We start from the raw sequence: 57,671 nt of genomic DNA, 5'->3' as shown, positions 1-57,671 counted from the left end.
TCGCGCTGCGCAAGAATACGCGCACGCACGGCGTCAGGCAGCGGGTCGGTTGCAACAATCGCGCTATAGGCCGGGACCAGAGTACGACGCAGCCGGTTCCACAACCGACCAGTATAGCCATTGGTGGCAAATACGACCTGCCGCGCATGCACGTTGCCCGCCGGTGTCCTGACCTGCCATTTTCCCCGGTCCCGCCGTAGGGAGAGAACCGGGCTGTTCGCATGCACGACCGCACCGGCATCAATTGCTGCCCTGGCCAGTCCCCGGGTATAGGCCAGCGGATTAAGCTGGCCCCCGCGTGCGTCAATAAACCCGCCACAATAACGGTCCGTCCCGGTATGCCGTGCAATATCGGCCTGATCCAACCATGTGACAGGACCGCCACGTTCACGACATTCGTTGAACAGGCCCTGTTCATGCGCCAGTTGGCCCGATGCTGTCACCGCCCGGATCGTGCCACCACGCGCCGCATCACACACGATGCCATGCCGTTCAATCAGGTCAAAAACCAGGTCAGGGGCATTCCATGCGGCCTCGACCAGAGCACGGCCGCGCACGCCCATGTCACGCTCCACCTCGGCTGGGGTATATTTGAGACCGGGATTGACCTGCCCCCCATTCCGCCCCGATGCGCCCCAGCCAATGGCGTTTGCCTCCAGCACCATGGCTTTATGCCCATCCTGTGCAAGGTGCAGGGCAGCCGAAAGACCTGTAATACCGCCACCAATAATCACGGTATCGGTCATCTGCGTCGATGTCAGGGCAGACGCATCCGGGCCGGGCGGCGTAATGGCCGCATACAGGCTGGAAGGAAGGGTTTTGATGGAAGATGAAACCATGGGAAATGGGTACTCCAGCATAATCCGGGCAGGCAGGCATCAGGGCATCATGACAACCGGGCGGGATCTCCACGCGGCGTTGTGCGGGCTGCATCATTCCGTTCGGCCTGACATTGTGCCGTCCGACGACGGGTCCGATATCCCAAAGACAGATATTCCACAATGAGGATCAGGCCCAGACTGATCGTACTCAGCACAATTTCCTGACGTGTATGTTCCGTTGCAAAAAACATCGTGACAAGTGCACCAAACAGACAGGCCAGCATGCCATAGGACAGAAATGGAAACCCCCACATGGGCAGTGCCATCGTCTCACCATTACGCAGACAGACGCGCCGCAGGCGGATATGGGCCAGCACGATCAGCACATAGTCAAACAGGATGAAGGTACCACTTGCACTGACCAGAAAGCTGAATACCCGCCCAGGCGCCATCATGCCGATTATCGCGATAATAACAGCAACCGCACTGCCGCACAGGATGGCGCGCGCAGGCGTGCCCTGCCCGTCCCGCTGCAGGAACATGCGCGGAGCATCATGATTTTCCGCCAGGTCGCACAGAACCCGCGAAGTAATATAGATCCCGGAATTCAGTGCGGATAGTGTGGCGATCAGCATGACTGCCGTCATCAGGGTGCGCGCAAACGGAATGCCGATATAATCCAGCGTGGCCAGAAAAGGTGAAGAACCCGGCACCACGCGCGACAGCGGAAGCAGCAGCAGGATCAACCCGATGGACATCAGATAGAAAATCATGATCCGCAGCGCCACGGTCCGTGTGGAACGGGCGACATTACCTGCCGGGTCCGTCGTATCACATGCTGCGATACTGGTTATTTCCGCCCCGGCCATGGACATCATGATACCCGGTATCACCGCAAAAAGCGCGAAGGTGCCGTGCGGCACGATACCGGCAGCAGAAAACAGCCCGGACGCCACTTTCGTATGCGACCAGAACCCGAACAGACCCGACAGGGCAAGCAGGATGAAAACAATGATGGTGATGATCTTGAGGGCGGAAAACCAGTATTCGAATTCTCCATACCCGCGCACGGAAAACAGGTTGACCACCGTCATGATAACAACTGTAAGCAGTTCAATCGCCAGATAGGGCAAAGGCACATAGGGGGCGAGAAAGGTCGCGGCTGCAATGGCCTCAAACCCCAGGACAGTGGCCCACATGATCCAGTACAACCACCCGGCAACAAACGCCACGCGCGGACCAAGGCCTCGCCGTATCTGACCAACAAACGATCCCGTCCCGGGCGCGGCAACCGTCATTTCCCCCAGCATGCGGGTAATGAACATGACCATAATGCCACACAGGAAATAGGAAAACAGTGCGCCCGCACCTGCCGTTGCAATGGCAGTTGATGATCCGACAAACAGGCTGGCCCCGATCACACCGCCAATGGAAATCATTGACACATGCCGATCCTTAAGCCGCGCAGCCTGTGATAAAGCTTCGGCGTCCCTGTTCTGGAGTGAGATCCGGCTCATATGTTTTTCCTGCCCTGACACCCCGCATTCCTTGTGGCGCAGGGATCATGAATTACAATACATGCTCCATCCCCCAACAATCCACGCCCATGCACCACACGCAGGCAGAATGCGGGGGCTGTATCCGATTGTTTTGTCTTTTCGCGGCCAGATTTTATTTATTGTCTATTTCACGCTTATCAAGCGCAAGGTCATAGGCATGGATAACCGTTGCAGCCTGCGGGCAGGCATGGATGACATCACGCACCACATCCAGCCGGTAGGATTGCAGGCTGTAGTTACGGAATGGTGCCTCTCGCAACCGTGCCACCTCGGCCGCCGTATAGGGGCGTGCGCCTGCAGGCACGCTATGCCCCCCCAGACCGAACGCCACATAGTTCATGAGATCGGCAAGATCAGCTGAAGACAGTGGGGAAAACGCAACATTGGGTAGATGGATCATGTATTCGCGCCCTTTGGGCGAACACAGGAAATACCCAGCCTGTTCCTTCAGGTCAGGCACCACATCAGAAGCCGAGACCCCCGCTATACCGTGACAGCCACCACAACCGACCAGGTAATGCGCCCTGACCTGTGACAGGACAGGCCCGTCACCACCTGGCGAATGCTCCCCACCGGCATCGGCACGTGCGCCCGGCAGAAGCGCGGCAGTGAATATCAAGAGGGTAACAACAAGCTTCCCAACAGACAAAAGCCACGGACCAGGCTGTTCCCCACGCATCTGCATAACCGTTTTCTATCTTATTCCGCCTGCCCGACGATGGCGGCAGTAGAGCAATGATACGCGGCAGAGGTGGTCCCGAAACACCAGATGATGTCATTACTGGTCTGCGGTCGATAAATCGGCATTTCACGATCTGCCGTATTGCATTCGCAATCCGATGACGTGGTACACGTGGTGCGCCCACAGCAGTCACGATAGGCAATGACATAGGAACGCCCGTCATCCGGATTACGACAGGTACCGATCCATGATACCGGCGAAGGCTGCGTACCTGGCGGACAGGTATGGATACCACCGCCACAGCACCCGCACAGCACGCCATCAATGGCGCAATGCCGCCAGTAATTACACTTTGTAGGATCGGATGACTGGGCGCGACGTTCAAAATCGGACAATGTCGTGACATCCGCGGACCTGGGTACCGCATTTCCTGCCGCGGCCCTGGCGCGCTGCACCGGCAGAAGCGGAAAAACACCACCGGCGACCATAGCCGTTCCCACCCGTCCCAGCACACCACGACGCGAAGACGATGAAGCCAGCCTGCGGGTCAACTGTTCCCCTATCTGCTCCAGAAATGATGGTTTCATCCGATAGATCCCTTGAACTGTCTAGTCGCTTTGGAACATTCAAATAAAGAAGGCAGCCCTCGGGTCACGGCTGTGGCACGATGGAAATGCCACTGCTTTTTGCCTCCACCGTCTTTTCAACCTGACCGGTCGTGGCAGACAGGATGGCCATCTTCCTGGACGCTAGCATGGCATATATCTGCGGATTGGCTGTATCGGGACTGACGGTAATGCCCTTGGCCGGCGAAGGCAGGTCGATACGCTGCAACAGGTGCGGGGTCGTGACATCATAGACCCAGACTTCGGTCCCCTCCTGCTTGTGGGTCCAGTATCCCCCCACATGCATCAGGACATACAGTTTATTGTCCGCTTCATGCCAGGCAAAAGGCTGGTCACCACCGGGGCGCCATGCCTGTTCCTGCTGTCCCGTCCCGGCTGCGGGCTGACCTGCTGCGGCCTGTAACGACCAGCTTTTGCCCATGACTGGCGTGGCCCCCAGCGTTACGGGATAAACCTGCCCGGTATAGCTTACAAACAGAGCCTTGCCGGTCTTGCGATCGACCTGGCTCTGCTCAAATACGGGATCACGGTTGGCATCGAAAAATGGTTTGCTGTGGGTAACGTTCACGCTACTGCCCGCCAGCGCCACATTGGTCAGGGATCCGTCACCGCAGACGGTTGAAAAACCATCATGCGCCCACGGAAAAACCAGCGCGCAGCCGGGGATGTCAACCGTACGGGCGGCCTTGTGTTCATGCAGGTCGACCACGGTAACGCCGGTCGCGGGACTCATGTCGAATATGAATGCCCAATGGCCATCCTGACTGAGTTCCAGATTCTGCTGCTTGAATACCGCCAGCCCGCGTGGCGGCAGTTCGATTTCATGTGTCAGGTCAAGGGTATGTGCATCATAGTCCCGCAGGAAATCTTCCCGCGTGCCATGGTCTCCCCGGCTCCACATGGTTACGGCGACGTAAATATCCTTACGATCCGGGGATATGGCGATATTATCGACCATATCGGCAGGAAGCGTGCCCAGTATCCGTCCCCTGTCCCCGTCATACAGGCTGAAGGACTGTTCCCCGGTGGCCACCAGAACCGAATGGTCACCCATTGGGGGAAGGCTGGCCACGTCACTCTGTTCCGGCTGAAGAACGGGAGGGATGGCTTTCGCTACACCTCCCACCGATATTCCCATTCCAATAACGCTGGCCAGCAGCAGGTACCTGGGTCTGGAAAAACACGTCATCGCCCTAGCTATCCTTTCACGACAGCGAACAGGCAGCCGGGAAAGACCGACACATTCCGCATTCTTCCATTCCCCGGCCCCGCTGTAGCTTGTCAGGTCAAATATCAGTATTCAGCCTTGATCGTACCAAAGTATTCACGTACCGCACCACGTTCGATGGACTGCATATCCCCACTGGCCGGGAAACCGTTTTCGCCCATCATGGAGATGTACTTGGCGTTGAACAGGTTGTAGACCGTGAAGCTGGCGGTCACGTTATGCAGGAAGCCAACCTTGCCAAAATGATAGCTCGCCCCCAGATTTGCCAGCCAGTAAGCAGGCACATGGGTATCGTTCAGCAGCGAATACTGGCGTTTGGAATAGTAGTTGACATCCAGGTAAGCAGAAGCCTTGTGCCAGGTATAGGACAGGTTCGCCTTATACATGACCGACGGATAGCCATCCATTTTCTTGCCGCGCAGGTTATGGCAACCTGTTGTGGCAGACGTCAGGCAGATCGGCACATTGGCCGCATAGGCAAAGTGGTTGTAGCTGACCGAGTTGGTGATCGCCAGTCCCTTGACAGGGGTGATCGTCAGCACCGCATCCATGCCCCACTGGCTGGCATGCTTGGAATTGATGAAGGAAGCCGACTGGTCACTGCCACCGATACCACTCGCGGCGGAAATCAGGCGATTGTAGTTATCAGAGTGGTAGCCATCAATCCCGGCCGTCAGCAGACGTGACGAATAACGATAACCAAGCACATAGGTAAAATCGCGTTCCGGGGTCAGCGTCTTCTTCAGCTGGTTGAACTGCGACTGCGTCTGGACCATCCACGGCCCCGGTTCATTCGCGCTGGCATAGGGGGACGCACTGTAGGGACGCATGTTTTCTGCAAAATCGAAATACAGTTCATGCCCCGGCAGGAAACGCCAGTCCAGGTTTACCGCAGGCAGGAATGCCGCGGCGGATGTCATCGAACCCGTGGGACCCGGATTGGTCAGGCCGGAATAATTCCCGGTCGGATCATACGCATAATCCCCGCCCGCCGTGGTCTGCAGCATGGACTTGAAACCATAGGTCGCGGTGAAGTTGGGCAGGATGCGCCACGTATCCATGACATGATACTGGAACGTGTTGGTGCTCCACTTGTACGCCCAACCTGTTGCGAACGCCTGACCATAGGTGGTGTAGGGACCTGTCGTGCTCAGCGGCGCACCATGCCCCAGCGCAGGCTCATTGAAGTAATCAGTCAATGCAGAGCTGGAATTGTTTTCATACCATGCACCCGTATTGATGGTATGATTGCCGATCTTGTATTCGAAATAGGTATTGAAGCCCTCGCGCATTTCGCGATTCATCCACACCTGTTCGGACAGGGGCGCGCCCGTTCCCGGCGAATACGTGCCCGGCGCGCTGTATGTGGCGTTGGAAAGGTCACGATGCGCATAAAGCGTCGTCTTCCAACGCAGGTTCTTGGCCAGCTTCAGGTCGAAATTGATGCCACCGATATAATCCTGCGTGGACTGTCCGGCATCATAAAGCTGGGTATAGTTACCGCTTGTCAGTGAATTCCAGCCCGAAGGATAGTTCCCCTCGGCATAGCTGTAGGCCTGTGCATAGTTGGGATACAGCAGTTCCTGCCGCCAGCCGTACTTCTGCAACGATCCCAAAGATTTATCCAGATACCCGTAGACTTCGGCATTGTTCCAGTTAAAGAATGCGGTCATCTTGCTTTCCTCGCCAATCGGCTGGACAAGCTTCGCATTCACCTGCTGCATGAAATCAGGGCTGTCCGCGTCATATTTCTTTTCGAAATCACGCGAATAAGCCACGTAGAAACGGGTTCCGGTCTTGTTCAGCTTACCGCTATCCACCCGGACATAGGTGCGCTTCATCGCATAGCTACCAAAGCCCTGCGAAACGGTGGCACCGGCCTTTTCCTTGGGGTCTGCAGTAAAGAACTGCATCGTCCCGCCAAGATTGGTATTGGATGGCAGGTCAACAGCCCCCGCCCCCTGCGAAACGCTAACCCGGCTGATATCATCGGATATCCACGCATTCGCAATATTCAGACCGTTGGTCGTGGTATAGGTCTGATCATTCAGCGGCACGCCATCAAGCGTCACGCCCAGCTGGTTCATGAAGAAACCGCGCATGTAAACGCTGGCGCCCCATGTATCGATACCCAGCGGATCAGTGGAACTGTAGCTGACGCCGGGCAGCTGCCCAACGGCCTTCAGCACGTTCTGGCCCGGCACCTGCTGTGCCAGTTCCTTTTTCCCGATCACGTTTTCACTGTTATGCGAAATGGCGCGACGGGTATGGCTGACCGTCAGGACTTCCGGCTTACCTGCGGTCACGCGTGCATTGCTGTTGGTAATGACGTGGACCTGCTTCGCCCCGCGCATGGATCCCCGGATCGGGTGATGCGCCGGTGTTACCGTGGAAGAGCCCGTATCGGAAGAAGATGGCACGGACTGCGCCCGTGCATAATGGTCACCGCCGAAAATCAGCGCTGATGAGGTCAGGAGTAAAGATATGTACCTTGGTCTCAGCATCCACATCCGCTCAACTCTCCCACGCATCCCGAATTTAGGTTTCGATCAATACCCATTTTCTATTCGGAACAAACAACGCTGCATAGGAACAATCTTTCTTTCCCATTACAATTTCGAAAGTGTAGCGATATGTGTGACCATAACGACACACCCGATAGTGGCCATATGATCATCATGGCCATGCAGAACACATCAGTTCAGTCAAAAAACGGAATGGGAATCAAAATACTTTTAAAATCAATATTATATTATATAAATTCAGTCGCATTGCACCAAGTAGAAGATACAGAAACACCCTGCGGTATGCATGCGGAATTCCCGTCCGCATGATATGCACTACCAAGCGCGCCCTGTGTTAAACAGGCAACACACCCCCATAAAAAAAATTATTAATTTCTGGAGGCAATTGACCTACCCAATACAGCCCCACTTCCACCAAAGGATATGTTACATTATAGTAAATATATTACGATATATTTTGTATTTCATTAACCATCAATTAGTAAATTCAGAACAGAAAATACTAATTTACACTTCGATAAACCATTTATTTTTATTATGTTTATTTTTTACTTTAAATTTTAAAATAAATAATAAAAATTATATATGAATCTAATAATATCCATACTGATTGTCAGACAGGATATCAAAGAAAACAGCCGGGCTTCCTGAAACCCGGCTGTACCATGTCAGGCAGGTGCGCCTGGCAGCGGCAGTTCACCAGTCAGGAACTGCGCCCGGCCCAGACCGAAGCTCCAGTGTTCATCCTGATTTTCGATCACGGAAACCATCAGGTCGGATGGCGCCAGACCACAACGGGCCTGCAGCGTTTCCGCCAGCAGCTTGTAGAACGCGGCAATCTGCTCCTTGCCACGCGGGCGGGAAACGACCTGCAACAGCACAACTTTGGGGGTGCGGGGAATATCCAGTCCCGTATCCTCGATCACCATATGGGTCGGCTCATGTTCGGATACCAGCTGGTAGCGATCACGCACCGGAACCTTGAAAGATTCCAGCATGGCATCATGAGCCGCGTCCAGCAGGCCGCGCAGTTCGGCCGGATTCCGCTGGCCCTTCACAACGTGAAAATGCAATAAAGGCATGGTATTTCCTTTTTCTATCTGAAACCTGTTACTCAACCCACTTGGGTAATGAGCTTACGGAGTGTCGAAACCATATCGCGCAGCTCCTGCGCGGTAGAGATGAACGGCGGTCCGAACGACACCGTATCACCGGTGCAGCGCAGCAGCAGTCCATTACGCAGACCGGCTTCAAACAGCGCCAGTCCACGCGCACCGGGCTTGCCTTCCACCGGTTTGAAGTCAATGCCCGCCGTCAGCCCGATATTACGAATATCGGCAATGACATCCAGATCTTTCAGGCTGTGGATGGCATCCTCCAGCACGGGTTCAAGTTCACGCACGCGGGCAACCAGACCTTCCTCGCGCATGACATCCAGCACCACATGCCCGACAGCTGCCGCCATGGGATGACCGGAATAGGTGTAGCCATGACAGAATTCGATGGCATTTTCCGGGCCGGTCATGAAAGTGTTATAGATTTCGTCCGTGACGATCACGCCACCCATCGGCACGATGCCGTTGGTCACCGCCTTGGCGAAGGTGATGATATCCGGCGTCACGCCAAAACGCTGGGCACCGAAATTTTCGCCCATGCGGCCGAAACCGGTAATGACTTCATCAAAAATCAGCAGGATGCCATTGGCCGTGCAGATTTCACGCAGACGCTGCAGGTAGCCGACCGGCGGCACGATCACCCCTGTTGATCCCTGTACCGGCTCAACAATGACCGCCGCGATGGTGGACGCATCATGCAGGGTCACCAGCCGGACCAGATCTTCTGCCCGATGGGTACCCCATGTCGGCTGCCCGCGTGTAAAGGCCATGTGCTGGGGTTCATAGGTATGGCGCAGGTGATCGACACCCGGCATCATGCCAGCAGCGAACATCTTACGGTTGGACACGATGCCCCCCACCGACATGCCGCCAAAGCCCACACCGTGATACCCACGTTCACGGCCGATCATACGGAAACGGTTACCCGCCCCCTTGATCCGGTGGTAGCCCAGCGCGACCTTTAGCGCCGTATCCACGGCTTCTGATCCGGAATTGGCGAAAAAGACATGATTCATGCCCTGCGGCGCAAGATCGGCAATCCGTTCAGCCAGCGAAATGGCGCCGGGATGGGTCAGCTGGAAGCAGGGCGCAAAATCCAGCGTTTCAGCCTGCTTGCGCACCGCTTCGACAATACGCGGATGGGCATGTCCCAGCGGAGTGCACCACAGGCCCGACAGGGTATCAAATACCCTGTTGCCTTCGCTGGTGGTGTAATATGCCCCCTTGGCGCTGACCAGCGTGCGGGGTTCCATATTGGCGCGCAACAGACGGTTGGCGGTAAAAGGTTGCCAATAAACCCCTTCACGCTCATTCCGGAGAAGGTCCGCTTTTTCTGAATCCTGAGCCATGTTACAATCCTGTTACCGAAATGCGTCCCCAATCCCTGGTGCGGAGACGATTCATTCCATAAACGTAATACCCAACCGACATCCTGTATATGTACAATCAGCGCGCACGTCGTGATACTGTACTGATTGGAAACACATCCTCCATGACTTCCCCATCCCCTTTTCCCAATCCGGACCGGCGCAGCCATATGTCCCTAGTCGGCCAGATCGGGCAGGATATTGAAGAACGTATCCGTAATGGCGTGCTGCGCCGGGGGGAACGCCTGCCCTCGATCCGGCGCATGGCGCGACAGTGCGGTGTCAGCACCATTACGGTTGCCAATACCTACCTGCGTCTGGCATCTGCGGGTCTGCTGGAAAGCCGGGGCACACGGGGATATTTCGTAACAGGGCCAGCACCCGAGACGCCGCTGTTGCAGCGGTCGATTGATTCGATGTGGCTGCTCCAGCATGCGTATGAGGACGAAGCCCCGGTCATCAAGGCAGGATGTGGCTGGCTTCCCTCTGACATGCTGTTTACATCAGCGGCCCAGCGTGCACTGACGGGACTGTCCGCACAAAAACTGGCAGGCATGCTGGAATACGGCAACCCCTATGGCCATGCCGGGCTGCGGCACAACATCCGGCAGATGCTGGCGCGTCGGGATATCGGGTGTGAGGAAAGCAGCATCATCCTGACGCATGGGGCAAGCCAGGCGCTGGAACTGGCGGTACGCTGCCTTTCAACCCGGGGTGATGTGATTGTGGTGGAAGATCCGGGTTACTGTAATCTCTATCCAGCGCTACAGGCGCTGGGATTACAGATCGCCAGTATTCCACGCCTGCGTGATGGCCCCTGCACCGAACAGCTTGAACGCGTCGTACGCCGCTACCAGCCGCGCCTGTTCATCACCACATCCATCCTGCATAACCCCACCGGCACATGCAGCACGGCGCAAAACATGCGCGACGTCCTGCGCATTACCCAACAGAACAACGTGACAGTGATTGAAGATGACATATTCCTTGACCTTGCCCCCAATGGCCAGCAGACGCTCTCACAACTGGGCAGCCTTAAAACCGTTATCCATATCGGCAGCTTTTCCAAGACCATCGGGCCGGGACTGCGCGTGGGCTATGTCGCATGTGACCAGGACACCGCACAGCGTATCCTGCGCCAGAAAATGGCCAGCAACCTGACCACGGCCTCCCTGAACGAAGAAATTGTCCATAAAATTGTAAGCAGCGGACTGTACCATCCCCGTCTGGCACATCTGCGTGAAAGCCTGACACGGGCACAGGCACAGGTCTGCACCCGCCTGGAACGGGTGGGAATGCAGCTTTATTTCCATCCCGCAGGCGGCATGTTCGCATGGGCACGTTTTCGGGAGGACATGGATGTGCGCGCCCTGGCCGAACACGCGCGTTCCTGTGACATCATGCTTGCGCCCGGTCACCTGTTCCGCCCGGACGAACAGCCATCGCAATGGTTCCGGTTCAACGTGGCGCATGCGGACAATCCACGTGTTTTTGTCTTTCTGGAAAATGCCCGGCTAAAATACAAAAAGTGAATACAGACTGCTGAACCAGATCAGTTCATGCCATAACCGGATAAAAAACAGATCTTTCTTTCGGTAGGCCCGACATATCATGACCGCACCGCCTGATCTTCCGTTGCATGCCTGCCCGCTTCATATGATTTTCAGAAAATTCTTACTAAAAATAAAGATTAAGATTGTATTTTCCCGCCTGAGAAAGGGAGACGGGGTCTCCCATACCTGCCATCGGCACGAATATGGGAACTGCACAATGCCATGACGACGACAGATAAAAATTATTAATTATATATGCAATCATGTAATTTTTGGTAAGATACTGATATGGTAAAATACAATTTCTCTGTTGCTGTCTGTGCCAGATGGGAGAAATCATATATCCTAGAATGGTTAACCTATTATAAATCAATAGGGTACGATCATGTTTACCTGTACTGCAATGATGATAATCCGGACGAACTCTATAGGGAAATTCTTCCATTTGTAGTCGGAAACAATAAATTCGTAACTTTTATACATTTCAAGGGGCAGGGCCTGCAACAGCAGATGTATCTGCATTTCCTGTCCAACTATCATCAGGAAACAGAATGGGTGAGTTTCCTGGATGTTGACGAATTTCTGGATATCCCGGCATTTAAAAACATTTCTGATCTGGTGCATCATTATCCAGAAGCAGACTGCATTGTATTTTACTGGATTGTTTTTGGGCATAATGGATATGAAAAAAGCCCATCAGGATCCGTTCTGGAAAATTATAAAAAAAGAGCACGTCAAATAAACCAGTTCACAAAATATATCTGCAAAACCGAATATCTTCTTGATGATAAAATATTTTCTCCAGCAGGTTTTGGCTTCTGGCACAACCCTGCCGGACATAGTTATAAGGAAATCAGAGTTGTCGATGTCCTGCATCGCACCAATTTTGACCCAAATACACTATCACCAAAAGAAATACATGCAATCCAGAAAACAGCAACCGTCCATCATTATATGATCAAATCCCGTGAATATCTGAAACACAGGATAAATCGTGGAACGGGGGGCGCATTTTCAGGGCAGGTCATCTGGGATGAAACAGAAGCAAGCAAGAAAAATGCCCTTGAACGTTCGATGCATGAGTTCAATGAGGAAGAAGACGTATCGCTGTGTGCATACTGGGATAATTTAATAAGAAAATCTTCCGAAATTACCGTGCCCCCTATCGTGAATGGCAACATTATTTCTTCAAACAGGCCCTGTAACCAAAGCAGCGTAAGCGACTGGTCCATAGGGAATGATCCCCGAACAGACGCGGGCAATGCAGTCAATGGAAATGTCAACGGAACCGTAAAATTTCATACCGATCTGGAAAACAACCCATGGTGGCAGATAGATCTTATTGATAAATATTTTATAAACGACATCGTTATTTATAATATAATCGACGCAACATCAGAAAGATGCAAAAATATCAGGATATTATATTCAGACAATGGAAAAGATTTTCATGTTGCATTTGAAAAAATGGACAATATTCCAGTTGGTAGTTTGATCACGACCCCTCTACACATATCCACATCTTTTTTTGCACGATATATTCGTATAATACTAATGGAACGTAATTTTCTCCACCTTGATCAAGTCGAAATATACGGGAGTATCGTCCACGAACAAATGTAAATTTTCATATATACAAGTAATATAGATTGACCAGATGGCGTCATCTGGCACTCGGGCGGATAGCATTGCCATCCATCCAGAGGTAGCCGCACTTCAGCTTGCAGACTGCTGAAATGTGAACATAAGCCCTATGACAATCAGTGCATGCATGGGACTGCAGAAGCAGTCCCACACAAACATCCCATGCCGGTATCGGCTCAATTCGCCTCTGCCCGGTAGGTCAGGATGCCGTCCAATATCCAAGGATTGCCTTGATTTCCATAAAATCACGCAGTCCATATACGCTGCATTCCCGTCCGTTGCCGGATTGTCCATATCCGCCAAATGGTGCTGCAACAGTCCAGGGGGCGCCATTGATATTCACATTACCGGCCCGCAGGAAACGGGCTACATGCCGCGCATGTGACAGGTCGCCTGACTGGATATATGCTGCAAGACCATAGGGCGTGTCATTGGCGATCTGAATGGCGTGTTCTTCATTATCATAAGCCATTATGACAAGAACCGGCCCAAAGACTTCTTCCTGAGCAATGGCCATCTCAGACGTTACATGCCCGAATATGGTCGGACGCACGTAATATCCGCATGTCAGACCCTCGGGACGGCCTGGGCCGCCACATACCAGTGTGGCCCCTTCATCCATCCCTTTATGGATCAGCGTCTGGATACGATCGAACTGGAGATGGCTGACAACCGGGCCAAGATCGATTTCCGGGTCCATCGGGTCCCCCACGCGAATGGTGGCAGCCGTACGACGGGCAATGTCTAGCGCTTCCTTCATCCGGGCGGCGGGGACAAGCATGCGGGTTGGCGCATCGCAGGACTGCCCCGAATTGCTGAAGCATTTACGCACACCCTGCGCCACTGCCTGTTCCAGATTGGCATCAGGCAGGATGATATTGGGGGATTTTCCACCCAGTTCCTGATGGACGCGCTTGACCGTATCCGCTGCCAGACGCGCAACCGCCGCACCGGCGCGGGTGGATCCGGTAATCGACACCATATCGACCAGCGGAGAACAGGCCATTGCCTCCCCCACTTCCGGGCCTGTGCCGTTCAGCATGTTGTACACACCCGGTGGCAGACCGGCTTCATCCAGTATTTCGGTAAAAAGCAGGGCGCTGAGGGGGGCAACTTCGCTGGGTTTGAGGATAATGGTGCAGCCCGCCGCAAGTGCTGGTGCGACCTTGCAGGCGATCTGGTTCATTGGCCAGTTCCAAGGGGTAATCAGGCCGGTGACGCCTACTGCTTCATGGACAATCAGCATATCGTCGCGCCTTTCCTCAAACGGAAAATCGCGCAGTACCTTAACCATTTCTTCCAGATGCGCCATTCCAGCCCAGGCTTGGCTGTCATAGGCACGGGTCAGGGGACTGCCCATTTCCAGCGAAATGGCGCGGGCCATGTCCTTCATGCGTCTTTTGTATATCTCTACAATCCGTTCCAGCGCCGACAGGCGGGTGGCGCGATCCGTCATGGACCATGCGGGGAAAGCCGCGCGGGCCGCCTTGATCGCACGTTCCGTATCCCGGGCATCGCCCAGCGTGATCCGGGCGCAGGGCTTCTCGGTCGCAGGATTGATGACATCCATCTGCTCCTGTCCATCCGGCGTAACCCACTGCCCGTTACAATACATCTGATGAGCGTGTGCGGAAATCGCGTTATCACCTGTCATGACTTATATTTTTCCTTCATTACTATGTGTATCAGCCGTATTGCCGGAAACTGTCGGCACAAACGGATACTGGCCTGCATCCAGCAGTTCGGTTACGGCACGATGCGCTTCCAGAAAAGCGGCGTCGGTATGGGGGCTGGCTGATGCATCCGAATTGGCTATTGCAATGCGTCCAAATAGCTGCCTGCCCACCACGCAGGGGCGGGTATCCGTCTCGGTAAACACCCATTCAGCGGGATCATACAGGCTGTTATAGGTATAGGCATAACCATGCGGCCAGCGGTTGACGGTTATGGCGGCAATATCACGGGTGGCGTCAAAGCCACCTGCACCCAGCACGCGCTGCAGCTGGTTACGGATTTCGTGTTCAAACGTCTCGAATGAAATGCCCAGCAGCATACCACGCGCGGCGCGGTACTGCTCCCGCTTTGGCAGGCCCGGCACGCTGAACGTCTTGATCATGCGGATGACGACGGGACGGTCAGGATCGGATGGCAGGGCAAGACCGCCAAGGGCCGTGGGTTCTGCAAGCGAGACCTCATCAAAATACATTCCCGGACAACGGATTTCACTTACGCCCAGTTTTTCAAATGCCCGCCAGTTACGCAATGCCACATTCACATAAACAATCGGCCCCTTGACGCCATAAGCCAGCGCCTTCTTCTGGGTATCAGGCAGTGTTGGCACCAGATAGGGAATGAACATGTTCCAGCACGCCATGACTACCTGCCGGGCCTGTACCTGATGGTACTGCGTGGGGGAAGCCTCCCCCGCCGGGGCATACAGGACCGATACGTGCCGAGCCTGATCCGGGGCGCCGTCATGGGCAACATTCATCACCATGCTGCCCAGCCGTATCCGCACGGCAGACCCCGCGCGGTCCAGCGCGCCATAATCGAACGTGGCCGTCGCCATGTCTTCCTGCGTACGCCCCTTTGTCGCCGCAGGAATGAGGGAGGCAACCAGCAGGCGGGCAAGGGTTGCATTGCCATCGGGGAAGTGAACGCTATGCCCGCTTTCCTTCTGCCGCCCATGCTGGCCACCGGGCAGGTCGGCCAGAAGCCCCTCCGGCACGTCACCCAGCCCCAGCCCCGAAAATCCAGGCAGACCCATTGTCCAGGCGAACAGCGCGGGCAGCGCATCCGACCCGACACAGAAAACGCCACTGCCCGCCTTGCGGAAAAACCACAGAATGGACGGGTCCACCTTTGCCCAGTTCGTGAGGTAATCCGGGTATGAAATACTGGCGAGAAATTTCTTCTTTTCCGCAACCGAGCGGCCATGCAGGTAATCCGGCTGCCGTGGCGAAAGCAGGCGCATGAGGTCTGCGCGCGCCCTGTTGCTGAGCGGGGCATGTTGCAGGGCATGGGCATTGAGACAGTTTTCCGTGCCCACGGCGCTGCGCACCAGGGTATCGGCATGCCATGTTTCCTGATCGAAAAACAGGCCCGGTCCCATCCCATGGCGGGAATAGAGGGACTCGTTGGGCGCATTCTCCTTCAGGTAACGATCAAGGTCGACACCGATGTCATCCAGTATCATCCGTGCCCACTGGTTGTAGCGTTCGGGGGATTCGACTTCCAGCGTGCCACCATTGAGCACCATCCGGGCGCCATCAACATTGAATTCGTTCCGCTTGGCATGACCACCGAAATCATCATGATTGTCGATGATCAGGACCTTTTTGTCCGCTCCCGCATATTTACGAAAGAAATGGGCCGCGGAAAGACCACTCAGTCCCCCACCCACGACGACAAGGTCATAGACCTCATCCGTCTTTCGGATCTTATGGGCCGGAACGGTTCCGTCACGCAGGGCGTGTGCTGCCTCGAACGCTCCGGGGTGGCTGCCACGCATGCCGGTTCGTGCCGGCGGGGCAATGGCTGCCGCCCCTGCTGCCCGTGCCCGCCCTTCCATCGTGCCGATCGCGGTACTGACCAGCACACCATTGATAAAATCACGACGCGTAACCGCAGGCGTGGAAACCGTTGTTTTCCTTGACATCCGGAACAGGCCCCTTTGAAACAATAACGAAATAATTTCGCAAAATAATCTTAATTTACGATCATGACCATGCCTTTTCGTTCTGATTTGAAAACGGAACGTTCCGACCGGAAAACCCTCAACATGACTGGTGCAATTCCGGTTTGTTCCGGTAACGGAACGTGTTATGCGCATAAGACGCAACCCACACCCATGGACCCGGAATGAGCGACAAATCTCCAGCCGACACGCCCCGGATAACACGTCGTAACGTGATACAGGGCGTGATCCTGCCAATCATGGCGAACGCCATGCCATCCGCTGCACACGCAGCCCCGCCTGCCCCGGTTTCCCCGAATAACGGGACAGCAGCATCCTGCCCACCGCTACGGACTGGCCTGCGGGGGCAGTATCCCGGCTCTTTCGAAGTTGCCCACGCGGCACGCGACGGATTGTTCGCCGGGCAGGTTACGGCAACCGACACAGGCGAACATTATGATCTGGTTGTCGTGGGGGCCGGTATATCCGGACTATCGGCGGCATTGTTCTACCAGCGCGCGATGGGGCCGGATGCACGGATTCTGCTTCTGGACAACCATGACGATTTTGGCGGCCATGCCAAACGGAACGCATTACAGTACAAGGGCCAGACATATCTGGGCTACGGCGGGACGATGAGTATCGAAACCCCCTTCCCTTACAGCTATACTGCAACATCCCTGCTGATGGACCTTGGAATTCGTCCGGACACCTATTCCAGTTACCTGAAAACCAGCCGCCTGAAAGGACTGGAACCGGCTGTTTTTTATGATCGGGAAAATTTCGGCAAGGATCAACTGGTTCCCGGTTATCATGAGAAAAACTGGGACAGGTTTTTCCACGACTCACCGCTGGATAATGAAACCCGGGCCGACCTTCTGCGACTGCATACGCAAACCATCAATTACCTGCCTGACCTGACGCCAGATGCCCGCCAGGCCCTGCTGCGCACGATCAGTTACGAAACATTCCTGCGTCGTTATGCCAACATGTCGGACGGGGCCATCCGTTTCTTTGCAGGCAAGGCCTTTCGTAACAATATGCGTGTGGATACCTGCCCCGCCTATGATGCGATGAAAGCGGATGCGCCCGGTTTCAACGGGATGGAGGTCACGCATGACTCACCGCATGAATCAGCTATTTTCCACTTCCCTGATGGTAATGCCACTGTTGCCCGACTGCTGGTTGGCCGATTGGTCCCGTCATTTTTTGGCACCCCGCAAACAGCAGCCAGCGTTGTCATGGCACAGGGGAATTATTCCCGGCTGGATCTGCCGGGTCCGGTCCGTATCCGCCTGAACAGCATGGTCGTGCGCGTGGAACATACAGGTGATCCGACCAGACCGAATGATAACAAACCGGTAAGGGTAGTATACCAGAAACCGGATGGTACATCCGATACACGCCACGCAGTCATGGCTGACAATGTCATCATGGCATGCTTCAACAATATCATTCCGTTTATTGTACCATCCTTACCTGAAGCACAAAAGGATGCATTGAAATACCCATCCAAGGTTCCAATGCAATACAGCAGTGTCCTGCTGCGCAATGGACAGGCCCTGCGCCGTTGCGGCACCCAGTCCATCTATGCGCCCTGTTCCTACCATACCCGTCTTCTGGTGGATGAGCCGGTGGATATTGGCGGATATACGACCAATCCTTCCCCAGATCATCCGACGATGGTCCATCTGCTGCGTAATGCAAATGCCCCGGGCCACCCGCGCAAGGAACAGAACAGGCTGGGACGCCAGGAAATGCTGGCCATGACTTTCCCTGAAATCGAGGCCAAGACCCGCGACCAGCTTCAGCGCATGTTCGGCCCTCTTGGTTTCAACCATGAACAGGATATTGTCGGACTGACCGTAAACCGTTGGCCCCACGGCTATGCCTATACTTACGACACGCTGGGAGATCCGTATATGCCAGCAGCCCTGCGCCCCCATATTATCGGAAGGCAGCCTTATGGGCGGATCGCTATTGCCAACGCGGATTCCACTGCCGCAGCCTTTACCAATACCGCAATAGATGCAGCTGAACGCGCGGTTCAGGAATGTCTCGTCAGCCGTGGATATACCTGATATTAAATAGAAAACTGAGAGACAATTCAAAAAAATAAAATTTTTAGGACACCGTTTTTTTAAGCGGCATTCTTCGAATCTTCCTAAAAAAGCTCCACCAAAAACTTTTATAATAACCTGCATGATGCTTCGAAGGCAGGCTTGTAAATAATCCCAGACAGAACATGTTCTGTCTGGGCCCCTCCATCATGAATGAAGCACGTTATTATTTCAGGCTTTCGCAGTTTTCCATCGCCGGCTTGCCAGAAAACCTGTCCTTGATCCATGCAATCTGCATGGCGGTAGACTGGACCATCGTCGGGTCATGATCCAGACCCGGCAGTTCAGTGAAAAACAGCGGAATGTGATTGTGACAGGCCGCCCGCGCCGTCGCCTTGACACCTTCTGGTGGTACGGTCACATCGCCCCCACCGGTAATGACCAGAAGCGGTCCCTTCAGCGGCTGGCCAGCCACTGCATCCTCATGGAACATAGACTGCACGAACTTGTTATCCAGCCACCCTTTTTTTGTAATGCTATCAATGGACTGACCATCATACAGGGCATTGGCGACATACCAGCATCCCTGTCTGACCGCCCCATCGTAATGCACCATGCCCGTAGCATTCAGCATTGAATGCGGATCAAACTGTGGATAACGGGCCTGAAGGCCATACGCTACCATGGGGGTATAAAAACTTTCACCCCCTTCCCCCGGCAGCGGATGAACGAAATCAGGCATATTGATCGTGCCGGAAACCGATACCGTCCCCAGATAACCGGGATCGGCAATATCATGTTCCATTTCCCCGACACTCCATGACGCCATTCCCCCCTGGGAATGCCCATCGGCGACCCACCGGCTGCCCAAGGCAGGCACGGCCGACCGTGCGGCCGCAACCGAATAGATGACATCGTAACCCTGGGCCAGCTTGTTCATGTACTGGTGGGCACCGGACGTTCCCAGTCCATGATAATCCGTCGCGACAACAGCAAGGCCATGGGCAGGAAAATCAAAAAGCCCTTCGTTCCCGTAATACAGGTTCTTCATCAATGATGGCGCACATTGGCGGGCGACACCACTGGTACCATGCGCCCATGCCACCACCGGCCATCCACCTGCCGGTACAGGTCCCGCTGGCACCAGCACGACAGCGGACGAGACGACATCGTGCCGCGTGGCATCCAGAGAATGATAAAGAATACGGTAGGCCTGCACACCCGGCGGCAGGATATAATCTGTCGCCCGTTCCTGACGGATCAGCGCGCCTGCATACGTGGGTGCGTTACCATTTTGCGGAGCCTGATAGAATGCTTCGTTTGCCAATGCATTCCGGGATTCCTTAAGCTGTGCCTGTTCCAGCGTACTGGCATGCGCATATGAATCCATCCCACTCCATACCAGAACACTGCAAGCAAAAAGAGTGTTTCTTGTATTTAATAACATTATATAATTCGTCCCTTTTCCTGAAAATTTTTTGTAAATAGGCAGCAATATTGACCACAGATGGCAATCAGCCCACAGGCGTAGCCAGACCGCGCCCAGAACGGTAGAAAGGCCTGCATGCCTTATTAGTATGTTGCCTGCAAAAACCACATGTCATGGCGAATGCGACACTATCTGGTATTGCCTGGGCATAACGAAGAACAGGGTAGATGAATACAGCCTGTACCCTGTCCCCCTGCCCGCGGAAATGCCGTAATTATTCCGCCTGCCCGACCAATGCTGCTGTCGAACAGTGATACACTGCCGACGATCCCCCAAAACACCAGATGATGTCATTGTTGGCCTGTGGCCGGTAAACCGGCAGTTCCCTGTCTTCTGTATTGCAATGGCAATCCGGTGACGAATTACACAATGTGCGCCCACAGCAGTCCCGATAGGCAATAACATACGACCGGTTATCAACAGGGTTACGGCAGGTACCTATCCACGATACGGGGGAAGGCTGCGTGCCAGGTGGACAGGTATGCACTCCACCGCCACAGCATCCACACAGCACACCGTCAATGGCGCAATGCCGCCAGTAATCACATTTTGTCGGATCTGCGGACTGGGCGCGGCGGTCAAAATCCGAAACCGCGGCCGGTTGCGTCTGTGCCGCCTGTGCACGCTGAACGGGTAAAAGTGGCAGGGAAGACGTCACCACCGCAGCACTTCCCGCCCTGGCGATCACGCTGCGACGGGAAATTCCCTGCGCCATTTTCCGCGTCAGCTTTTCGCCCAGGCTGTCAAAAAAGGATTCAGTCATAACCAGTATTTTCCAAACCAATGGGGGACAGTATGAATTAAACGGAGATTGCCTTACGGCGGGGGGACAGTCATGGCACCTGCATCAATATGAGTATTACGCAGCACCTTCCCGGTCTGCAGGTCGATGACCATCAGATTTCCATTTTCCCCGTTGGCATACAGCAATGGTTTCTGGTCCTGACTGACCGCCACCACCTTGGCTGGCGTTGGCAGGTCGATGCGACGTACCAGACGATGTGTCTGCGTATCGAGTTCCCACACTTCGGTGCCCGCTGTCTTGTGGGTCCAGTATGCGCCTGTATGCATAAGGGCGAAAAGATGGTGATTATAGTAGGACATGGCAAACGGCTGCGTGCCGCCCGGACGCCATGCCAGTTCCTGCACCCCGGTTCCGGCAACAGGCTGGCCTGCCGCCTGCTGGATTGACCACGCAGGTTCGACAACCGGTTGCGGACCCAGATGCGCCTTTATGACCTTGCCGCTATAGGTAATGAAATAGGCATCACCCTTCGCGCGTTCCGCCAGGCTCTGTTCGTAGACCGGGTCGCCATCCGCGCTGAAAAACGGTATGGAATGGGTAACGCTGGCTTTCCCATCCGTTCCCACCGCCACATTGGTCAGTGATCCATCACCACACAGGCTGGAAAAGCCACCACTCTGCCATGGGAAGACCAGCGCGCAACCGGGAATATCCACCGTGCGGACCACCTTGAACGCGGACAGGTCAACAACCGTGACGGCGGAAGCCGGGCTGAGGTCGAATATGAACCCTAACTTCCCGTTGGCATCAACATCAAAATTCTGCTGCTTGCGTCCCACCAGTGCGCGGGGGGGCAGCGCCAGTTCGCGCACGCGTTCCAGTGTACGGGCATCGAACTGCTGCAGCATGTCATGCCGGTCCCCATGATCGACAAGCGACCATGACGTCTCGGTTATGTAAATGCTCCGCCGGTCAGGCGTGATGACATTATTGGCCAGCGGCGTTGCGGGAATCGTGCCCAGGATACGGCCGTTATCCCCATCATAAATGGTGATCGCCGTTGTCTTGGTATAGGGAAAGACCCAGTGCGCTCCCATTGCCGGAAGCTGCGCGACATCGCTCTGTTCCGCCTGCAGGGCAGGCGAAGGGTCGGCAGCCAGCGCCAGGACCGGGGAGGAAACCACGACAGCTGCGACCATGGCCGATACGCGCCGAAACCAACCTGTCATGCACTTCCTCCATCAAGATTTCTTACGATACAAATATTATTGCGATATCACAATATAATAAGCCAGCATACCCGATATTACAAATTACGGTGCAGCACGCGTCCGGACTGCCGCACAGCCGGGGCATCATGGACATTTACATCGCCGATTCCAACACATCCACCGTAGCCAGCCCCGACAACCGTGATGAACATGACCTGTCCCCCTTCCTTGTCCGCACGTCACCGGCAGAAACGTTGTCTGCCATCCCCCATCGGCGCGCAGTGCCTCCAGGACATAAGGGCAGGCTGGCGGCCATGACGATCTGGAACGTTAGTGGCCCACACGAACTGTCACACCGGATCGGGGGAGGCTTATATTCCCGGTCACGCGGATTTTCCGCGGCGTGCCAGACGCGCCATGAAAAGACAGGGATGGGACGCCCCCTGCATGGATGGCCGCATCCCTCCTCCAGCGCTTGCGCTTGGCGATTTTATCCGTAGGTTCTGCTTCGCATGAAAGCATATAATGCCGGGTCAGGGGCAAAACGGGGGAAATCGGGTGGATGAAATTTGATCGCGTGAAGTCGTTGGACGCAATCCTGGCGACGGCAAAAAAGAAATCATTGAATCGTTCGCTTGGGGCCTTCCAACTTACGATGCTGGGGATCGGTGGGATTATTGGCACCGGCATATTCGTACTGACTTCCGAAGCCGCGCAGAAAGCGGGACCGGGCATGATGCTCAGTTTCATCCTTGCCGGTTTCATCTGCATGTGCGCGGCGATCTGTTATTCCGAACTGGCATCCATGGTTCCCACCGCAGGATCGGCCTATACCTATACCTATGCCGTGATGGGTGAACGGCTGGCGTGGATGGTGGGCTGGGCGCTGATCCTGGAATATGCCATCGGGGCCTCCGCCGTGGCATCAAGCTGGTCGGGGTACATGATCGGCCTGATCCAGAACCTGTTCCATATCGAAATCTCCCCCCTATGGGTCAACAGTCCATCCGCTGGCGGCTATATCAACCTGCCGGCAGTGGTCATTACCCTGCTGATTACCTGGCTCCTGGTCCTTGGTACGACCGAAAGCGCGCGAGCCAATGCCATTCTGGTCGGCATCAAGGTGGCCGCCCTGTCCCTGTTCGCCATCCTTGCCATTCCGGTCATGAACATCAGTCATTTCGAACCCTTCATGCCGACCGGAATGACAGGTATGGCCGGGGCGGCCGCATCCATCTTTTTTGCCTATGTCGGCTTTGACGCCGTATCAACCGCAGCCGAGGAAACACGCAACCCGCAGCGCAATGTGCCCATCGCCCTGATCGCCTCCCTGGCCTTCTGCACCATTTTTTACCTGCTGGTCTCCCTTGGGGCCATTGGCTCTCCCCTTGGGGCGCAGCCGGTTACCGGGGCCGATGGCAACATACTTGCGCCCGGCACGCTTGCGCTGGATCAGCGATGCCGCACGATTGTCGCGGCCGGCGCGCAGGATCCCCTGCCGTGCTCACACGAAGCCCTGGCGCATGTGCTGCGATCCATCGGCTGGATCAGAATTGGCAACCTGATCGGCCTTGCGGCCACCATTGCCCTGCCCTCTGTCGTACTGATGATGATTTTCGGGCAGACGCGCATATTTTTCACCATGGCACGCGATGGCCTGCTGCCCGACAGCTTTGCCCGTGTTCACCCCCGCTATCGCACACCGCACATCGTGACGACTGTCACCGGCATTGGCACCGCCATCGGGGCCGCCTTCCTGCCCGTGGGCACATTGGCTGACTATTCCAATTCCGGCACGCTGTTTGCATTCGCCATGGTCGCCATATCCGTCCTGATCCTGCGCCGGACCGATCCCACACGTATCCGCCCGTTCCGGGCGCCTGCCATATGGCTGTTCGCGCCGCTTGCCATTCTTGGCTGTCTGTATCTTTACCTGTCACTGGACCTGATCGCGATCCTGGTCCTGCCGGTATGGGGGGCAATCGGGCTGCTCATATATTATGGATATGGCCGGTCACGCAGTTATGTGGGGCGCCGGATTGAAACATCCGACAGCATGGAACCCTGACGTCCCACAGGCTGGCCGAGGCAAGGACTGAATCAAGATAGCCTACTGATAAATAATAAAGTTTTTTGGCGCCGCCTTTTTTCGAAAAGGCGGCGTTTTTCTGAAGCTTTTTTATAATCTTCATAATGTCGCAAAAACAGGCTTTTCAGACAGCCTGCGGGCAGAAAGCTGCCCTTTACGCCATCATGGTTGTGACAGGGTCTGGTGTGCGCGTTCGATGATAAACTGCCGGATGCTTTCAATTTCATCCGGTTTCATGGATTTCTCGAACCCATCCATGCCGAAACTGCTCAGCGCCCCTTTGCCAACAATCGCATAGAAACTGTTTTTGTCCTGAATGGCCGGCGACTTCCTTAAATCCGGCAGGACGCCATTCCATTCCACATTGGCACCGTGGCAGTACTGACAATAATTCAGGTACTGCTGGCTACCCGCCAGTGCCTGCCGGGGCGCGAACGATGCAGGCGGTGGGGATGAAGGAACAGGGTCATCACTGACAGTCGGCAGATGGTCCCTGCCATCAAGGGCGAATGCAAGGACACGGGAATGATTGACAGACCCCGTTTCCTGACGTGCCAGCCCGGTGGCAAACAGGCCATACGACCCGCCCCATCCCACTTCAATGGCGACATACTGCCGACCACCGATACGATAGCTGACGGGAGAGGCGATAATGCCGCTCTGCGCATCGAAGCTGAAAAGATCCTTCCCATCATGTGCGTCATAGGCATGGAACGTGCCGTCGGTCAGCCCCTGGAACACCAGGTCACCAGCGGTGGAAAGAACCCCGCCATTTGCCGGTCCTTTCTGCACCACTTCCCAGCGTGCTTTCTGCTCCACGGGATCCCATGCCACCAGCGATCCCCGCAGGTCCCTGACACCAGCTTTCTGTTCCTCGACGGATGGCATTTTATCATCTGGCTGAATATCCAGCCCCAGATTCCAGCCATCAGGCAGGGGCTTGAATTTACGTGCGCCCTTCAGGTGATCAGGCACCTGCTGGGTCGGCAGGTATACCAGTCCCGTGCGTGGGCTGTAGCTCATGGCGGCAATACCGTGCCCACCCATATCCCCCGGAAAGACATAGAATGGCTTGCCGGTGACGGAATACTGCGCATCCGGATTGAAGATTGGCCGCCCGGTTTTCGGATCCAGACCTTTTGCCCAGTTCACGAAAACGAAATTTTTCCCAGAAATGAATTCACCCGTCGCGGCATCCAGAACGTAGAAAAAACCGTTTTTGGGTGCATGCACGATCACATGCCGCATCTGCCCATCAAGGGGAAGGTCAAGCGTCATGATCTGCTGGGTTGATGTATAATCCCACTGGTCTTCAGGTGTCTCCTGAAAATGCCAGACATATTCCCCCGTATCCGGCTTTACGGCGACAATGCTGTCAAGGAAGAGGTTGTCCCCCTTTCCATTGGAACGGATACCATAACTCCATGGCGACCCGTTACCCGCCCCGAAATAGACCAGATCCGTCACAGGGTCATATACGATCGAATCCCATACGGTGCCACCACCACCCTGCCGCACCCATGCGCCTGTGGGGCTCCATGTCGGATAGGCACGGGTCATAAGAACCGTATCGGATGGCGCATGGTCAGGTCTGTTATGCGGATTGGGTACCGTAAAAAACCGCCAGTCCAGCTTGCCCGTTTCCGCGTCGAATGCCGAAATGAAGCCACGGGCACCGAATTCCGCACCACCATTACCGATCAGCACCCTACCCTTTGCAATACGCGGTGCACCGGTAATGGTATAGGCCTGCTGCTGCCCCAGATCGGCATCTGTCGGGATCGTATTGATACTCCAGATAACCTTGCCGTCCCGGGAATCCAGTGCAATCAGCCTGTTGTCAAAGGTCGCCAGATACAGCTTGCCATTCCAGTAGCCCAGGCCACGGTTCACGATGTCGCAACATCCCCGGACCCCGACCTTGCCGTCCACCTTCGGATCATAGGCCCATAGCAGACGTCCAGTCGCGGCATCCAGCGCCTTGACCTTGCTCCATGCGGTGGTGGTATACATGACACCATTGATGATCAGAGGCGTTGCTTCCTGCCCCCGGTTGGTATCCAGATCATAATGCCATGCCAGATGCAGGTGGCCGATGGTTTTGGCATTGATCTGCTTTAACGGGCTATATCGCTGTTCTGAATAAGTACGGCCATGGGTCAGCCAGTCATCGGGATGATCATCGGCATGAATAATGGCATCCCCTGTTGTTTCCGCGCGCACCGGAACAGCCGCACACAGGAGGATTCCCATACCCAGCAGAACATCACGCAACCGAAGACTGGAAAAATGATCGCCCCGAATATTCTTATACCGCATTCCCATAGAGCATATTTCCTTTCCCGACCAAGCCCATTCGACTTAAATATTTCTATATCGTATCTAATATCAACAGAAACTACACGTGGTTTTTCGCATCATCAACCGGGATCCCCTGCCCATGGGCAGACATTACACCAGAAGGAATAAAATAAACCCGACATATCGTGAATGGATTTCATTCAAAATAAAAAAGGGGGCAGATTGATTTCTGCCCCCGCAATACAACATATGAAACAGATTTTCTTCATTCAGTAGAAATGCGCACTGATCGTTCCGAAATACTGTCGCACTGCCCCGCGCTCCATGGAATAGGCATCGCCTGATGTGGGGTTTCCATTCTCACCCATCATGGAAATATATTTGGTGTTATTCAGGTTATACACACTGAAATCAAATGTCAGTCCCTTCAGTGGACCATAGTCCCCAAACCGGTAACGCGCCCCCAGATTGACCAGCCAGTAGGGTGCGACCCATGTATCGTTTGTATAGCTGAAATAACGTTTTGAATAGTAGTTGGCATCAAGGTGTACTTCCGCACCCTTATAGCCATAGGTAATATTCGCCTTATACATGATCTGCGGGAAGTTCACGAATTTCTTGCCGCGCGTATCCGCATACCCCCCGGAACCGTCGGGAAAATTGCTGCCATAGGTCGAGTGGTTGTAGCTGATGCTGCTAAATGCAGAAAGCCCCTTCATCACGCCGCGTCTGAACGGCTGAATGGTAAGAGCAGCGTCTACACCATAGATCGAAACATGCCCCGTATCGACAACCGTACCGACAACGTTGCCCAACCCCTGACTACCGGGCACTTCGCCATACTGCAGGCGATGATAAGCATCGGCATGATAAGCATCGATCGAGGCAATGACGGGCCGGGAAGTATAGCGATACCCCACCAGGTAAACCCAGTCACGTTCCGGACGCAGCGTCTTCTGCAGTCCCTTGAATGTCGCCTGGTTCTGCACGGACCATGGCGAGGCGCCACCCCCTTCATACGCCTGAACCTGATAGCCACGCATATTTTCGGCTACATCGAAATAGATTTCGTGACCGGGCAGGAAGCGGTAATTCACGGCAACATGCGGCAGGAATGCCGCAGCCGCGGTCAGTGACCCGTTTGCAAGCGGATCCGTGCTGCCGGTAAAGGCCGGATCCTGCCACTGTGCGCCGCCGGATGTGGTCGTAATCATGGACCGGAAGCCCGCATGAATATCCAGGTTACGCACGGGATGATACACATCGGACAGGAAATACTGGAATGTATTCGTCGTCCACTTGAACCCGTAGGGCGACATGAAGGCCTTGCCGTAGGTATTATAGGGCCCGATTGTCAGAAGAGGTGGCGCGCCGGATGCCAGGGTCGGTTCATTATAAAAATAGTTGGACTGTTCCTGATTATTGTTTTCCAGCCAGATGCCGGATTCGATATGGTTATGCGCAATATCGTACTGGATGGCCGATGTCATGCCATAACGGACTTCGTGGGACTGCCATACCTGTTCCGAAAACGGTGCAGCGGAATCCCCGCCCATCTTGTTGACTGATGGCTGATAGGGATTGCCATAAGTCGTATACAATACTTCGCTATTGCCATAAAAAATGGTTTTCCAGCGCAGGTTATTGGTCAGGGCAAAATCAAGTGTCAGACCACCAAGATAGGAAACCTGATGCTGGCCACCATCATAAATGGTGTCATAATTCCCGGCCGCGGCCGCCGCATATGCTTTGCCAAAATCAGGATAATAATCATCCGTCCGCCAGCCGTATTTACGGATACTGGCCAGCGACATATCCGCGTAACCCCATTGCGAATTGTTGGACCAGTTCATGAATGCGGAAATATGGCTGTCCTGTCCTACGGGCTGCACCAGCTTGGCTTCCGCCTGCTGCTGCAACTGGTCACCGCCCCCTTTCCATTTATGCGTATCAGAGCGCGCATATGAAACGTAGAACTTGGTTCCCGATGAATTCAGCTTACCGCTATCAAAACGCCCAAAAGTTCGGAAGGACGCATTACTTCCGAACATCTGCGAGACCTGTCCTTCCATCCTGTCGGAAGGATCGCTACTGTGGACCTGAATCGCGCCACCCAGATTGGTATTGGACGCCACGTTTACTGCGCCACCACCCTGAGAGACAGACATGAAACCGATATTATTGGTAATGATCGCCTGACTGAGGCCAAGGCCACTGACAGTATTATACGACTGGTCATTCAGCGGGATCCCGTCCAGCGTCATGCCCAGTTCATTCCAGAAGAAGCCACGCATATAAAGGCTGCTGGACCAGGCATCCAGCCCCAGGGCATCGCCTGAACTGAAGCTGAGACCCGGCGTACGTGCGGCCAGAACCTTCAGCGGGTTCGTACCGGGCACGAACTGCTGCATGACCTTCTGTCCAACCGTCTGTTCCGATCCGTGAGAGACGGAATGTGACCTGGTGACCGAAATCTGTTCATTCCTGGGCTGGGGCATCTGTGCCGTATGGTGTGCGGCACTCCGGGTGGCCTTACCCTTATTTGAAATGGAATCCGATTGCGCACGTATTACTGTATTCTGCTGATCAGAGCTGGCGGCATGGGCATCCCATGTCAGGGCCGTTGCCCCAAGGCATAAAGTCCAGAATGAAAACGTTTTTTTCATCTACGCGCCTCAAGTAAGAATCAATATTTTTCGATATTAATTCGAAACGTTTCATCTATGTCCACATCTTTTGTTATGCCCCCAAAGAAACATGACAAATTTACAACATACTGGTGCATTTTAACTACATTCATGTTGAAATATTTCAAAATTTTTCTTTATTTGTAGTTTTTGAAAACGAATGTAATAATATAATTAAACGTTTGATTAAAGTAACGAATTTACATCAGGCATCATTCCCTGCCATGGACGATAGCTGGTACCGGTTATCTCGCACCTGACGAAATACGGCACGTCTGATTGCCTGATTCCCAGCATTTATGCCCAGAATAATCTATCATTTGCTTGACTATTACAATTAATCGCAAATCGCCTGATATATTATGCGTTCTCAGGATTGCAATCCTGCCTCACCTTATCCCGGCAGACCTGCAACCCACCCATCAAAAGCATATGATCCAGAAAACCCTTTTCTGACTGATCAAGGGGCACATGCTCCTGCACTTGGCTTTCCACAATTTGTAATGGGCCTTTTCATGTCACTATAAATAAAACGAAATAACAATGTTGAATTTTGATGATATATGAAATTCAACATTGTAATGACGTAAATTTGTTGAGATATCCTAAAACCGGTTATTATAGATGGGTCGGAAAAATTTCCTGAGGACAAAAGACACGACGGATCGTTTCTTCCGCCCCCATATGAAGCCCGTGGAACAGCAGGGCGACGCACGCGACGCAGGGCAGCAGATACCCCCATAGCGAACGGGGTACCGGACCACATTTCAGTCCCAATACCATCCCGGCAGCACACCCGATGCATGTTCCGGTCACGATTTCGCCTATGGTATGGGCCTGCAATCGCCAGCGGGTAAATCCCATAACCACAGCGACCCCCAGCAGGGGCAGCAGCATAGCAGCCGGATAATGGATAAACCGACGACGCAGCAACATAACCAGCAGCCCGCCATACGTGATGCAGGCGGCCGCCACATGCCCGCTGGGGCTGAACACGTCCGCCTGCGTGAACCATGCATAATACAGCCCCGCAATCTTGAGCAGAAGCATCACACCCAGCGTCAGGGGGATCACCGAACACCAGATCCGCATGCCCCGCCACCATCCGTGCAATCCCATGATACAGCCAACCGTCACCACTACCGGCAGAATATCGGCCTGATCGGCGAAGTCGGTGATGAAACGCATCATGGGGGAAAGGGCCACCCTGTCCTGTTTGCGTACGGCATATCACAGGCAGGACATGACCACCAGAACACTGCGTATGCGCGGGGCCATGCGCAAATGACATTGGCAATTGCGACACTGTGGATATGGTCCGTATATGCTGCCATTACGATAACGTTCGCTCCTGTGTCATAAAAACAACAATATATCCCTACATCGCACATCAATGTCTGAAACCCGGACAGCCGCCCTGAATTCATATCCATATCGTTTCAATATTTTCCATTCATATTAATGGAATTATGGAAAACTGCTTCGTATCCGGATTAGATTTCTTTCTGAATCCATCATACATGAACACTCCATATGCCTCCCGCACCGCCTGTCATCATGAAAATAATTCCTCATAGATTGATAAATTTTTTAAATAAAAATTCCACATAAAATAATAAAATTATTGTTATTTATTTCAGAGAACATAAATCGCAAAAAACATTCACGCGAACACCCCGCATAAATTACCAAAATAAAATAAATATAATACTGAAAAAACAGTTTAGAAACAATTCGATTATTTCCGCAGTCGCATAATATAAAGATTTAATAATACTGTAATTATAGTGTCATAAAATCATCACGAGACACCATGAAACCCGAAACATAGGGTGTGCCGCGTCATCCAACCACCACCAATCGGGGCCTTGTCATGAGGGATCACGCTGCATGAAAAAGAATAAGATTCTTCTTCTCACAACATGCATGAGTTCTTTGTTTTTCCATAATGCCCATGCAGCCAGCACGGCACAGAAGCAGCCTGTAACCAAGCAGACGGACCAGCGTGGCAAAGCCCCTGCAGGCAAAGCCACGGCAAACGCCAGGGCGGATTCCGTAACCGCCACCAAGGCGGAATCTATCATTGTCATGGGCGCGGGCGCCGCACGTGAAACACAGTCGCTGTCTCATCTCGCCCTGCAGGAAGTCGCCCCCGGCACCAGTCCGCTCAAGACCCTGTCCAAGCTGCCGGGCGTCATGTTCACTTCTTCCGATCCGCTGGGATCGTATGAGTGGTCGCAGCAGATCATCATCCGTGGGTTTGACCAGAGCCGCCTTGGCTTCACCATGGATGGCATCCCGCTGGGCAACCTCGCTTATGGTAACGATAACGGTCTTTCAATCGGTCGTGCGCTGCAGACGGAAAATAATGGGCCGGCAACACTGGCCCAGGGCGCGGGTGCAGTCGGTGTGGCTGCATCAAACGATCTCGGTGGCGCGCTGGAATTCACGTCCATTGACCCAAGCAAGAAATTTGGCGTTGATGTAGCGGGTACCGTGGGATCATACGGCACATGGCGCACATTCGCCCGTATCAATTCAGGCACCCTGCCCGGTGGCGGGCGGCTTTATGTTTCCTATGACTATCAGGATGCCAACAAGTGGAAGGGCGACGGCATCCAGCAGCAGCAGCAGGCCAATGCCAAGTTCATCCAGCCGCTGGGTGACAAGGTCAAGCTCACCCTGTTCGGTGATTACAGCCAGCGCGCGGAAAATGATTATCAGGATCTCTCACTGCAGATGATCCAGACCAAGGGTTATAACGTCGATAACGTTACCAACAACTATGGACTGGCCAAGCAGATCGCCACGGCTTACCAGACCGGCAAGCCCTTCCCCGCAGGCATCGCCAACCAGGATCAGTCCTATTACAACTCCGCCGGCCTGCGTCAGGATGTGCTGGGGTATGGCAAGTTCGATTTCCATCTGACCGACCACCTGAAGGGCTTCGCCACCGTTTACGGTCATACCAATACGGGTGAAGGCATTTACGCCACGCCATATACGGCAACACCTGCATCCCTGGGTGGATCTCCACTTTCCGTCCGTACCACGGAATATGACATTCACCGCGAAGGCTTTATCGGCAGCCTGTCCTATGAGATCGCACATCATACGATCGAAGGTGGCTTCTGGTTTGAAAACAACGATTTTGAACAGGCACGTCGCTTCTATCCGCTCAGCGCGGACAAATATACAGGCAGTTCCGTCCACTGGTTCCGCAACAACCCGTTCGAAACCCAGTGGCAGAGCGCCTTCAACACCAAGACCTACCAGTTCCATATTCAGGATACATGGCAGATCACCCCGGCCCTGAAACTGAATTACGGTTTCAAGTCACTGGTTGTCGATAACCGGGGCCGCCAGCTGGAAGGCAACTACATGGGCACACCGGTGGCCAATACATATGCATCGGGTTCCATTACATCGGCCAATGGTTTCCTGCCGCAGCTTGGCGCCAACTACCGCATCAACCGCCATAACGAAATCTTTGCCGATTTCGCCCGCAACATGGCGGCCTTTGACAACTCGACCACGGGCGCCACCAGTCCGTTTGCAATGACATCCGCCGCCTATGCCGCGTCCAAGAAAACGCTGCACCCGGAAATGTCCTACAGCGAGGAAATTGGCTACCGATTCCATAACCGGCGCATCCAGGCGTCCATTACCGGTTACTACATCGAATTCGAGGACCGGCTGGCATCCATTTCACCTGTATCCAGCGGCACGAACGTTCAGGGTTACGCCAGTATCCTGACGAATGTCGGTGGCGTGACCGCCCGTGGCATTGATACGGCATTCAACTACCGCTTTGCGGATAACTGGTCGCTGTATGTGTCCTACGCATATAACCAGTCCGTCTATGATGACAACCTGACTACGGGCGGCGTGACCTACGCCACCCGCGGCAAGAGCGTGGTTGGCATGCCGCGCAACCTGGCCAACGTCCAGATCAGTTATGATGATGGCACGATCTGGGGTAATATTGGCATGCAGTATCAGGGACGCCGGACCTATACTTACACCAACGACCAGTGGATCAAGCCGAATGACATCTTCAACCTGAACGTCGGTTACCGTTTCCACAGCCATAACTGGGCACTGCGTGGTCTGGATGCGCAGATCAACGTGACCAACCTGTTCGACAAGCGCTACGTGGCAACGGTCGGCAGCACGGGCTTTGCGGTAAGCGACCCCACGGGCAGCCTGCAGACACTGCAGGCCGGTGCGCCGCGCATGGTCTTCTTCACCCTGCGCAAGCACTTTTTCTGATATCACCACGCCGGCTTTCGACCCTTCATCAGTCTATGGATGACCACCCCATGTCCGATATCCCCAACCGCCGTCAGTTCCTGAAATTCAGCGCAGCCGCCGCCGTTGGCGCGACGCTGCCTGAAAACCTGAAACGGGCACTGGCGGTCGCCCCCAACAGGGTGACCGGCACGATACAGGACGTGGAGCATGTGGTTATCCTGATGCAGGAAAACCGGTCATTCGATCACTACTTCGGCTGCCTGCAGGGCGTGCGGGGATATGGTGATCCCCACGCTGAAAAACTGCCCGATGGCAGCAGTGTCTTTGCACAACCGGATGGGAAGGGTGGCCATATCATGCCCTTCCTGTTCAATACCGCGCATACCTCCAGCGCCTGCCTTGCCAGCCTTGACCATAGCTGGAAAGGCACGCAGACGGCATGGAATGACTGGAACACGTGGGTGCCGCACAAGACGCCCATGACCATGGGCCATTTCACCCGCGCGGAAATTCCCTATTATTATGCGCTGGCCGATGCCTTTACGATATGCGATGCCTATCATGCCTCCATTTTCGGACCGACCAACCCCAATCGACTGTTCCTGTTCACAGGCACGAACGGGCTGGCGGTCGGTAATGACGGATTGCAGGCCATACGGAATGTCGATGATGGCAACTGGTCCGCGGACATGGCGCATGACCGGGCTGATTTCACACCTTTCCGCTGGACCACCTATCCCGAAAAACTGCAGGCGGCTGGCATATCATGGCGCGTTTATCAGGAATATGACAATTTTGGTGACAACCCGCTGGCGTCCTTTGCACAATTTCGTAACCTTGATCCCCGGTCATGGGAATATCAGCGCGCCCGCCTGATCGTGCCGGGATCCACCGCCACCAACATGCATGATACCGAAGGCCGCTACCTTGTCGCCGCCTTTGAAGATGATGTCGCGCATGGCAGGCTGCCGCAGGTTTCATGGATCGTGCCGCCAGCCGCCCTGTCGGAACATCCCGATGCCCCGCCCGGTTACGGCGAACACCTGATCTCCCGGCTGATGGACGTTTTTGTGCGCCATCCCGATGTCTGGGCCAAAACAGTTTTTATCCTGAATTATGATGAAAATGATGGTTTCTTTGACCACGTTCCCCCGCCGGTCCCCGCACTTGACCCACGCCAAGGCACCAGCACGATCGCAACTGATGGGGAATCCTATCATACCGTCCCGGTGGGACTGGGGCCGCGCGTGCCCGCAATCGTGGTCTCACCATGGACCAAGGGCGGCTGGGTTAATTCACAGGTATTCGACCATACCTCGGTCCTGCGCTTCCTTGAGACGCGTTTTGGTGTAGAAGCTCCCAACATCACCCCATGGCGGCGCGCTGTATGCGGGGACATGACCTCCATTTTCGATTTTGCGCAGACGGACCGCCGGTGGGCCGCGCACCTGCCGCGGACGGATACCTATCTGGCGGAAACACGCCAGTCATGCATGCTGCCCAAGCCCAATATTCCCGTCCAGCAGGCTCTGCCGCAGCAGGAAACCGGCCAACGTCCGGCCCGCGCCCTGCCCTACCGGCTGCATGCGGACCTGATTGCGCCGGGTCATCTCCATATCGCGAATGAAGGCAGGCAGGGTGCGGTACTGCGTATCCGTGATGGCAGGATAACACGCCATTATACACTGGGCACCGGATCCGACATGACCCTACCGGTCACAGCCCACGGCAGCCAGCCCGTGACGATCCATGGACCTAACGGTTTCTTCCGCCAGTTTCAGGGCAAGAGCCTGCCGGGCGCAACCCTGCGTTACGACCCGGCCCGTGACGTGGTTGTGCTGTCGCTACATAACCATGGCCATGCATCCCGCACGGTCCGGATTGAAGATGCCTATACCCACACCGTCCACGAAGCTGAACTGTCTCCCAATATGACAACCGACACCATATGGCCGATCGCCGCATCCGATCACTGGTATGACCTGACCGTCCACGACCCGCATCACGCGCACCGCCTGATCCAGTTGGCGGGACATATCGAAAATGGCAGGCCAAGCCGTACGGATCCCCATATGGGCCAGACCGGCGCATGAAATTCCTGACCCGTCGCACCATGCTGGCCGCTGGTATCACGGCTGGCATCAGCCCATCTTTGCCCGCATGGGCCGCTGGATGCGCCCCGGCGCTGGCACCGCTGAAATGGGCGCCCCGCACCCGCCGCATAATCGAACGCCTGATCGCCATCCATGGCAATGCCGCCGCCAGCTATAACCCGGCCCGGCGCCCTTATGCCGTATTCGACTGGGACAACACCTGTATCGCGGGCGATTGCGAGGAAAGCCTGCTGCATTACACGGCCAACCATTTTGCATTCGCGATGTCAGCCGAAACCTTTGCCCAGGCGACAGCACGCGACGTACCTGCACACACATTTACAGGCCCCTTTCGGACCGTATGTGGACAAAATATCCGCTTCAGGGACCTTCATGCCGATCTGTGCGCGGATTATGCCCTTCTGTCCGCCCGGTCCATGCCCCCGGCGCCAACAGACCCGGCGCTGCTAAGTCTGCGTTCGAAGCTTGTTTTTGCCTATGATGCCATCAACGCCACATGCAATGGAGATATAGCCTGCCGCTGGATCATCCGCTTGCTGGCCGGTCATGACGCAACCGGACTGGCGGCGTTGGCCAAGGCATCCAACTCATGGCATCTGGCGCAGGGCATGGGACAGGAAACATGGATCACGCCGCACACCCGGACCGGACAGGCAGGCATCGTTGCACGCCCCATCCAGACCGGACTGCGCCTGACACCGGAGATCGCGAACCTGCAATCGGTGCTGCAGCAGGCGGGCATTGATGTTTATGTCTGTTCCGCATCACTGGAAGAAGTCGTGGCCGTGTTCGCTACCGATCCCGATTATGGCTATGACCTGCCACGCCAGAATATTATGGGCGTACGTATGGACTGGTCCGGTGGCAGACTGGGGCTTGATGCCGCACCGCACTGGCCCGTCACCTATCGCACGGGCAAGGTACGTGCCATACGTCAGGCACTGGCAGGGGCACGCGGTTATGGACCGTTACTGGTGTGTGGGGATAGTGACGGAGATTACGCCATGCTGACCGAATTTCCCGATACCCGCCTTGGGCTGGTGGTCAACCGACTGTCTTCCGGCCCGATTGGTACCATAGCAAGCCGGGCCGCAGCACAGTTATCAGTCCCGCAGCCCCGCTTTGTCCTGCAGGGATGCGATGAGAATACCGGTGAATGGCGACCATCAGAACAGAGCATTCCCATGGGTTCCCGATTACCCGCACTGGTGGTTACGCATTCCTGAAAACATACTCCGTATGACAGGATGAAAAGGCCAAGAAGCAGCGTAAAAAGCCTGCCCGGAAAATATCAGGCAATCGATTAAGAGATTTTTGGGGTGAAGCATTTAAAAATTTCTCTCACTGCCCTGCAGGACCTGTACGCGCCAGACCAAGAACACCCACAATGGATATCCCTGCAAGAATGGAGAAAAAAACAGCTAGCGGCAGCCATTGCCCTGCATAACGGGCAGCGATGAGCGTCCCGATCAACGGCGTAAAACCGGAAATCAGCGAAGAACTGGTCTGATAGGCAATGGAAATGGCAGTATAACGGATCGCAGGCCGAAAAGCTGCCGCCATATATCCGGCCACAACGGCATAAAAGGCGGACAAGGTAACAATAGTGGCTGAGATACCCGCTGAAATCAGCCAGATATCATGCGTCCGCAAAAGCAGGAACATGGGATAGGGCAGAAAGGCACAGGCCGTTGCCGTGGTCAGCAGGAAACGCGTCTCCCCTACCCGTTCGCCAGTCCATGCCGCCAGTGGCTGGGTGACAAGTTGCAGAAAAGTGGCAATGAACAGCGCATTCAGAATGGTTTCGCGGTCAATATGTTCATAACGCGTTGCATAGCTGAGCAGGAACGTGTTCATGAAGAAAAAACCTGCCGTCCCGATGACGGCAGCAGCACCGGCATAAACAATTTTTGTCCACTCTCCCGACAGGGCACTCAGGGATGAAGGCGGTGGTGCTTGTGCATCTGCGACCTGGGCAAGGAATTCAGGGGTTTCATGCAATTGCCGTCGCAACAGGTAGCAGCCCAACGCAATACCGCCTCCCAACAGGAATGGGATACGCCATGTCCAGGCCAGAAACGTTTCCACCCCAAAGGCATTGGCCATGCGAAAGGTCAGCAATGCCAGCAGCATACCGGCCGGACTGCCAAGCTGTGCGAAGGAGGCCGCGAATGTCTTGCTGCCCGCCGTCGCATGCTCACTGGCCATAAGCACGGCACCACCCCATTCCCCTCCGACTGATATGCCCTGCACGATACGCAGCGCCACCAGCAGGATGGGTGCCCATACCCCGATGGACGCATAACCCGGCAGCAGACCCACCCCCATGGTGGCCAGTCCCATCGCCGCCACCGTCAGGGTCAGTATCCGCCTGCGCCCCCAGCGGTCCCCCAGAATGCCGAATACGGTGCCAGCCAGGGGACGGGCGATGAACCCTGCCGCTAGCGTGCCGAAAGATGCGATATCGGAAACAGTCGTTTTTTCACCGGGAAAGAATACATGACCCAGAACCAGCGCGGATGCCAGCGCATAGACGTAATAATCATAAAATTCGAGCGAAGTGCCGACAAAAGCCGACAGTGCCGCGCGGCGCACATGACCTGGACCGTTGTTCACAAACCCTCCTGTTGACCTGTAGCCTTATCCACAGCACTCCATTCATAACGGAATCGGTTCATTCCGGCGAACACATTTTCTGAATTTATCAGCATTGCCATTTTGTATATGCGCAGGCTGCAATATAAAAATTTTTACCATATCATTATACGGTCGCAACAAAAAAACCAGCATATCCTCCATCCTGAGGGACGCGTCACCACTTCAGGTGTCATTAACCGACCGCAAAAGTTATATTCCGATCAGACTACATAAATACCATTATTTATAGATATTTTTACATATAAATATTTCATATTCTGATCTGCAATTGATGATGCGCATCACATAAAGCGTTCAATCAATGCACATTATACAAAACAGGAAAATGATACGTTTTTTTACTTCAATCCAGGGGTTGGACGGTTGGTCATCATGATCATGCCATGATAGCATTATGGTCTGTCATAGACATGCAGGAAAACAAGCAGCGTGTTTCGTAAAATCCATCGCTGGATGGGACTTCTCCTTATGCTTCCACTGGTCCTGCAGGGACTGACCGGAACGCTGCTGATCGTCATTCCGCTGCTGCTGCCACAACGCCCCCATGTCACGGCTACTGATGCACAGGCCGGGGCCGAAGCCATAATTGCCGCATCCCGCCCTCGCGCCCCGGCCGGCATGATCCCGCTGCGCCTCATCCCCGCACGCTGGGCCGGCGATAGCGCGATGGTCACATATGGGCCAGCAGGAGAACGGCATCCGACCTTTGAAGTGTTCGTCAATCCCTATCATCCGTCGGTTATCAATACATATGTTGTGCCGTCCTATATCCGCTTCCTGCACAATCTTCATGCGGATCTGTTCCTGCTGCCCTACGGACAGACGGCAACAGGCATAATGGGCATCATACTAAGCGCCATGGCGTTTACAGGTCTGGTCATATGGTGGCCCCATCCCGCATTATGGAAAACGGGAAAATGGCGCAAGACCGTCATGATCGCACCCCGTGCACGTGGCCTGCGCCTGTGGCGGGAGGTGCATGTCAGTTCAGGATTCTGGTTTTCGTTCCTGCTACTTTTCATGGCACTTAGCGGATCCGTGCTGGCGTTTCCCTTCGCACGTCCCCTGTTTGGCATCAGTCGTCCCGCTGCCCATGAACACAGCCATCATGAACATGCGTCCCCAGCCTCCACCACAGGAGAACAGGGACTGGACGAATCACTGGCTGCGCTAAAAAAACAGATGCCGGAAACGATCCTGTTATCAGTGCAGTTGGGGGAACACCCGGCACAACAGTCGCTCGAAGTGATCCTGCCTGCCTATGGCCCCAACCACCCGGCTACCGTTCAATACGATGCCCCGACAGGCCGCATGCACATAACCCGCGACCCAGGACAACAACGCCGGGGAGAATGGAGCTTCCAGTGGCTGCATATGCTTCATGAAGCAAGGCTTGCTGCGCCTGCTCCCGTCGCCGTCATATGGAAAACCGCCGTGGCGGCAGGTGGCCTGGTGCTTGTCGTGCTGGCGTTCTCCGGCGTGGGTATGTGGACCATACGCCGTCGGGGCGCAGCACGCCGCGAAAATGGGTCATAACGGCTAAACCCGCATTGCCGATCATAATGCCTGCGAATCATAGAAAAGTTTTCGGTATCGCTTTTTCAAAAAGCTTTAAAGAACGCCACCTTTTTGGGGCCTGTTGAGAATTATCATGAATTGATGATTGCGGCGGCGAGATGGTTCATGCCTGCAAATGATCTGTCTGTCCTGTCGCTCCGCATGGCGATGCGCTTGAGCGCCTTGTGCTTGCAGAAGAATCTCTCAATGAGACGGCACGCTTTGAACAGGGCCCCATCGAACGGGCATCTGTCGAGACGGTTCGAGTGCTGGGGAATGACCACGCAGGCGCCTTGCGCGCGGATGGCATACACGATCCAGTGGACGTCAAACGCCCTGTCAGCAGGAAGCCTCCTGAAATCCGTCGGTTGGAGACGGGGCGCAACCCCGACCGTGTCGTAATGCTGGCCGGGAATGCGGGTAAAGCGGACCAGATTACCCGGAGCGTCGGTCATGGCGATGATCTTCGTTGACCATTCCGTTAGACTGCGTCTGATTGCCTGTTTTCCGGTCCCCTTTTTGCCCCCTGTCGTGGCGGTGAACCCGGATCACCGGTACCGTCGATCATCGCATATTCCATGTTGGCACCGTCAGAGACGGCTTCGAAAATTCGCTGAAAAATCCCTGACTTTCGTCCAAGTCGGTGTAGCGCAGGTAAACCGGGTTCCAGTGTCCGAAATACAGGTGGCAGGTCCCGCTACGGACTGCCCGTCCGGGCGATCCATGAGACCGCTTCGATAAAGAGGCGGTTATCCTTCCCGCTGCGTCCCCGATCCGTCTCTTTCCAAGGCACAGCGGTTCCATTTTCGCCCATTGGGCATCGATCAGGATGAAGCAATTCATAAAAGTTTTGCAGCATATCAAGAGACTTGAAAAAACCAATTCCCAACAGACCCCAATAAGCTACATAAAGAATCGTGCAAAACGCCATCGATACAAAAGGACGGATGTGGCATTTCCTGTAATGCTTTACCATACGGCGCGCCTGACGGGGCCATACCAAACAAATAGCGGGACAGAGACAGGCAGTATGAACTACCGATAACCTCGACGTTCCGCTTTTATGCTGCCCCGCCATGCAGCCTGATATCCAGAAAAACCGACCGTTTCCCACAGACCTGAATATGCTGTCATTCCTGCGGCTACAGGTAGATAAGGGACATTTAAATTCTGTTACGTGTTATAATAACTGACCTGATAGCCCCATAAAACCTGCACACAAACCAGTCCATGCGTCTGCAGGCAACGCGGCCATAGGCAGAATGCATCGAACGGTTCAGCGGAATACCATTCCCCCGTCGATCAACACCGATTGCCCCGTCATGTAATCTGAATCCGCACTGGCAAGCCACGCGACAAAGGCGGCGACATCATCTGGCGTTTCCGCCCGGCCAAGGGTGATCCCACTGACATATTTCCGATAGGTTGCGCCAATTTCCGCACCGGTTGCTTCTGCCATGCGTCGGTCTATATCCACCCACATATCGGTCCCGACCACACCGGGACAATAGGCATTCACGGTAATGCCAAAGGGAGCAAGTTCCTTTGCCGCCGCCTGCGTCAGTCCCCTGACCGCGAATTTTGTAGCGGAATAGACCCCAAGGAAGGCATACCCTTCATGCCCGGCGATGGAACAGGCATTGATGACCTTTCCCTTATGGCCCAGCTTCCTGAATGCCTGCGCCGCTGCCTGAATACCCCATAACGTACCATTGACATTGATCTGGAAAATACGATCCATATCTTCCACACTCACATCCAGTAATGGCCTGACCTGCGCCACACCGGCGTTATTGACCATGATGTCAATGCCACCCAACTGGTCCACCGCCCGGTCAATCATGGAAAAGACCTGCTCGCGCACACTGATATCGGCAGCCAGCGTAATGACCCTGCGGTCAAGCGCCAGTATTTCCGCACGAACATCAGCCAGCCGGTCCTGATTGATATCCACCAGCGCCAGATCTGCCCCGTCACGCGCCAGACGCAGTGCAATACCACGCCCGATGCCCTGTGCGGCACCTGTAACAACAGCTACCTTGCCAACAAGAGACATGAATAGTGATCTTTCTTTTTTATTTCCACACCATGGGATATGGCAGGACACCGAAAAAACGCCCGATTCAATAAAAAGATTTAAGGAAACGTATTCTTTACCAGAACCATACCGCACACATCCATTTCAGAACGCGACATTCATGGCAGTGCTTAATACTACAGCATCCTTGAATACCGTAGTGCCACCAACATGATTGACATACTGGAAATCCGGTTTGATCGACAGGCCTTCTACTATATGGAAACCGTAATAAGCCTCATAAATCGTCTCGTGACCCTGAACACCATACGGTATGCCGAAATTTGCTCCCGGCAGGGCAAGGCCATGGGTTGCAGCCGCTTCCTGTGACAGGATGGCAGAACGGCTGAAACTGGCCCACAGGAAGGCAATACCCACACTGTCAAGCGGACGATGCCACAATGCGCCCGTATCCATAAGGACAGCCATGAAGCTATGCTTGATCTGCGAAGTCTGGCCGGATGCATAGGCATAATATCCGCCCAGTATCAGTCCATTCATTTCGCCCGGGCCACGGCGGACCAGCATCTGGTCGGCTATGACCCATACGGATGTCTGTCCGCTTTGCCTGCGGGCAGGCTGGCCGGTCAACACCCATGGATTGCCATGGATATCTTCATACAGGTCATCATACCGCGAATTATCATACATCGCACCCAGCTTGTAATGCCCGGCCAGATGGTTATGCCCAAAGGCAGGAAGCCAGCCGATTTCCGCCTGTGTCGATAATTTACCCAGTCCATCCTGCGCCCATGACCAGCCGGAAATACCCCCATTGTAATTATGGGGCGAAACAGCAAACAGTCCCCCCATGACATAAAGTTCTTTCATTGGCATTACACGCAGGATGCCGCCGATATTACCCGAAGGCCAGCCACGCCCGCCACGCAGGAATTTGGTTGGCGCCTCGCCCCCGCACAGCCATACATTCATGAAGTTGCAGACCCATGGCGAATTCTGGAAAAACGCACCGGTCGGTATCCAGCCCACGGACAGATCCACCTTACGCGCGAACCATGCCTTTTCAAAATATGCCCAGACAAGATGGGCCAGCACATTGCCACGGCTGCCGTAAATCTGCTGTACCTGATTGCTGTTGTCACCAAACAGCCGACTGAGGTTACGGCCATGTCCATTGACCACAAGCATATGCAGCCACAGATCCTTCGTCCATGCGCGTGAATGCAGCAGCGTATCCCAGTCAACATCCAGCGTGGTCCCCACCTGCCCCGCAACAGTATAATCACGCTTTTTCCCGCCCATGACATTGCCGGCGAGATCTTCATAAACATCCAGCGCAACATACAGCCCGCGTTTCTGCAGCCAGGGCTGGATACCGCCCCAATCTCCCAGCATATGCGTGGTACCATAGGGCGGACCGAACGAAGGCGGTCCATAGGGAGCCTGAAGAAAGCCGGGGATCGTTTCATAAAAGGGTGTTGTCGGCTGTGTTTCGCCATAAGGCGTAGGGTTCGAAACCTCCGGCAGCTTTTTTGTTACTGTCTTTGTGCCGAGGATCCTGCGCAACCATGCAGGCTGTTGTGTACTTTCCACGGTGGATGTTCCGGTTGCGCCCTGATCCGCGGCACGGGCAGGCAATACACGCAACATACCCAAGGCCAGACATATGACCATCAGGGTCAGACATGTCATTCTGATATGGCGAGATGCCTTCCCGATCCTGAAGACTGCCTGAAAACAAATCGTTGATAAAAAACAATAAAGGCTTTTGAGCACTGCCTTCTTGAAAAAATCTGCCTTATGATTGCAGGAACTTCCAAAGGCTGACTTTTTAAACAGTCCCTTATCAATATAATGATAGAGAACCGATAATAAAAACCATTCATGAGGAACGCGCATGCCCTAGACCTCACGGAAATGCATGTCATGCTGCCAGGAACATGATATTCCCAGAAAACAGCACAAGACAGGTCATACCCACAAACGGATAGAACAGATATTTGCAACATGTCGCCACATCCATTATCCGGAAATCCGGGCAACAGTCATCAACAGTCCTGTTTTTGGGTATGGATTTATTATTTATTATAGAAAATATTTTTTTATTTTTTCTTCATCTTCATTGCCTTATTTTATTATATATTATTAGGCGAATTTCATTATTTATTAAAAAATAGACAGCGGAAATTATAAAATTCATTCCATACTGTCTGAAACCCTATATTTGTTCAGATCCATGCATGCATCATACACAACTGCAGGGTAGGACCATTTCAGTTACATGGACATTCTGGTAGCTCACTTCCCTTTCCTAAAAGGCATAATATGGCCTGTGCCCGCTAACGGATATCTCCCGCTTCAGGTTGCCTGACGATGCAGGGATATTTGCACGTGTCTAATGAAGTAAAATTGGCGCGTCACCTTCCTGCCATGGGGCAAGGCGACACATGGCGCGACCAAATAGTGGCGACGTCAGAAACGCCTGCAACCATTCCTGCAATCGTACCAAGGGAACGCTGGCAAACCAGTCCGGATCGGTTGCGGCAAACTGGCGTACAAACGGCGCGATAGCAGCATCAGTCAGACCAGGCCGGGCACCATGCAGGAAGAATCCTTCTTGCAGTATCTTATCAATATTTTCCAGAATCTTCAGCGCTTCAGCCCTGTGGCAATCGGGGTTGGACTGGTAGCGGGTCGCATATTTGTAACGGTCCAGATGATATTTGAAGGGACCGTCATTCTGCGCGATCAGGTCATGCCGGATATTGAACAGCCAGTGCTGCGGGTCATGCTGTCCCAGCACATGATATCCAGACTTTCGTCAACAACCGTATGATCAGGCAGGACAAAAACAGGCACCGTTGCCTTGGGTGAGGCACGCAGCATGCTGGCAGGCTTGGCTGAAAGCCTGACCTCCCGGATTTCACATTCCATACCACTGGAAAGCAGGGCCAGACGCGCCCGCATGGCATAGGGACAGCGGCGAAAACTGTACAGCACGGGTCTTGCGGTCATCTCTTTCCTGTTCGGCAACCTTCTGTCCAGACTGACATGATACAAAAACACACCATAATCAGGCAAGGACACCTCCATTCCGTAACGGACCGCATGGGAAAAACTTGCATGACCGGGCCGCAACTTCCCTTTCCCTGTTGCGTATAAGCAATTGGCAGCATATTGCGGCATTCCATGCATCCAGCCGGAATACGCAAATATTGTTTGAAATTAACTGGCCGATAAAAAACAATAAAAGCTCCTGAATGTCACCTTTTTAAAAAAGACGTCGTTTCAGGAAGCTTTTTGAAAAACTTTGCCAAAAAATTTCCTTATGATCACCCGATAGCTCAAGGGCTGACTTTTCAGACAGTCTTCAGGGGATGCATGCAGACCCTTCGTGAAGCATTGACCGGTTATAATCCTTCAATGCGGACCGTAACGACACAGATCGCCTCCGTTTAAAATAAAACGAACAGAAACGGAATTACCAGTCATGGAAAACATTTCCAATATATGGCCAGTTTTCACCTATGCCGTCGTCATAGCGCTGCTTCTGGCCTGCATGTTGGGACTGTCGGCTATAACCGGCACCCGGCGGGACGGCAGGGCCATGGGCCGTTCCATGTCCATGGCTTTTGAATCCGGTATTGTCCCCACGGGTTCAGCGCATCTGCGGCTGTCTGTACAGTATTATCTGGTAGCCATGTTCTTCGTCATTTTTGATGTTGAAACGGGCATCCTCCTGACATGGGCAACAGTCGTAACCGAAACGGGATGGGTCGGTTATGCTGCCGCCGTCGTCTTTACTGCCTTTCTGGCCCTTTCCCTTGCCTATCTGTGGCGTGCCGGGGCGTTGGACTGGGGTCCACGGGTCCGCCCATACCAGATACCCGATACGCGAAAGGATCACGCGGCATGAACTGGTCCCTGTCTTCCCCAAATACCGCCGGACATACGCAGGTTTCCTCCAGTTTCAGTGAAACCCTCCGCCGCAATCTGGTCATGGGCCGGTTGCAGGATTTTGTGGCATGGGGGCAGAAAAATTCCATCTGGCCGCTGAATTTCGGCCTGTCCTGCTGTTATGTGGAAATGGCGACGGCGTTCACCAGTCGTTTCGACATTGCCCGCTTCGGTTCCGAAGTGCTGCGCGCAACACCACGTGAAGCCGACCTGATTGTCATTTCCGGCACAGTATTCGTCAAGATGGCCCCGGTCATCCAGCATCTGTACAACCAGATGCTGGAACCACGATGGGTCATCTCCATGGGATCCTGCGCCAATTCCGGCGGCATGTATGACATTTACAGTGTCGTGCAGGGTGTAGACAGCTTCCTGCCGGTAGATGTGTATGTGCCCGGCTGCCCGCCCCGCCCCGAGGCGCTGCTGGAGGGGCTGCTGCTATTGCAGAAATCCATCGGTACACACCGCAGGCCCCTTAGCTGGCTGATGGGACCGCAGGGGGCGGAACCCGTGACCCCGCCCAGCCTGCGCGATGAAAAGCGCGCCCTACGCCAGAGCATGCGCGACCTGCGCACGCCCGACGGAATCTGACATCATGAGCACCACCCTCACCCCCACCCGCGAACAGAGTCTTGCGGACATAATTTCGGATCATCTTCCCAATGGTAGACTGGCCACCCAGCCAGCATGTGATGGCGTTTCCATCATCTGGATTACGCCGGACAACCTGCGCCCGGCCCTTGCAGCGCTGAAAGCGGCTACCGCATCAGCCATGCTGCTTGACCTGACGGCCATAGACGAACGTGAGCGCACACACCGCGCCGGACAACCACAGGCCGCGTTCACGGTCGTCTATCACCTGATCTCGTTGACCACCCGCACGGATGAGGTCCGGATCAAGGTACCCCTTGGCGCAACCGCCCCCGCCCTTCCCAGCATCTGTGACCTGTGGCCGGGCGCCAACTGGTATGAGCGCGAAGTATGGGACCTGTTCGGTATCCATTTCCATAACCATCCCTGCCTGCGCCGCATCCTGACCCCACCCACATGGACCGGACACCCGCTGCGCAAGGATCACCACGCCCGTGCCACCGAAATGCCGCCCTACAGCCTGACAGAAGAACAAGAAGCACGCGAACAGGACGCCCTGCGCTTTGACCCATCCGCATGGGGCATGCGGCGACATAGCGACCACAGCGATTTCATGTTCCTCAATCTCGGCCCCAATCATCCCAGCGTGCATGGGGTTTTCCGCATCATGCTGCAACTGGAAGGCGAGCGGATTGTCGATGCCGTACCCGATATCGGCTTCCACCATCGCGGCGCGGAAAAGATGGGCGAACGCCAGTCATGGCATACCTATATCCCCTATACCGACCGGGTGGATTACCTCGGCGGGGTCATGAACAATTTCCCCTATGTCATGGCGGTCGAGACACTGGCCGGGATTACCGTGCCGCCACGGGCGCAGATGATCCGCGTCATGCTGGCGGAACTGTTCCGCATTGCCAGCCACCTCGTTTTCTACGGCACCATGGCGCAGGATGTAGGGCAGCTTTCACCAGTGTTCTATATGTTTACCGACCGCGAACGCGTGTTCGGGATCATCGAGGCGATATGTGGCTTTCGCATGCACCCGGCATGGTTCCGCATCGGCGGCGTGGCCATGGACCTGCCTGACGGGTGGGAAGGACTGATCCGTGCCTTTCTCCATGACCTGCCCGGACGGCTGGATGAATACGACGCCATGGTCATGCGCAATCCGATCTTCCGTGCCCGGACGAAAGGGGTCGGGGTCTATACCACGGCGGAGGCTACTGAATGGGGCGTCACCGGGCCGGGGCTGCGCGCCACCGGTCTGGCATGGGATTACCGCAGGCATGCGCCCTATGCCTGTTATGGTCAGCTTGAATTTGACATTCCCACCGGCGCCAGTGGCGACTGTTATGATCGGGTTGCCGTGCATGTGGAAGAAATACGCCAGAGCCTGCGCATCATCCGCCAGTGCGTGGACAACATGCCCGCAGGCCCGGTCAAGGCTGACCACCCGCTGACAACCCCGCCGCCCAGGGCGCGGACGATGCATGACATCGAAACCCTGATCCACCATTTCCTTGGCGTAAGCTGGGGGCCGGTCATTCCACCGGGTGAAGCGCGGGCCAGCATCGAAGCCACGAAAGGGGTGAACACCTATACGCTTGTCAGCGACGGGGGCACCACATCATACCGCACCCGTATCCGCACCCCATCCTTTGCCCACCTGCAGATGATCCCCCTGCTCAGCCGCGGCATCATGATCGCGGACCTGATCGCGATCCTGGGCAGCATTGATTTCGTCATGGCCGATGTTGACCGCTGATACATCCCTGCCCACGCCCATGCGGGCGGAAATCCTGGCGCTTGCGGCGCAGGAACTGCATCCGCGTGGCGCGGGTGTCGCAGCGCTGCGACTGGTGCAGGCCCATTTTGGATGGGTCAGCACGCCGCACCTGCGCGAAGTGGCCGAACTGCTGGACATGTCGGCGGATGATCTGGATGGCGTCGCCACCTATTTCAACCTGCTGTTCCGCAGGCCGGTCGGACGGCATGTCATCATGCTGTGTGACAGCGTTTCGTGCTGGATCATGGGGCGTGAACCGCTATGCGCCCATTTGTGCCGGAAACTGGGCATAAGGCCGGGCGAAACCACGGCAGACAACGCCATGACACTGCTGCCCACGGTATGTATCGGGCATTGTGACCATGCCCCCGCCATGCTGGTGGACAGCACGCTGCATGGCAATGTGGATGCGGCCATGCTCGACCACCTGATCGACACGCTGAGGGTCACGCCATGACATCCCCTGCCGAAAGGCCCCTGACTGCCATGATTGATCCTGCCGCCGGGCCACCGGACTGTGCGGCATACGGGCGCGCGGGCGGCTGGCAGGCCGCGCGCCTGGCATTGGGCGGCCTTGCCCCGGCTGACATCATTGACATGGTGACACGCTCAAAACTGCGCGGGCGTGGGGGGGCAGGCTTCGGGACCGGGCAGAAATGGAGCTTCGTGCCGAAAGAACCCGCAATCGAACGCCGCAAATACCTGATCGCCAATGCTGACGAGATGGAACCGGGCACCTTCAAGGACCGCCTGCTGCTTGAGGGCAATCCCCTGCAGTTGGTTGAGGGCATGATCCTTGCGGCCTACGCCGTGCAGGCCGGGCATGGCATCATCTTCCTGCGCGGGGAATACTGTTCATTGTTTTTATTGAATAAGTTTCCCAGTTTTCCGCCCGTGCCAGCATGATCCGCCAACGGCGAAAGGAAACTATCTCTTGTACTTTGTTGCGCCGCGCCCTATGATGTAATCGCTGCGCCACACCCATCTCCGTGGGGCCTCCGCATGTGGCGCAGCACCTGACGCAGGGTAGAGCAGTCTGGTAGCTCATCTGGCTCATAACCAGAAGGTCACAGGTTCAAATCCTGTTCCTGCAACCAATTCCACTATTGAAATCCAGCCCCGGTAATGTATGATGCTTGTGACCTCAGGACAGCATACATCACCGGCGCGGCTCCCTCAGTTAATGACGGGGGCCGTTGCTTTTTGGGTCATTCGACGACAGATAGGCAGAACTGTTCCACACCCTCAGCCGTCAAGTAATCCTTGACAGTTGGCCGCCTTAACGGCCTCTGCCGTTCTGTTATGAAAATCCGGTTTTGCTTACACGTTTACCGAACGTGTAAGAAATCCTTACATGTTCAACTGTTCCCTGCTTGGAAGCGGTTCGACCTGCACCCTCTCCGCAAACAGAACAGACGGTGCAGCCAGCGCCAAATCATCGACGGCCACCGACAAACGGCGCGACCAGTTCATGTCCAACGCATTCGCTCGCGGACCAGGTATCAATCATCGCCTGCACCCTTCCCCGCAGCTCCTCGCGGTCGGCAATCAACCGGGCGGCCTCGGTATGCCGGGCATCGTCATTCTGTGCCAGCATCTCGGTCTCGTATCCAAGCTGCCGCGACATCTCGACATCTGGTAGCGACGACAGCGGAGCGTAGGCCACCGACAGGCTGACCGTCTGGCCGCGCGTCCGGGTGGCATCACCCTGCACGCCGAATGTGGGCGCTGTCGTGATCGCTCCTACGCTGAACTGACCACCCTGCGTGAACTGCCCGGATAGCTGCAACGTCACGTCTCCGGCAATCGTGCCCACCACCGGGTCGGCTCGGTCCTGACTGCACTGCGCCGCCCGGACGGCGCGGACGAATAGCGCATCCTGAGCCGGGGTCCAGTCGCCCGCATGCGATACCGACACCACCCCGGCCTGTGCCAGACTGGACTGGATACCTGCCATGGCCTGCGGAATGGTCGTGCTGACCTTGGCCGGATGAACAGCGCAGCCGGACAGGCCAATCATGCAGCCGAGCAGGAAGGCTATCCGGTCGCCCCGGGTCACGACGCACCCCGCAGATATGCCGCATTGGCCTCGACCAGCGCGGCCCAGTCGTCACCAGCCGGATACAGGCCACCGGGGGCGTGCAACTGTCCCCACGCCAGCCCGTGCGCCTCCATGATGCGGGACCGGACCCAGCGCCATGTTGCTTTCTGCTTGCTGCCCCATGTCAGCAGCGTGACCAGATCGGTATCGTCCGTTCCCGAATAATCCCACAGCAGCAGGCAATGGCCGCCCGCGCTGCCCGGTGTCGAATCACCATGGTCGGCTGGACTGTCCGTGTCCCATACGGGCGGCAGGTTGCCGTCCTGATCCTCCCACATATCCGCCGTGGCAAGCTGCACACCCAGATAGGCGGCGGACAGGCCAGCGGTGATGTTGCGGATGCCGTTCAGGTCGCCCGGATCGGCACTCCCCCAGCACGGATACAGGGTCTGGTCTGCCAGAGCGTAGCCAGCGCGGGAAGCCGATGTCAGCACGTCAACCTCCACGCCGCCGTTGTCCGTGCTGGGGTTGCCCGGCACGTAGCCGGTGGACTGGCTGTAAAACCGGATGACCGCCTCTGTGGTGATGCCTGCCACGTCAAACCCGGACAGGGATGCCGTAGCATGCAGGTGGTTGCCGATTCCTGCACTGGTGCAGTCCCCCAACGTGTCATTCCCCAGCATAGCGGGGCGCGGGTTGATATGATCGCGGATCAGGCGCGGCGGGGCCTGCCGGGCGCAGAAACCGCGCATGACGGATAGATGCGGCTGGCCGGGACGGTGTTCAGCCGGGCGGCAGCCGAGTAAGCGATTTGTCATGATTTTCCCAATAAAAAAGGCGGCTCCGAAGAACCGCCTCGTGGTTAAGCAATCTGTTTTTGTCGTTCCGGGTGAAGCGTCACTACCCGCCGCCGTTGCAACCAGTCCTGCCGGGCCTGCTCGACATAGGGGCGGATGCCACGGCGCTTCTTGATCTGTAAAAGCAGCAAGGCAATGTTGGCATTGGCGTCCATGTCTCTGGGATCGCGGCTATGGACACGATCCCACCCCTCGCACTCGGCCATCCAGACAAGAAGCTCTTCATCTGGCGGCAGGTGTCCGCTGATGGGGTTTTCTGTCAGGGCTACGCCGGGGTTGGCTCCTTGGCCTTGGAGAAAGGGACGCGGACGCTACCGGCCTCCATCACTCCAAAGATTTCGGCCAGCCGGGCAATGCCCTTCCGCGTGATGCGGAAATCATCGGAAATCTTTTCCTGCCCGGTCCGCTTGTCCTCATACAGGCGCGGGACGAGACGCACATACCCGTGTTCAAGCCCATATGATGCCGGACGGATATCACGACCCTGACGGCAGGCCCACTTGCGCTCAAACAGCATGTCGCGCACGCGATTCTGCCCGACCTTCAGTTCTCGGCCCGCATCGCGGATGCCAAGCTCTCCATCCTTCTCGGCAAGGATTTCCAGACCGGCGGCCTTCGGGGCCAGTTCCAGGTTCTCCGCCTTTAGTGCATCACGCTCCTTGGCAAGGCGACCGGCTTCAAGAAGGGCTTCCGCGTAGGTCTGGGGGATGGCGGGTGCAGCAGTCGCGGGCTTGAAATAACTGCGGACAAGCGCCTTCTGGACCTGCCAAGCAAGATCATCCGTGAATGACTTTACCAGCATGGTGTAGCCGGACTCAGATAGCAGGGTAAGGCCATTTGGGGCCGTAAACCCCATATCACGAGCTTCGGACGAATTTCGTACGAAGTAATCTTCACCTTCGATCAGGTGGGCCTTATTGGCATTAAAGTTCCGCCGAGCGGTTCCGTCTGGACGCTCATGCAGTTCATCCATCATCTTGAAGGTGATGACGCGCTGTCCGGCATATGCGACCACATGCACGTTGTGGTTATTGATGGCAATCTGGGTCATACTGCATCTCCTTCGCCAATGTAGGCCTTCAGGATCGCTGCAATTTCGTATGCTGCATGACATTTCGCCGTATGACGAACAGGTTCATCCATATCTTCTAGATGGATATCAACCTTTGTCCGGCAAAGATGCTCTATCTGGTCGAAAGATATACGGCGATTTTCACGACCAAAATGCTCGCAAAGCTCAATGGCCTTGCGGATGCCCGGAATCATTGCAGGCGTGATGCCTAATGTGATAATGTCAGTCATAGGAATGGTTTCCTTGTGGGTTACTGTTCAGAGGCATCGGGGGATGTGGCCTGCAAGCTGTTCCCCGGTGCCTTTTCTTTTGAGATGAGAACTGCATGAAGCAGTTCGTTGACTTCTGCCGTCACGCTCCGACAATTCGTGAAAGCTGACTGGCGCACCGCCTCATACACATCAGGTCGAAACCTCATGGTCATTCGCGGGCAATCGTTGAATGGACTGGTAATTTTTGCCTCCATGCTAGTAGCACACAATATGTGCCATGGCACAACAAATGTGTAAATAGGCAAAACACATAAAATGTGCCACCTTACGTTTATGAGTGACGATGATCGATACCGCCGGTTTAATCTCAGGATTCCGAAGGACGTGTTTGCGGCCCTTCAGGTAGTGGCTGACGCGCATTCACACTCTATGAACGCAGAGATCATTCAGCGGCTTGAGCAGTCGCTTCAGATCGGCGGCCTTATGCCTACGGTAAAATCCGATGAACTGACCCCGGAAGAGTCACTTATGATGAGGATCTGGCGCGAAATGACCCATGACCAAAAGCTAGCAATGATGGCATTTCTTAGAAGCTTCTTGAGTATGTCATCATCCTGACAGCAAAAAGCCGCCCGAAGCCATCCGCCGCCTGATCGCGAGGGGGCTTGAGGTGGATAAGGGCTGAATTTTACCCCCTGAATCCGCAGAGCCACGCCATTCATGAGAGATATGGCAACCTGCTTCCCATTCATGCTATGCGTTCCTGCACGATGCATATGAAGCCCTCATCAGGGAGGAAACCAGTATGGCCAGTCATGCGCGACGTTTGATCGCGAGCACGATCGCCGGGTTTGCGGGCCTGCTCACTTTTGCGAGTCCGGCTGAGCATCACCCTGTTCCAACGGCAAATGAGATCAGCGCGCGCTCATGGGGGCGTGTGGGTTCATCACTGCGAAGAGCAATGAAGGATGCGGATGCCCGAACATCATCCCCCGCAAAATCCCTCAACCCGGACGCCTGACAAAGTTACCGCAAATGTCGGCCCGATAACTGGCCATCCCCTTTTGGGTATTCCGGGCGCGACTGCGGTTTTCCAGAAGCACAGTGGGCCTTTGCCTCCCGCAAGCGAGCTTGCGGCATACGGTTCAGTTCAGGCAGATATGCCCGAACGCATTCTCCGCATGGCAGAACAGAACTCCGAGGATGAGCGGCTGAGGCTGCAACGGGAGCAACTCCAACGGTTTTGGTTGGATATGACAGGGCGTATTCTTGGATTCCTGTTTGCGGTAGGGGCTCTTATTTCGGGAATTATTCTATGCTTGAACGGGCATGATTGGGCTGGGGGAAGCATCGGAGCGGCAGCGGTAGGAGGGACGGTTATGGCCTTGATTACCGGGAAATACGCTCAAAACATCAAGAAGTCAGAGTGATAATTAAGGCGCAGGAGGCCCAAGCGTGTCGTCGATCTGCCGTTCACGCCGGGCCTCCCGCCATGCAGCTATGCCGAACGCCAGCACCTGCGAGAACGCCGCACCGGTCAGGAACAGGCCTAGACCGGCGAGCATGTGGGTGGTCATCCCTGCGAAGCCGCGAAGATGGCGATTTCACCGATGGCCGCATTCGGGTCGGCGGATGCAGCACGCAGGCGCGGACCGGACATGTCCACCATGGCCTTGAGCAGGTCGATCAGCGTTTCTGCCGCCCCTGCCGCCGTCTTGGCCTCGGATACCACGCTGCTGGACAGGCTCGCCGCCGTGCCGGTGATGGTGGAGATGATGAGCGTGTCCACCTTCTCCACATCGACAAGGATGCTGTCGAACGCAGCTTTCACGCTGGCGCTGTCATAGCTGACGGATGTGCTGGACCCTGCGGCGGACTGGAACGCGGCCAGCGCGGATTTCAGCGATGCGATGACGGTATTGGCCAGTGCAAGATTAGCGGTCCCCATCGCGGACGCCACGAACGACACATTGATGGCCGTGCTGGCAAAGGACAGGATCGCGTTGCCGTAGTCCACGACTGAGGACACGTTCAGGGTGGCGGTGGTGGTCGTGCCGGACTTCGAGACCGTGCAGGCTGCCATACCGACAGCGGCCAGCGTTCCGGCCCCGGCACGCAGCAGGGACCGGCGGGAGATATTCGGGTTCATGATGATTTCCTTGTTGATCGGTCAGGAAGCAGTGGCGACGGTTGGGGTCGCAGTCGTCGCGGGCTTCGCCTCGATCGCCGTCTTGAGATCGGAAATGCCGGTGAGGATTTTGGTCAGGGCAGCGTCAATGCCGGAAAGATCAAGGTTCGGAGCGGCCTTCTCGACGATGACCGGCAGAAGCGTCTGCAACAGGTTCCCAGCCAGAGCGATATCGGCCTGCGTCGTGGCCGTGTCCTTCTTGCCCAGCGCGGTTTCAACGAGGCTTTCGAGGGCCGGAATGGCGGTGGTGTTCGTATCGGGCATATCTGCCGTCTCCATATGAAAAAACCGCCTCGCGGGCGGTTGGGGAATCAGGATGATTGAGCCGGGACCGGCCAGTCACGTAGGGGGTTCGGGCTTACCCTTCCTGTTCAGGACCGGGATTCCTGCGGCGGTTACGGCCTGCTTGGCGGCAGGCTTGTCGGCAAGCGGCACACGCACGCCGCCCTGCCCCGGCTTGAAGTGATTTTCTGCCCAGCCGATATTCAGACCGATGGTGACCATAAGCTGATAGGCCACGGCCCACCGGCTGCCCGCATGTGGCGGCGGGATGATGGCGGCGGCGGCACTACAGGCGAAGACGAATATCGCGGCATACAGCGTGTATTGCTCCGGCACCTCTGTCAGCAGGAGTGCAATGACAGCCCCGAGGCCGCCGAGTTTTGCGGTGGTGTTCATGTCATGCCTCAATGGCCTGCTGGAACAGGGCGACGTGTGCTGCGTCTACGTCCCCTGCCCCCAGCGATGTGTTGTAAATCCGCTTCCACGTATGCGCCTGCCCTACAGCGTCATTCGCGGCAGGCAGCGGGTCAGGCGACCGGTAGTATTTCAGCCGGGCCATGGCGCAGGCATAGGGCGCATTTCCCACCACCTGCCGCGCTCCTACCGGTCGGTTGCTCCGGATGGACAGTAGCGACCGGGTCAGGCTGTTCAGGCGGCTGTCAGACAGGAACGTAGCCCAGATGTCATCATGGGTTGCAGGCTCCATCTGCCACAGACCCAGAGCGGGTCCGCCGCCATTCTGCTGCACATAGGTAAGTCCGCTTTCCACCAGGGCGGTTCCGGTAAGCAGGTTGACCGCAGCATCCCCGCCAAGGCCAATGGCGTTCAGGGCCGGAACGACAATTTCCGCCTTGAACTGGGACAGGTTCAGGCCGGTCATGGCCCATATCCAAACGCACGCTTGCAGAACGACCATGCGGCATCGCCAATCTGGCCCCATCCCAGCAGGCCGGTAGCCAGCACGATGAACGTCATCGTCACCCACGAGGTCAGTTTAAGGCCGCCCTCGATGCGGGCCAGCCTGCCCGAAATCTCGGCATTTCGTTCCGTGGCCGTGTCGGTCATGTCGTCCACGCGCTGCATGATCTCGCTGCGGGTCTGGGCCGCTGTGTCAGTGACCGATCGCGTGAGGTCGCGCCTGAGTTCCGAAAACTGGACTGACAGGGTGCTTAGTCCGTCGCGCAGGTTGTCGTGGCCGCCTTCGACCTTGGCCTGACGCTCACGCATGCGAACAATCTCTTCGCGCACGCGCGCCAGATCCTCGACCGTGGCGCAGCGCATGGGGGAGGCCTGCTGCGGCGGGTCTTCAGTAGGATAAATTGTGTTGGTCGGCATTGAGTTATCCTTAGGCGACCTTGCGCCATGAAATCGTAGTGCGCTTACCGGCCCCGGACCCGAAAATGTCCACGACGTAGAGATTGCCGCCAACGCCGATGTGGTATGTTCCCCACGCGTTCGACGAGAGATAGAACGTGCTGTCAATCACCGTGGCGGTGGTGGTGATGGTTCCGCTGTCGAGGGTGTAGCCCTTGAACGAGGTCGCGCCCCATGCCGCCGTTTCGTAGATATCAACCGGCGTGATGCTGCCGGATGTGGAAACAATCGACAGCGATCCGGTGGCGCTGGCGGAATAGGCCATGGTCAACGTCAGGCCGCTCGACCCCAAAGTCAGGGACAGGCTGCTGCCCGAGGCGGACAGATCGCCCGTGACAGAGCCTTGGAGCGCGTCAACTGTGCTTTTTGCCAATGCCGCAGCGTTCGCGATTGTCTCATACGTCGCGGCGGCGTTGTTCACCTGCGTATTGAGCGCGGCAACTGTCGCGTAGGTCGATGCCGCCGTTGTCTGGCTCACGAACCGCGCCGCAGCGGATTCCGTGTTGAGGGCTGCTGTTGTGCTGTCTGCCGTCGTGGTATCGGGGACGTAGGCAGCTGTGGTGACGCTCAGGGTATCGGTTTTCGTTCCGCCAGATACCGCAATGCCCTTGTCCCCAAACTTAGCGTCCCGTGAGACGTTGTTGTCAGGATCGGCAAAATAGACGGATGCGAAACGCTGCTCCCCAAGGAAGCTGTTGCCGCCATTCAATTGCGAGTAAGTGGCCGCCGCAGCGGTGGCGGTCAGATACGACGACAGGTCAGGCGTGCTGGAGAAGTCGCATATCTGGGGCACGCCCGAACTGTCCACGGAACAGACGGGAACCGTGGGAATGACCGCCTGATACTGCCCGTTTGGCAGTTTATACGCCATCCGCGCATCTGCCGTGCCCGCTGCGCCGGTTGACGTGCAGACAAGTGGCGTGCCCGCGCTACTCACGCCGCAGGTAGGCGATACCGCCTCAACCGCCTTATACTGGCCGCCCACTGATTTATAGGCCATGCGCGCATCCGTTGCATGCGCTGTCAGGGAGGCGGACAGGATGCCGAGAATGGCAGCCAGAAATATGGATTTTCTCATGCTTTTCTCATAAAAAAACCGCCTCATCGGGCGGTCGGGCAGGCGCGTACTGTCAGGCGCGGGATCAGGACGCAGCGGCAGGCGGCGTGTAGATGCTGCCGACCGGATATCTGCCGTCCGCATCCAGCGCGAAAGCCAGACCGGCAGGCGCTGCAACACCGTCCAGACCTGTCAGCATCTGGGTTGCGATGACTTCTCCCGCAGGCAAAAGCGTCACAACCGCAGGTGTCA

Annotated in this window: 49 protein-coding genes, 1 tRNA gene and 1 pseudogene (1 of these 51 running past the window's edge); 16 read left to right on the top strand and 35 right to left on the bottom strand. The window is 55.5% G+C overall.

Annotated elements, in window-relative coordinates; genetic code table 11:
- The 8 genes from MSKU9_RS01970 to MSKU9_RS01935 form a co-directional block, all read right to left on the bottom strand.
- On the bottom strand, positions 1-839 hold the 5' portion of the coding sequence (locus MSKU9_RS01970; RefSeq protein WP_227002316.1) for an NAD(P)/FAD-dependent oxidoreductase. 451 nt of this gene lie to the left of the window's left edge; 839 of the gene's 1,290 nt are visible here — the first part of the coding sequence; it begins with the start codon at positions 837-839; its stop codon lies off the left edge, out of view.
- 47 nt (positions 840-886) lie between these two features.
- A complete protein-coding gene (locus MSKU9_RS01965) occupies positions 887-2,260 on the bottom strand; it encodes an amino acid permease (RefSeq protein WP_264371831.1) in 1,374 nt (457 codons plus the stop codon).
- Positions 2,261-2,492: 232 nt separating this feature from the next.
- Positions 2,493-2,999 carry a hypothetical protein gene (locus MSKU9_RS01960; RefSeq protein WP_227002315.1) on the bottom strand — a complete coding sequence of 169 codons (507 nt, stop codon included), beginning with the start codon at positions 2,997-2,999 and terminating at the stop codon, positions 2,493-2,495.
- An 80-nt stretch (positions 3,000-3,079) separates the two neighbouring features.
- Positions 3,080-3,649 carry a methylamine dehydrogenase (amicyanin) small subunit gene (mauA, locus tag MSKU9_RS01955; protein ID WP_141259671.1) on the bottom strand — a complete coding sequence of 190 codons (570 nt, stop codon included), beginning with the start codon at positions 3,647-3,649 and terminating at the stop codon, positions 3,080-3,082.
- A 64-nt stretch (positions 3,650-3,713) separates the two neighbouring features.
- Positions 3,714-4,760, bottom strand: coding sequence for an amine dehydrogenase large subunit (locus tag MSKU9_RS01950; protein ID WP_227002314.1), 1,047 nt, complete (start codon positions 4,758-4,760; stop codon positions 3,714-3,716).
- A 221-nt stretch (positions 4,761-4,981) separates the two neighbouring features.
- Positions 4,982-7,336 (bottom strand): TonB-dependent receptor, encoded by a 2,355-nt coding sequence (locus tag MSKU9_RS01945; protein WP_227000699.1) that lies wholly within the window; start codon positions 7,334-7,336, stop codon positions 4,982-4,984.
- A 773-nt stretch (positions 7,337-8,109) separates the two neighbouring features.
- Positions 8,110-8,523 (bottom strand): tautomerase family protein, encoded by a 414-nt coding sequence (locus tag MSKU9_RS01940; protein WP_141259669.1) that lies wholly within the window; start codon positions 8,521-8,523, stop codon positions 8,110-8,112.
- A gap of 32 nt (positions 8,524-8,555) precedes the next feature.
- Positions 8,556-9,905 (bottom strand): aspartate aminotransferase family protein, encoded by a 1,350-nt coding sequence (locus MSKU9_RS01935; RefSeq protein ID WP_141259668.1) that lies wholly within the window; start codon positions 9,903-9,905, stop codon positions 8,556-8,558.
- 143 nt (positions 9,906-10,048) lie between these two features.
- On the opposite strand from MSKU9_RS01935, the gene MSKU9_RS01930 reads away from it, so the two are divergent.
- Both MSKU9_RS01930 and MSKU9_RS01925 read left to right on the top strand, forming a co-directional pair.
- Complete coding sequence (locus MSKU9_RS01930) at positions 10,049-11,455, top strand: aminotransferase-like domain-containing protein (RefSeq protein ID WP_141259667.1); 1,407 nt, start codon at positions 10,049-10,051, stop codon at positions 11,453-11,455.
- A 309-nt stretch (positions 11,456-11,764) separates the two neighbouring features.
- Positions 11,765-13,099, top strand: a complete 1,335-nt coding sequence (locus tag MSKU9_RS01925; RefSeq protein WP_141259666.1) for a glycosyltransferase family 2 protein — start codon at positions 11,765-11,767, stop codon at positions 13,097-13,099.
- 220 nt (positions 13,100-13,319) lie between these two features.
- On the opposite strand, the gene MSKU9_RS01920 is transcribed toward MSKU9_RS01925, so the two are convergent.
- Positions 13,320-14,774, bottom strand: coding sequence for an aldehyde dehydrogenase family protein (locus tag MSKU9_RS01920; RefSeq protein WP_227002313.1), 1,455 nt, complete (start codon positions 14,772-14,774; stop codon positions 13,320-13,322).
- Between the two features lie 3 nt (positions 14,775-14,777).
- The gene (locus MSKU9_RS01915; RefSeq protein ID WP_141259665.1) at positions 14,778-16,778 is read right to left on the bottom strand and encodes an NAD(P)/FAD-dependent oxidoreductase; all 2,001 of its coding nucleotides are present in this window, start codon (positions 16,776-16,778) and stop codon (positions 14,778-14,780) included.
- Between the two features lie 203 nt (positions 16,779-16,981).
- On the opposite strand from MSKU9_RS01915, the gene MSKU9_RS01910 reads away from it, so the two are divergent.
- Positions 16,982-18,877: an NAD(P)-binding protein gene (locus MSKU9_RS01910; protein WP_227002312.1), complete on the top strand. Its 1,896-nt coding sequence runs from the start codon at positions 16,982-16,984 to the stop codon at positions 18,875-18,877.
- Between the two features lie 205 nt (positions 18,878-19,082).
- On the opposite strand, the gene MSKU9_RS01905 is transcribed toward MSKU9_RS01910, so the two are convergent.
- The 3 genes from MSKU9_RS01905 to MSKU9_RS01895 all read right to left on the bottom strand — a co-directional run bounded on the left by MSKU9_RS01905 (position 19,083) and on the right by MSKU9_RS01895 (position 22,319).
- Positions 19,083-20,246 (bottom strand): alpha/beta hydrolase family protein, encoded by a 1,164-nt coding sequence (locus MSKU9_RS01905; protein ID WP_141259664.1) that lies wholly within the window; start codon positions 20,244-20,246, stop codon positions 19,083-19,085.
- 313 nt (positions 20,247-20,559) lie between these two features.
- Positions 20,560-21,108 (bottom strand): methylamine dehydrogenase light chain, encoded by a 549-nt coding sequence (locus tag MSKU9_RS01900; RefSeq protein WP_141259663.1) that lies wholly within the window; start codon positions 21,106-21,108, stop codon positions 20,560-20,562.
- Between the two features lie 53 nt (positions 21,109-21,161).
- A complete protein-coding gene (locus MSKU9_RS01895; protein ID WP_227002311.1) occupies positions 21,162-22,319 on the bottom strand; it encodes an amine dehydrogenase large subunit in 1,158 nt (385 codons plus the stop codon).
- Between the two features lie 544 nt (positions 22,320-22,863).
- Between MSKU9_RS01895 and MSKU9_RS01890 the strand changes: the two genes are divergently transcribed.
- Complete coding sequence (locus MSKU9_RS01890) at positions 22,864-24,369, top strand: amino acid permease (protein WP_141259662.1); 1,506 nt, start codon at positions 22,864-22,866, stop codon at positions 24,367-24,369.
- 183 nt (positions 24,370-24,552) lie between these two features.
- Here the strand turns inward: MSKU9_RS01890 and MSKU9_RS01885 are convergent, their stop codons facing one another.
- From MSKU9_RS01885 to MSKU9_RS01875, 3 genes are all read right to left on the bottom strand, one after another.
- Complete coding sequence (locus tag MSKU9_RS01885) at positions 24,553-26,643, bottom strand: PQQ-dependent dehydrogenase, methanol/ethanol family (protein ID WP_227002310.1); 2,091 nt, start codon at positions 26,641-26,643, stop codon at positions 24,553-24,555.
- Positions 26,644-26,960: 317 nt separating this feature from the next.
- The gene (locus MSKU9_RS01880) at positions 26,961-29,189 is read right to left on the bottom strand and encodes a TonB-dependent receptor (protein ID WP_227000690.1); all 2,229 of its coding nucleotides are present in this window, start codon (positions 29,187-29,189) and stop codon (positions 26,961-26,963) included.
- Between the two features lie 807 nt (positions 29,190-29,996).
- Positions 29,997-30,569 carry a phosphatase PAP2 family protein gene (locus tag MSKU9_RS01875; protein ID WP_141259659.1) on the bottom strand — a complete coding sequence of 191 codons (573 nt, stop codon included), beginning with the start codon at positions 30,567-30,569 and terminating at the stop codon, positions 29,997-29,999.
- 699 nt (positions 30,570-31,268) lie between these two features.
- On the opposite strand from MSKU9_RS01875, the gene MSKU9_RS01870 reads away from it, so the two are divergent.
- The 3 genes from MSKU9_RS01870 to MSKU9_RS01860 are packed head-to-tail and all read left to right on the top strand — an operon-like array spanning position 31,269 to position 36,972.
- Entirely contained in the window at positions 31,269-33,650 is a 2,382-nt protein-coding gene (locus MSKU9_RS01870) for a TonB-dependent receptor (protein ID WP_227002309.1), read from the top strand.
- 50 nt (positions 33,651-33,700) lie between these two features.
- Complete coding sequence (locus MSKU9_RS01865; protein WP_141259658.1) at positions 33,701-35,725, top strand: phosphocholine-specific phospholipase C; 2,025 nt, start codon at positions 33,701-33,703, stop codon at positions 35,723-35,725.
- Complete coding sequence (locus tag MSKU9_RS01860) at positions 35,722-36,972, top strand: haloacid dehalogenase-like hydrolase (RefSeq protein ID WP_141259657.1); 1,251 nt, start codon at positions 35,722-35,724, stop codon at positions 36,970-36,972. Before MSKU9_RS01865 ends, MSKU9_RS01860 begins: the two co-directional genes overlap by 4 nt.
- 115 nt (positions 36,973-37,087) lie before the next feature.
- Here MSKU9_RS01860 and MSKU9_RS01855 read toward each other — a convergent pair whose 3' ends face one another.
- Positions 37,088-38,362: an MFS transporter gene (locus MSKU9_RS01855; protein ID WP_141259656.1), complete on the bottom strand. Its 1,275-nt coding sequence runs from the start codon at positions 38,360-38,362 to the stop codon at positions 37,088-37,090.
- Between the two features lie 471 nt (positions 38,363-38,833).
- On the opposite strand from MSKU9_RS01855, the gene MSKU9_RS01850 reads away from it, so the two are divergent.
- Complete coding sequence (locus MSKU9_RS01850) at positions 38,834-39,940, top strand: PepSY-associated TM helix domain-containing protein (protein ID WP_141259655.1); 1,107 nt, start codon at positions 38,834-38,836, stop codon at positions 39,938-39,940.
- A 113-nt stretch (positions 39,941-40,053) separates the two neighbouring features.
- On the opposite strand, the gene MSKU9_RS18340 is transcribed toward MSKU9_RS01850, so the two are convergent.
- The 6 genes from MSKU9_RS18340 to MSKU9_RS18440 all read right to left on the bottom strand — a co-directional run bounded on the left by MSKU9_RS18340 (position 40,054) and on the right by MSKU9_RS18440 (position 45,014).
- A complete protein-coding gene (locus MSKU9_RS18340; RefSeq protein ID WP_193557610.1) occupies positions 40,054-40,416 on the bottom strand; it encodes a transposase in 363 nt (120 codons plus the stop codon).
- A gap of 242 nt (positions 40,417-40,658) precedes the next feature.
- A complete protein-coding gene (locus MSKU9_RS18335) occupies positions 40,659-40,937 on the bottom strand; it encodes a hypothetical protein (protein WP_193557609.1) in 279 nt (92 codons plus the stop codon).
- Between the two features lie 300 nt (positions 40,938-41,237).
- On the bottom strand, positions 41,238-42,017 hold the full coding sequence (locus tag MSKU9_RS01840; RefSeq protein ID WP_141259654.1) for an acetoin reductase: 780 nt from the start codon (positions 42,015-42,017) through the stop codon (positions 41,238-41,240).
- 126 nt (positions 42,018-42,143) lie between these two features.
- Positions 42,144-43,592 (bottom strand): carbohydrate porin, encoded by a 1,449-nt coding sequence (locus MSKU9_RS01835; RefSeq protein ID WP_227000688.1) that lies wholly within the window; start codon positions 43,590-43,592, stop codon positions 42,144-42,146.
- An 802-nt stretch (positions 43,593-44,394) separates the two neighbouring features.
- Positions 44,395-44,802 (bottom strand): glutathione S-transferase C-terminal domain-containing protein, encoded by a 408-nt coding sequence (locus MSKU9_RS01830; protein ID WP_227002308.1) that lies wholly within the window; start codon positions 44,800-44,802, stop codon positions 44,395-44,397.
- Positions 44,748-45,014 carry a glutathione S-transferase N-terminal domain-containing protein gene (locus MSKU9_RS18440; protein ID WP_227002307.1) on the bottom strand — a complete coding sequence of 89 codons (267 nt, stop codon included), beginning with the start codon at positions 45,012-45,014 and terminating at the stop codon, positions 44,748-44,750. Before MSKU9_RS18440 ends, MSKU9_RS01830 begins: the two co-directional genes overlap by 55 nt.
- A 475-nt stretch (positions 45,015-45,489) precedes the next feature.
- Here MSKU9_RS18440 and MSKU9_RS01825 point away from each other — a divergent pair, with 475 nt between their 5' ends.
- From MSKU9_RS01825 to MSKU9_RS01800, 6 genes and pseudogenes are all read left to right on the top strand, one after another.
- Positions 45,490-45,915 carry an NADH-quinone oxidoreductase subunit A gene (locus tag MSKU9_RS01825; RefSeq protein WP_141259652.1) on the top strand — a complete coding sequence of 142 codons (426 nt, stop codon included), beginning with the start codon at positions 45,490-45,492 and terminating at the stop codon, positions 45,913-45,915.
- Positions 45,912-46,547, top strand: coding sequence for a NuoB/complex I 20 kDa subunit family protein (locus tag MSKU9_RS01820; RefSeq protein WP_141259651.1), 636 nt, complete (start codon positions 45,912-45,914; stop codon positions 46,545-46,547). Before MSKU9_RS01825 ends, MSKU9_RS01820 begins: the two co-directional genes overlap by 4 nt.
- 4 nt (positions 46,548-46,551) lie before the next feature.
- A complete protein-coding gene (gene nuoC / locus MSKU9_RS01815) occupies positions 46,552-48,315 on the top strand; it encodes an NADH-quinone oxidoreductase subunit C/D (protein WP_141259650.1) in 1,764 nt (587 codons plus the stop codon).
- The gene (gene nuoE, locus MSKU9_RS01810; RefSeq protein ID WP_141259649.1) at positions 48,302-48,793 is read left to right on the top strand and encodes an NADH-quinone oxidoreductase subunit NuoE; all 492 of its coding nucleotides are present in this window, start codon (positions 48,302-48,304) and stop codon (positions 48,791-48,793) included. The genes nuoC and nuoE overlap by 14 nt, the downstream gene beginning before the upstream one ends.
- A pseudogene (locus tag MSKU9_RS01805) lies at positions 48,790-49,188 on the top strand (NADH-quinone oxidoreductase subunit F); the annotation flags it as partial. The gene nuoE and the pseudogene MSKU9_RS01805, both read left to right, overlap by 4 nt.
- Positions 49,189-49,356: 168 nt before the next feature.
- Positions 49,357-49,433: transfer RNA gene (locus MSKU9_RS01800), tRNA-Met, on the top strand.
- Positions 49,434-49,771: 338 nt separating this feature from the next.
- Here MSKU9_RS01800 and MSKU9_RS01795 read toward each other — a convergent pair.
- From MSKU9_RS01795 to MSKU9_RS01775, 5 genes are all read right to left on the bottom strand, one after another.
- The gene (locus MSKU9_RS01795) at positions 49,772-50,395 is read right to left on the bottom strand and encodes a hypothetical protein (RefSeq protein WP_141259648.1); all 624 of its coding nucleotides are present in this window, start codon (positions 50,393-50,395) and stop codon (positions 49,772-49,774) included.
- Entirely contained in the window at positions 50,392-51,195 is an 804-nt protein-coding gene (locus MSKU9_RS01790; RefSeq protein WP_141259647.1) for a hypothetical protein, read from the bottom strand. Before MSKU9_RS01790 ends, MSKU9_RS01795 begins: the two co-directional genes overlap by 4 nt.
- Positions 51,196-51,239: 44 nt before the next feature.
- The gene (locus tag MSKU9_RS01785; protein WP_227002305.1) at positions 51,240-51,389 is read right to left on the bottom strand and encodes a hypothetical protein; all 150 of its coding nucleotides are present in this window, start codon (positions 51,387-51,389) and stop codon (positions 51,240-51,242) included.
- 110 nt (positions 51,390-51,499) lie between these two features.
- Positions 51,500-52,285: a phage antirepressor KilAC domain-containing protein gene (locus MSKU9_RS18020; RefSeq protein WP_162515708.1), complete on the bottom strand. Its 786-nt coding sequence runs from the start codon at positions 52,283-52,285 to the stop codon at positions 51,500-51,502.
- Positions 52,282-52,536: a hypothetical protein gene (locus MSKU9_RS01775; RefSeq protein WP_141259645.1), complete on the bottom strand. Its 255-nt coding sequence runs from the start codon at positions 52,534-52,536 to the stop codon at positions 52,282-52,284. The genes MSKU9_RS18020 and MSKU9_RS01775 overlap by 4 nt, the downstream gene beginning before the upstream one ends.
- A gap of 297 nt (positions 52,537-52,833) precedes the next feature.
- Between MSKU9_RS01775 and MSKU9_RS01770 the strand changes: the two genes are divergently transcribed.
- Together MSKU9_RS01770 and MSKU9_RS01765 are read left to right on the top strand one after the other, a co-directional pair.
- On the top strand, positions 52,834-53,136 hold the full coding sequence (locus MSKU9_RS01770; protein WP_141259644.1) for an Arc family DNA-binding protein: 303 nt from the start codon (positions 52,834-52,836) through the stop codon (positions 53,134-53,136).
- 356 nt (positions 53,137-53,492) lie between these two features.
- Positions 53,493-53,948: a hypothetical protein gene (locus MSKU9_RS01765; RefSeq protein ID WP_162515707.1), complete on the top strand. Its 456-nt coding sequence runs from the start codon at positions 53,493-53,495 to the stop codon at positions 53,946-53,948.
- A 3-nt stretch (positions 53,949-53,951) separates the two neighbouring features.
- On the opposite strand, the gene MSKU9_RS18705 is transcribed toward MSKU9_RS01765, so the two are convergent.
- The 7 genes from MSKU9_RS18705 to MSKU9_RS01735 all read right to left on the bottom strand — a co-directional run bounded on the left by MSKU9_RS18705 (position 53,952) and on the right by MSKU9_RS01735 (position 57,440).
- Positions 53,952-54,083, bottom strand: a complete 132-nt coding sequence (locus tag MSKU9_RS18705) for a hypothetical protein (RefSeq protein WP_264371832.1) — start codon at positions 54,081-54,083, stop codon at positions 53,952-53,954.
- An 8-nt stretch (positions 54,084-54,091) separates the two neighbouring features.
- On the bottom strand, positions 54,092-54,667 hold the full coding sequence (locus MSKU9_RS01760; protein WP_141259642.1) for a hypothetical protein: 576 nt from the start codon (positions 54,665-54,667) through the stop codon (positions 54,092-54,094).
- A 21-nt stretch (positions 54,668-54,688) separates the two neighbouring features.
- Complete coding sequence (locus MSKU9_RS01755; RefSeq protein WP_227002303.1) at positions 54,689-54,970, bottom strand: hypothetical protein; 282 nt, start codon at positions 54,968-54,970, stop codon at positions 54,689-54,691.
- Positions 54,971-55,045: 75 nt separating this feature from the next.
- Positions 55,046-55,384: a hypothetical protein gene (locus MSKU9_RS01750; RefSeq protein ID WP_141259640.1), complete on the bottom strand. Its 339-nt coding sequence runs from the start codon at positions 55,382-55,384 to the stop codon at positions 55,046-55,048.
- A 1-nt stretch (position 55,385) separates the two neighbouring features.
- On the bottom strand, positions 55,386-55,868 hold the full coding sequence (locus tag MSKU9_RS01745) for a hypothetical protein (protein WP_141259639.1): 483 nt from the start codon (positions 55,866-55,868) through the stop codon (positions 55,386-55,388).
- Positions 55,865-56,323 carry a hypothetical protein gene (locus tag MSKU9_RS01740; protein ID WP_227002302.1) on the bottom strand — a complete coding sequence of 153 codons (459 nt, stop codon included), beginning with the start codon at positions 56,321-56,323 and terminating at the stop codon, positions 55,865-55,867. The genes MSKU9_RS01745 and MSKU9_RS01740 overlap by 4 nt, the downstream gene beginning before the upstream one ends.
- A 10-nt stretch (positions 56,324-56,333) precedes the next feature.
- Positions 56,334-57,440, bottom strand: coding sequence for a hypothetical protein (locus MSKU9_RS01735; RefSeq protein WP_141259638.1), 1,107 nt, complete (start codon positions 57,438-57,440; stop codon positions 56,334-56,336).
- Positions 57,441-57,671 lie beyond the last annotated feature (231 nt).

The sequence above is a fragment of the Komagataeibacter diospyri genome, from assembly GCF_006538165.1.
GTDB lineage: Bacteria > Pseudomonadota > Alphaproteobacteria > Acetobacterales > Acetobacteraceae > Komagataeibacter > Komagataeibacter diospyri.
The sequence above is the reverse complement of the archived record's forward strand: the minus strand, read 5'-3'. Positions and strand labels throughout refer to the sequence as shown.

Coding starts and splice junctions, on each gene's coding strand:
- MSKU9_RS01965 (WP_264371831.1), bottom strand. CDS start 2,260: ATGATTTCCATTGGCGGTGTGATCGGGGCCAGCCTGTTTGTCGGATCA.
- mauA (WP_141259671.1), bottom strand. CDS start 3,649: ATGAAACCATCATTTCTGGAGCAGATAGGGGAACAGTTGACCCGCAGG.
- MSKU9_RS01940 (WP_141259669.1), bottom strand. CDS start 8,523: ATGCCTTTATTGCATTTTCACGTTGTGAAGGGCCAGCGGAATCCGGCC.
- MSKU9_RS01935 (WP_141259668.1), bottom strand. CDS start 9,905: ATGGCTCAGGATTCAGAAAAAGCGGACCTTCTCCGGAATGAGCGTGAA.
- MSKU9_RS01930 (WP_141259667.1), top strand. CDS start 10,049: ATGACTTCCCCATCCCCTTTTCCCAATCCGGACCGGCGCAGCCATATG.
- MSKU9_RS01925 (WP_141259666.1), top strand. CDS start 11,765: ATGGTAAAATACAATTTCTCTGTTGCTGTCTGTGCCAGATGGGAGAAA.
- MSKU9_RS01920 (WP_227002313.1), bottom strand. CDS start 14,774: ATGACAGGTGATAACGCGATTTCCGCACACGCTCATCAGATGTATTGT.
- MSKU9_RS01915 (WP_141259665.1), bottom strand. CDS start 16,778: ATGTCAAGGAAAACAACGGTTTCCACGCCTGCGGTTACGCGTCGTGAT.
- MSKU9_RS01910 (WP_227002312.1), top strand. CDS start 16,982: ATGAGCGACAAATCTCCAGCCGACACGCCCCGGATAACACGTCGTAAC.
- MSKU9_RS01905 (WP_141259664.1), bottom strand. CDS start 20,246: ATGGATTCATATGCGCATGCCAGTACGCTGGAACAGGCACAGCTTAAG.
- MSKU9_RS01900 (WP_141259663.1), bottom strand. CDS start 21,108: ATGACTGAATCCTTTTTTGACAGCCTGGGCGAAAAGCTGACGCGGAAA.
- MSKU9_RS01895 (WP_227002311.1), bottom strand. CDS start 22,319: ATGACAGGTTGGTTTCGGCGCGTATCGGCCATGGTCGCAGCTGTCGTG.
- MSKU9_RS01890 (WP_141259662.1), top strand. CDS start 22,864: ATGAAATTTGATCGCGTGAAGTCGTTGGACGCAATCCTGGCGACGGCA.
- MSKU9_RS01885 (WP_227002310.1), bottom strand. CDS start 26,643: ATGGGAATCCTCCTGTGTGCGGCTGTTCCGGTGCGCGCGGAAACAACA.
- MSKU9_RS01880 (WP_227000690.1), bottom strand. CDS start 29,189: ATGCCCCAGCCCAGGAATGAACAGATTTCGGTCACCAGGTCACATTCC.
- MSKU9_RS01875 (WP_141259659.1), bottom strand. CDS start 30,569: ATGATGCGTTTCATCACCGACTTCGCCGATCAGGCCGATATTCTGCCG.
- MSKU9_RS01870 (WP_227002309.1), top strand. CDS start 31,269: ATGAAAAAGAATAAGATTCTTCTTCTCACAACATGCATGAGTTCTTTG.
- MSKU9_RS01865 (WP_141259658.1), top strand. CDS start 33,701: ATGTCCGATATCCCCAACCGCCGTCAGTTCCTGAAATTCAGCGCAGCC.
- MSKU9_RS01860 (WP_141259657.1), top strand. CDS start 35,722: ATGAAATTCCTGACCCGTCGCACCATGCTGGCCGCTGGTATCACGGCT.
- MSKU9_RS18340 (WP_193557610.1), bottom strand. CDS start 40,416: ATGACCGACGCTCCGGGTAATCTGGTCCGCTTTACCCGCATTCCCGGC.
- MSKU9_RS18335 (WP_193557609.1), bottom strand. CDS start 40,937: ATGGTAAAGCATTACAGGAAATGCCACATCCGTCCTTTTGTATCGATG.
- MSKU9_RS01840 (WP_141259654.1), bottom strand. CDS start 42,017: ATGTCTCTTGTTGGCAAGGTAGCTGTTGTTACAGGTGCCGCACAGGGC.
- MSKU9_RS18440 (WP_227002307.1), bottom strand. CDS start 45,014: ATGACCGCAAGACCCGTGCTGTACAGTTTTCGCCGCTGTCCCTATGCC.
- MSKU9_RS01825 (WP_141259652.1), top strand. CDS start 45,490: ATGGAAAACATTTCCAATATATGGCCAGTTTTCACCTATGCCGTCGTC.
- MSKU9_RS01820 (WP_141259651.1), top strand. CDS start 45,912: ATGAACTGGTCCCTGTCTTCCCCAAATACCGCCGGACATACGCAGGTT.
- nuoC (WP_141259650.1), top strand. CDS start 46,552: ATGAGCACCACCCTCACCCCCACCCGCGAACAGAGTCTTGCGGACATA.
- nuoE (WP_141259649.1), top strand. CDS start 48,302: ATGTTGACCGCTGATACATCCCTGCCCACGCCCATGCGGGCGGAAATC.
- MSKU9_RS01790 (WP_141259647.1), bottom strand. CDS start 51,195: ATGACAAATCGCTTACTCGGCTGCCGCCCGGCTGAACACCGTCCCGGC.
- MSKU9_RS01785 (WP_227002305.1), bottom strand. CDS start 51,389: ATGGACGCCAATGCCAACATTGCCTTGCTGCTTTTACAGATCAAGAAG.
- MSKU9_RS18020 (WP_162515708.1), bottom strand. CDS start 52,285: ATGACCCAGATTGCCATCAATAACCACAACGTGCATGTGGTCGCATAT.
- MSKU9_RS01775 (WP_141259645.1), bottom strand. CDS start 52,536: ATGACTGACATTATCACATTAGGCATCACGCCTGCAATGATTCCGGGC.
- MSKU9_RS01770 (WP_141259644.1), top strand. CDS start 52,834: ATGTGCCACCTTACGTTTATGAGTGACGATGATCGATACCGCCGGTTT.
- MSKU9_RS01765 (WP_162515707.1), top strand. CDS start 53,493: ATGCCCGAACATCATCCCCCGCAAAATCCCTCAACCCGGACGCCTGAC.
- MSKU9_RS18705 (WP_264371832.1), bottom strand. CDS start 54,083: ATGCTCGCCGGTCTAGGCCTGTTCCTGACCGGTGCGGCGTTCTCGCAG.
- MSKU9_RS01760 (WP_141259642.1), bottom strand. CDS start 54,667: ATGAACCCGAATATCTCCCGCCGGTCCCTGCTGCGTGCCGGGGCCGGA.
- MSKU9_RS01755 (WP_227002303.1), bottom strand. CDS start 54,970: ATGCCCGATACGAACACCACCGCCATTCCGGCCCTCGAAAGCCTCGTT.
- MSKU9_RS01750 (WP_141259640.1), bottom strand. CDS start 55,384: ATGAACACCACCGCAAAACTCGGCGGCCTCGGGGCTGTCATTGCACTC.
- MSKU9_RS01745 (WP_141259639.1), bottom strand. CDS start 55,868: ATGACCGGCCTGAACCTGTCCCAGTTCAAGGCGGAAATTGTCGTTCCG.
- MSKU9_RS01740 (WP_227002302.1), bottom strand. CDS start 56,323: ATGCCGACCAACACAATTTATCCTACTGAAGACCCGCCGCAGCAGGCC.
- MSKU9_RS01735 (WP_141259638.1), bottom strand. CDS start 57,440: ATGAGAAAATCCATATTTCTGGCTGCCATTCTCGGCATCCTGTCCGCC.